54 protein-coding genes and 5 pseudogenes (2 of these 59 running past the window's edge) are annotated in these 56,029 nt (G+C 69.5%); 37 read left to right on the top strand and 22 right to left on the bottom strand.

The genetic code is table 11. The annotated features are described in order from the left end of the window. The 3 genes and pseudogenes from AB0G47_RS06170 to AB0G47_RS06160 all read left to right on the top strand — a co-directional run. Positions 1 to 90 carry the final stretch of a methyltransferase domain-containing protein gene (locus AB0G47_RS06170; protein WP_360764557.1) on the top strand. Its footprint begins 720 nt before the window's first position, so the window shows 90 of its 810 coding nt (coding positions 721–810); its start codon lies off the left edge, out of view; its stop codon occupies positions 88 to 90. A gap of 210 nt (positions 91 to 300) precedes the next feature. Beyond that, positions 301 to 399: pseudogene (locus AB0G47_RS06165) on the top strand (3-oxoadipate enol-lactone hydrolase); the annotation flags it as partial. A 936-nt stretch (positions 400 to 1,335) separates the two neighbouring features. After that, complete coding sequence (locus AB0G47_RS06160) at positions 1,336 to 2,292, top strand: DUF4331 family protein (protein WP_360764555.1); 957 nt, start codon at positions 1,336 to 1,338, stop codon at positions 2,290 to 2,292. Positions 2,293 to 2,556: 264 nt separating this feature from the next. On the opposite strand, the gene AB0G47_RS06155 is transcribed toward AB0G47_RS06160, so the two are convergent. Beyond that, a complete protein-coding gene (locus AB0G47_RS06155; RefSeq protein ID WP_360764553.1) occupies positions 2,557 to 3,489 on the bottom strand; it encodes a hypothetical protein in 933 nt (310 codons plus the stop codon). A 13-nt stretch (positions 3,490 to 3,502) separates the two neighbouring features. Here AB0G47_RS06155 and AB0G47_RS06150 point away from each other — a divergent pair, with 13 nt between their 5' ends. Then, complete coding sequence (locus AB0G47_RS06150; protein ID WP_360764551.1) at positions 3,503 to 3,850, top strand: hypothetical protein; 348 nt, start codon at positions 3,503 to 3,505, stop codon at positions 3,848 to 3,850. A 4-nt stretch (positions 3,851 to 3,854) separates the two neighbouring features. On the opposite strand, the gene AB0G47_RS06145 is transcribed toward AB0G47_RS06150, so the two are convergent. Then, positions 3,855 to 4,595: an MBL fold metallo-hydrolase gene (locus AB0G47_RS06145; RefSeq protein ID WP_360764549.1), complete on the bottom strand. Its 741-nt coding sequence runs from the start codon at positions 4,593 to 4,595 to the stop codon at positions 3,855 to 3,857. A gap of 268 nt (positions 4,596 to 4,863) precedes the next feature. Between AB0G47_RS06145 and AB0G47_RS06140 the strand changes: the two genes are divergently transcribed. From AB0G47_RS06140 to AB0G47_RS06130, 3 genes and pseudogenes are all read left to right on the top strand, one after another. Next, positions 4,864 to 5,268 carry a MerR family transcriptional regulator gene (locus AB0G47_RS06140; protein ID WP_360764547.1) on the top strand — a complete coding sequence of 135 codons (405 nt, stop codon included), beginning with the start codon at positions 4,864 to 4,866 and terminating at the stop codon, positions 5,266 to 5,268. A gap of 270 nt (positions 5,269 to 5,538) precedes the next feature. Then, positions 5,539 to 6,887, top strand: a pseudogene (locus AB0G47_RS06135) (glycoside hydrolase family 15 protein); the annotation flags it as partial. Between the two features lie 187 nt (positions 6,888 to 7,074). After that, positions 7,075 to 9,594: an NACHT domain-containing protein gene (locus tag AB0G47_RS06130; RefSeq protein ID WP_360764546.1), complete on the top strand. Its 2,520-nt coding sequence runs from the start codon at positions 7,075 to 7,077 to the stop codon at positions 9,592 to 9,594. Positions 9,595 to 9,610: 16 nt separating this feature from the next. Here the strand turns inward: AB0G47_RS06130 and AB0G47_RS06125 are convergent, their stop codons facing one another. Both AB0G47_RS06125 and AB0G47_RS06120 read right to left on the bottom strand, forming a co-directional pair. After that, positions 9,611 to 10,186 carry a hypothetical protein gene (locus tag AB0G47_RS06125; RefSeq protein WP_360764544.1) on the bottom strand — a complete coding sequence of 192 codons (576 nt, stop codon included), beginning with the start codon at positions 10,184 to 10,186 and terminating at the stop codon, positions 9,611 to 9,613. Positions 10,187 to 10,554: 368 nt separating this feature from the next. Next, entirely contained in the window at positions 10,555 to 10,947 is a 393-nt protein-coding gene (locus AB0G47_RS06120; protein WP_360764542.1) for a cupredoxin domain-containing protein, read from the bottom strand. Positions 10,948 to 11,221: 274 nt separating this feature from the next. Here AB0G47_RS06120 and AB0G47_RS06115 point away from each other — a divergent pair, with 274 nt between their 5' ends. Genes AB0G47_RS06115 through efeU form a run of 3 tightly spaced genes read left to right on the top strand, consistent with a single transcriptional unit; the run spans position 11,222 to position 13,350 of the window. Then, positions 11,222 to 11,833: an iron transporter gene (locus tag AB0G47_RS06115; protein WP_360764540.1), complete on the top strand. Its 612-nt coding sequence runs from the start codon at positions 11,222 to 11,224 to the stop codon at positions 11,831 to 11,833. A 3-nt stretch (positions 11,834 to 11,836) separates the two neighbouring features. Then, positions 11,837 to 12,475 carry a hypothetical protein gene (locus AB0G47_RS06110; RefSeq protein WP_360764538.1) on the top strand — a complete coding sequence of 213 codons (639 nt, stop codon included), beginning with the start codon at positions 11,837 to 11,839 and terminating at the stop codon, positions 12,473 to 12,475. A gap of 53 nt (positions 12,476 to 12,528) precedes the next feature. Beyond that, a complete protein-coding gene (gene efeU, locus AB0G47_RS06105) occupies positions 12,529 to 13,350 on the top strand; it encodes an iron uptake transporter permease EfeU (RefSeq protein WP_360764537.1) in 822 nt (273 codons plus the stop codon). 52 nt (positions 13,351 to 13,402) lie between these two features. Here the strand turns inward: efeU and AB0G47_RS06100 are convergent. After that, positions 13,403 to 13,633 (bottom strand): annotated as a pseudogene (locus AB0G47_RS06100) (MFS transporter); the annotation flags it as partial. A 322-nt stretch (positions 13,634 to 13,955) separates the two neighbouring features. Continuing rightward, the gene (locus AB0G47_RS06095) at positions 13,956 to 14,255 is read right to left on the bottom strand and encodes a hypothetical protein (protein WP_360764535.1); all 300 of its coding nucleotides are present in this window, start codon (positions 14,253 to 14,255) and stop codon (positions 13,956 to 13,958) included. A gap of 556 nt (positions 14,256 to 14,811) precedes the next feature. On the opposite strand from AB0G47_RS06095, the gene AB0G47_RS06090 reads away from it, so the two are divergent. Further along, positions 14,812 to 16,137, top strand: coding sequence for an FAD-binding oxidoreductase (locus AB0G47_RS06090; RefSeq protein ID WP_360764533.1), 1,326 nt, complete (start codon positions 14,812 to 14,814; stop codon positions 16,135 to 16,137). On the opposite strand, the gene AB0G47_RS06085 is transcribed toward AB0G47_RS06090, so the two are convergent. Next, positions 16,112 to 16,750 (bottom strand): M20/M25/M40 family metallo-hydrolase, encoded by a 639-nt coding sequence (locus AB0G47_RS06085; protein WP_360765133.1) that lies wholly within the window; start codon positions 16,748 to 16,750, stop codon positions 16,112 to 16,114. The two genes, AB0G47_RS06090 and AB0G47_RS06085, sit on opposite strands and share 26 nt — an antisense overlap. Here AB0G47_RS06085 and AB0G47_RS06080 point away from each other — a divergent pair. After that, positions 16,730 to 16,864 (top strand): hypothetical protein, encoded by a 135-nt coding sequence (locus AB0G47_RS06080; RefSeq protein ID WP_360765166.1) that lies wholly within the window; start codon positions 16,730 to 16,732, stop codon positions 16,862 to 16,864. The genes AB0G47_RS06085 and AB0G47_RS06080 overlap by 21 nt on opposite strands. 44 nt (positions 16,865 to 16,908) lie before the next feature. Here AB0G47_RS06080 and AB0G47_RS06075 read toward each other — a convergent pair whose 3' ends face one another. Together AB0G47_RS06075 and AB0G47_RS06070 are read right to left on the bottom strand one after the other, a co-directional pair. Next, on the bottom strand, positions 16,909 to 17,814 hold the full coding sequence (locus AB0G47_RS06075) for a pantoate--beta-alanine ligase (protein ID WP_360764532.1): 906 nt from the start codon (positions 17,812 to 17,814) through the stop codon (positions 16,909 to 16,911). A 301-nt stretch (positions 17,815 to 18,115) separates the two neighbouring features. Continuing rightward, positions 18,116 to 18,337 (bottom strand): hypothetical protein, encoded by a 222-nt coding sequence (locus AB0G47_RS06070; protein ID WP_360764530.1) that lies wholly within the window; start codon positions 18,335 to 18,337, stop codon positions 18,116 to 18,118. 550 nt (positions 18,338 to 18,887) lie between these two features. Between AB0G47_RS06070 and AB0G47_RS06065 the strand changes: the two genes are divergently transcribed. The 4 genes from AB0G47_RS06065 (at position 18,888) to AB0G47_RS06050 (ending at position 21,050) form a co-directional block, all read left to right on the top strand. Next, positions 18,888 to 19,430 (top strand): transposase, encoded by a 543-nt coding sequence (locus AB0G47_RS06065; protein WP_360764528.1) that lies wholly within the window; start codon positions 18,888 to 18,890, stop codon positions 19,428 to 19,430. Continuing rightward, complete coding sequence (locus AB0G47_RS06060) at positions 19,427 to 20,206, top strand: hypothetical protein (protein WP_360764526.1); 780 nt, start codon at positions 19,427 to 19,429, stop codon at positions 20,204 to 20,206. Before AB0G47_RS06065 ends, AB0G47_RS06060 begins: the two co-directional genes overlap by 4 nt. After that, entirely contained in the window at positions 20,203 to 20,433 is a 231-nt protein-coding gene (locus tag AB0G47_RS06055; protein WP_360764524.1) for a hypothetical protein, read from the top strand. The genes AB0G47_RS06060 and AB0G47_RS06055 overlap by 4 nt, the downstream gene beginning before the upstream one ends. A 149-nt stretch (positions 20,434 to 20,582) precedes the next feature. Continuing rightward, a complete protein-coding gene (locus AB0G47_RS06050) occupies positions 20,583 to 21,050 on the top strand; it encodes a pentapeptide repeat-containing protein (protein ID WP_360764523.1) in 468 nt (155 codons plus the stop codon). A 272-nt stretch (positions 21,051 to 21,322) separates the two neighbouring features. Here the strand turns inward: AB0G47_RS06050 and AB0G47_RS06045 are convergent, their stop codons facing one another. Beyond that, a complete protein-coding gene (locus AB0G47_RS06045) occupies positions 21,323 to 21,892 on the bottom strand; it encodes an EF-hand domain-containing protein (RefSeq protein ID WP_360764521.1) in 570 nt (189 codons plus the stop codon). A gap of 186 nt (positions 21,893 to 22,078) precedes the next feature. Here AB0G47_RS06045 and cqsA point away from each other — a divergent pair, with 186 nt between their 5' ends. Next, on the top strand, positions 22,079 to 23,272 hold the full coding sequence (gene cqsA, locus AB0G47_RS06040; RefSeq protein ID WP_360764519.1) for an alpha-hydroxyketone-type quorum-sensing autoinducer synthase: 1,194 nt from the start codon (positions 22,079 to 22,081) through the stop codon (positions 23,270 to 23,272). Positions 23,273 to 23,321: 49 nt separating this feature from the next. On the opposite strand, the gene AB0G47_RS06035 is transcribed toward cqsA, so the two are convergent. From AB0G47_RS06035 to AB0G47_RS06015, 5 genes are all read right to left on the bottom strand, one after another. Further along, positions 23,322 to 23,807, bottom strand: a complete 486-nt coding sequence (locus AB0G47_RS06035; protein WP_360764517.1) for a hypothetical protein — start codon at positions 23,805 to 23,807, stop codon at positions 23,322 to 23,324. Between the two features lie 89 nt (positions 23,808 to 23,896). Then, entirely contained in the window at positions 23,897 to 24,097 is a 201-nt protein-coding gene (locus tag AB0G47_RS06030; RefSeq protein WP_360764516.1) for a hypothetical protein, read from the bottom strand. 68 nt (positions 24,098 to 24,165) lie between these two features. Further along, complete coding sequence (locus AB0G47_RS06025; protein ID WP_360764514.1) at positions 24,166 to 24,882, bottom strand: flavodoxin family protein; 717 nt, start codon at positions 24,880 to 24,882, stop codon at positions 24,166 to 24,168. Between the two features lie 986 nt (positions 24,883 to 25,868). Next, positions 25,869 to 27,434 carry an alpha/beta hydrolase gene (locus AB0G47_RS06020; RefSeq protein WP_360764513.1) on the bottom strand — a complete coding sequence of 522 codons (1,566 nt, stop codon included), beginning with the start codon at positions 27,432 to 27,434 and terminating at the stop codon, positions 25,869 to 25,871. A 387-nt stretch (positions 27,435 to 27,821) separates the two neighbouring features. Beyond that, positions 27,822 to 28,259, bottom strand: a complete 438-nt coding sequence (locus tag AB0G47_RS06015; RefSeq protein WP_360764511.1) for a hypothetical protein — start codon at positions 28,257 to 28,259, stop codon at positions 27,822 to 27,824. 147 nt (positions 28,260 to 28,406) lie between these two features. Here AB0G47_RS06015 and AB0G47_RS06010 point away from each other — a divergent pair, with 147 nt between their 5' ends. Both AB0G47_RS06010 and AB0G47_RS06005 read left to right on the top strand, forming a co-directional pair. Beyond that, positions 28,407 to 29,081 carry a response regulator transcription factor gene (locus tag AB0G47_RS06010; protein WP_360764510.1) on the top strand — a complete coding sequence of 225 codons (675 nt, stop codon included), beginning with the start codon at positions 28,407 to 28,409 and terminating at the stop codon, positions 29,079 to 29,081. Beyond that, positions 29,074 to 30,510, top strand: a complete 1,437-nt coding sequence (locus AB0G47_RS06005; RefSeq protein WP_360764508.1) for an ATP-binding protein — start codon at positions 29,074 to 29,076, stop codon at positions 30,508 to 30,510. Before AB0G47_RS06010 ends, AB0G47_RS06005 begins: the two co-directional genes overlap by 8 nt. A 176-nt stretch (positions 30,511 to 30,686) precedes the next feature. Here AB0G47_RS06005 and AB0G47_RS06000 read toward each other — a convergent pair whose 3' ends face one another. Further along, the gene (locus AB0G47_RS06000; RefSeq protein WP_360764506.1) at positions 30,687 to 31,364 is read right to left on the bottom strand and encodes a response regulator transcription factor; all 678 of its coding nucleotides are present in this window, start codon (positions 31,362 to 31,364) and stop codon (positions 30,687 to 30,689) included. A gap of 541 nt (positions 31,365 to 31,905) precedes the next feature. Between AB0G47_RS06000 and AB0G47_RS05995 the strand changes: the two genes are divergently transcribed. From AB0G47_RS05995 to AB0G47_RS05975, 5 genes are read left to right on the top strand one after another with little or no spacing between them, the layout of a single operon-like run. Beyond that, entirely contained in the window at positions 31,906 to 32,508 is a 603-nt protein-coding gene (locus tag AB0G47_RS05995; RefSeq protein ID WP_360764504.1) for a transposase, read from the top strand. 10 nt (positions 32,509 to 32,518) lie between these two features. Further along, the gene (locus tag AB0G47_RS05990) at positions 32,519 to 33,004 is read left to right on the top strand and encodes a transposase (protein WP_360764502.1); all 486 of its coding nucleotides are present in this window, start codon (positions 32,519 to 32,521) and stop codon (positions 33,002 to 33,004) included. Positions 33,005 to 33,036: 32 nt separating this feature from the next. After that, the gene (pcaC, locus tag AB0G47_RS05985) at positions 33,037 to 34,332 is read left to right on the top strand and encodes a 4-carboxymuconolactone decarboxylase (RefSeq protein WP_360764500.1); all 1,296 of its coding nucleotides are present in this window, start codon (positions 33,037 to 33,039) and stop codon (positions 34,330 to 34,332) included. Between the two features lie 40 nt (positions 34,333 to 34,372). After that, entirely contained in the window at positions 34,373 to 35,005 is a 633-nt protein-coding gene (locus AB0G47_RS05980; protein WP_360765130.1) for an MBL fold metallo-hydrolase, read from the top strand. 30 nt (positions 35,006 to 35,035) lie between these two features. Beyond that, positions 35,036 to 35,815, top strand: coding sequence for an exodeoxyribonuclease III (locus AB0G47_RS05975; RefSeq protein ID WP_360764498.1), 780 nt, complete (start codon positions 35,036 to 35,038; stop codon positions 35,813 to 35,815). A 51-nt stretch (positions 35,816 to 35,866) separates the two neighbouring features. On the opposite strand, the gene AB0G47_RS05970 is transcribed toward AB0G47_RS05975, so the two are convergent. Continuing rightward, on the bottom strand, positions 35,867 to 37,636 hold the full coding sequence (locus tag AB0G47_RS05970; RefSeq protein WP_360764496.1) for an SGNH/GDSL hydrolase family protein: 1,770 nt from the start codon (positions 37,634 to 37,636) through the stop codon (positions 35,867 to 35,869). A 185-nt stretch (positions 37,637 to 37,821) separates the two neighbouring features. Here AB0G47_RS05970 and AB0G47_RS05965 point away from each other — a divergent pair, with 185 nt between their 5' ends. The 5 genes and pseudogenes from AB0G47_RS05965 (at position 37,822) to AB0G47_RS05945 (ending at position 40,954) form a co-directional block, all read left to right on the top strand. Next, on the top strand, positions 37,822 to 38,271 hold the full coding sequence (locus tag AB0G47_RS05965) for a DUF6278 family protein (protein WP_360764494.1): 450 nt from the start codon (positions 37,822 to 37,824) through the stop codon (positions 38,269 to 38,271). Positions 38,272 to 38,415: 144 nt separating this feature from the next. Then, the gene (locus tag AB0G47_RS05960; protein ID WP_360764491.1) at positions 38,416 to 39,084 is read left to right on the top strand and encodes an amino acid ABC transporter ATP-binding protein; all 669 of its coding nucleotides are present in this window, start codon (positions 38,416 to 38,418) and stop codon (positions 39,082 to 39,084) included. A gap of 16 nt (positions 39,085 to 39,100) precedes the next feature. Beyond that, a complete protein-coding gene (locus tag AB0G47_RS05955; RefSeq protein WP_360764489.1) occupies positions 39,101 to 39,889 on the top strand; it encodes a transporter substrate-binding domain-containing protein in 789 nt (262 codons plus the stop codon). Positions 39,890 to 39,917: 28 nt separating this feature from the next. Next, positions 39,918 to 40,322, top strand: a pseudogene (locus tag AB0G47_RS05950) (amino acid ABC transporter permease); the annotation flags it as partial. Continuing rightward, entirely contained in the window at positions 40,319 to 40,954 is a 636-nt protein-coding gene (locus AB0G47_RS05945; RefSeq protein ID WP_360764487.1) for an amino acid ABC transporter permease, read from the top strand. The pseudogene AB0G47_RS05950 and the gene AB0G47_RS05945, both read left to right, overlap by 4 nt. Before the next feature lie 37 nt (positions 40,955 to 40,991). Here AB0G47_RS05945 and AB0G47_RS05940 read toward each other — a convergent pair whose 3' ends face one another. From AB0G47_RS05940 to AB0G47_RS05930, 3 genes are all read right to left on the bottom strand, one after another. Next, positions 40,992 to 42,584, bottom strand: coding sequence for a CocE/NonD family hydrolase (locus tag AB0G47_RS05940; RefSeq protein WP_360764485.1), 1,593 nt, complete (start codon positions 42,582 to 42,584; stop codon positions 40,992 to 40,994). 125 nt (positions 42,585 to 42,709) lie between these two features. Continuing rightward, on the bottom strand, positions 42,710 to 43,861 hold the full coding sequence (locus tag AB0G47_RS05935; protein WP_360765127.1) for an Ig-like domain-containing protein: 1,152 nt from the start codon (positions 43,859 to 43,861) through the stop codon (positions 42,710 to 42,712). A 147-nt stretch (positions 43,862 to 44,008) separates the two neighbouring features. Next, a complete protein-coding gene (locus AB0G47_RS05930; protein ID WP_360764484.1) occupies positions 44,009 to 44,767 on the bottom strand; it encodes a hypothetical protein in 759 nt (252 codons plus the stop codon). A gap of 104 nt (positions 44,768 to 44,871) precedes the next feature. Here AB0G47_RS05930 and ggt point away from each other — a divergent pair, with 104 nt between their 5' ends. Then, positions 44,872 to 46,686 carry a gamma-glutamyltransferase gene (gene ggt / locus AB0G47_RS05925; RefSeq protein WP_360764482.1) on the top strand — a complete coding sequence of 605 codons (1,815 nt, stop codon included), beginning with the start codon at positions 44,872 to 44,874 and terminating at the stop codon, positions 46,684 to 46,686. A 9-nt stretch (positions 46,687 to 46,695) separates the two neighbouring features. On the opposite strand, the gene AB0G47_RS05920 is transcribed toward ggt, so the two are convergent. Beyond that, positions 46,696 to 48,552: a hypothetical protein gene (locus tag AB0G47_RS05920; RefSeq protein ID WP_360764480.1), complete on the bottom strand. Its 1,857-nt coding sequence runs from the start codon at positions 48,550 to 48,552 to the stop codon at positions 46,696 to 46,698. Between the two features lie 151 nt (positions 48,553 to 48,703). Between AB0G47_RS05920 and AB0G47_RS05915 the strand changes: the two genes are divergently transcribed. Continuing rightward, positions 48,704 to 48,955 carry a helix-turn-helix transcriptional regulator gene (locus tag AB0G47_RS05915; RefSeq protein ID WP_360764478.1) on the top strand — a complete coding sequence of 84 codons (252 nt, stop codon included), beginning with the start codon at positions 48,704 to 48,706 and terminating at the stop codon, positions 48,953 to 48,955. Between the two features lie 240 nt (positions 48,956 to 49,195). On the opposite strand, the pseudogene AB0G47_RS05910 reads toward AB0G47_RS05915, so the two are convergent. Continuing rightward, a pseudogene (locus AB0G47_RS05910) lies at positions 49,196 to 49,393 on the bottom strand (ergot alkaloid biosynthesis protein); the annotation flags it as partial. Here AB0G47_RS05910 and AB0G47_RS05905 point away from each other — a divergent pair. From AB0G47_RS05905 to AB0G47_RS05880, 6 genes are all read left to right on the top strand, one after another. Further along, a complete protein-coding gene (locus AB0G47_RS05905; RefSeq protein ID WP_360764476.1) occupies positions 49,360 to 49,863 on the top strand; it encodes a TetR/AcrR family transcriptional regulator in 504 nt (167 codons plus the stop codon). The pseudogene AB0G47_RS05910 and the gene AB0G47_RS05905 overlap by 34 nt on opposite strands. A 106-nt stretch (positions 49,864 to 49,969) precedes the next feature. After that, positions 49,970 to 51,490: a hypothetical protein gene (locus tag AB0G47_RS05900; protein ID WP_360764474.1), complete on the top strand. Its 1,521-nt coding sequence runs from the start codon at positions 49,970 to 49,972 to the stop codon at positions 51,488 to 51,490. Between the two features lie 214 nt (positions 51,491 to 51,704). Then, the gene (locus AB0G47_RS05895; RefSeq protein ID WP_360764472.1) at positions 51,705 to 52,547 is read left to right on the top strand and encodes a nitrilase-related carbon-nitrogen hydrolase; all 843 of its coding nucleotides are present in this window, start codon (positions 51,705 to 51,707) and stop codon (positions 52,545 to 52,547) included. Next, positions 52,544 to 53,827: an aspartate aminotransferase family protein gene (locus AB0G47_RS05890; RefSeq protein WP_360764470.1), complete on the top strand. Its 1,284-nt coding sequence runs from the start codon at positions 52,544 to 52,546 to the stop codon at positions 53,825 to 53,827. The genes AB0G47_RS05895 and AB0G47_RS05890 overlap by 4 nt, the downstream gene beginning before the upstream one ends. A 92-nt stretch (positions 53,828 to 53,919) precedes the next feature. Next, positions 53,920 to 55,323, top strand: a complete 1,404-nt coding sequence (gene hydA / locus AB0G47_RS05885) for a dihydropyrimidinase (protein ID WP_360764469.1) — start codon at positions 53,920 to 53,922, stop codon at positions 55,321 to 55,323. Between the two features lie 61 nt (positions 55,324 to 55,384). Further along, a protein-coding gene (locus tag AB0G47_RS05880; RefSeq protein WP_360764467.1) for a TIGR03842 family LLM class F420-dependent oxidoreductase crosses the window boundary here: on the top strand, positions 55,385 to 56,029 show its 5' portion. Its footprint extends 378 nt past the window's final position; the window shows 645 of its 1,023 coding nt (coding positions 1–645); the start codon lies at positions 55,385 to 55,387; its stop codon lies beyond the right edge, outside the window.

Raw genomic sequence — 56,029 nt, 5'->3', positions numbered from 1 at the left:
GGCCGCATCGACCCCTACCGGCGCGTCGCCCGCCACTTCCACCTCATCGCCCGCCCCAAAACGGCCCACCACACCCATCAACCTTCGTGATGGGGTGAGGGGAAACCGGCCAGAGCATCAGGCGCCTGCTCCGCAGACCCGTCGTCGTCGCCCTGCAGGGGCGGTGTGCTGGGAGTGAATACGCAATCGGGCAGGAAGTGGGAAGCCGTGAGGTGACCGGAGAGGTCTTCCACCTGGTCCTACAGTGACAGCCAGTACCCGCCCATAGGGGCTGTCGTGACAGATGAGAGGGGCAGGCGAGTGAGTGAGACACCTAAGAGCACCCTGCAATACCGCTTTGACGGGCCGGAAGACGCCCCTGTCCTGATCCTGGGACCGTCCCTCGGCACGACCCGGCACAAGTAGTCAGAACCGTCTTCGGGCGTCCATCTAGTCCTGGGCGACGGTGCTTTGTGTCCGCGAGGCGCTGTGATCCGAGTGCGTCGACGCTGTTGGTGACAGCGATGTGACAGGTGAGGCCTTCGCCGACTGGGCGCTGCTTATACGGATGCGGCGTCTGCGAGCGTATCGAGTGCTCGCCGTGAGAATCGCTGTTGCTCGGCCACCTGTTGCGAATTGGTCGCGAACGATCGTCTGGTGTCAGATCCCGGTGCCGTAAGAGCTGGGGCTGAGCATGCTCCTTGTTTCCGGGTGGGAATGCCGCGACGGGCGGGAAGATGGGTGGGTGCTGTCTCGGGTTTGGGGTCTGACTCATGACATCTCTGACCGGAGCGTCTGCATTTCGCAGTGTCGGCTGTTGGCCGGGGATGGTGCACCACTTCAACCGTGCCCTCTGAGGGGGAGTCACTGCTGGTAGCGGGCCTTGGTTCCGGGGGCGCGAGAAGGGTGTGCTTCCCCCCGTTCTCCGTATGTAGCTGCTTTTTTTGGGGGGGGCTCGGGGAGTTTCAATGGCCTCGCCAGGATCGCCGGTTACCCAAACCGGGGATCGTCGGCTACGTTGCGGTCCTTGGCAGGGATATCCCGACTGCAGGGGTAGCGGTTCGGGACTCGTAGCACCCGCCGGACACTGCGCCGTCGACGGCCAGACCGGGCCAGCTCCGACCACTGCGAATACGTCGGATGACGGATATACAGCCGCTGGCGACAGGTAGATCGTTGCTCTCGACGTTGCTCAAGCCATGAGGGACGCGACGACCTGCACGTAGGTCGGCAACGGGTGATCGTCCCGGGTGGGAGGGCAATGCCGAGGCGCTGCATCTTCCGCGACGAACCGCCAAGGCTCCGCCGCACCGCCGCGCAACTCGGTCCGCACCGCCACCTGATGGGAGTCGCGACATGGCACACCACGTCTCCGGCCTGGGCATCAGCCCCACGAGCATGGATCCCAGGAGCCACATCACCGACCTCTACGTATTTCAGAAGCCAGGCGATGCGAGCAAAACGATCCTGGTGATGAACATCAATCCGACCTCGCCGATCACCGACGACGCCGTCGACCACGAGTCGGTCTACGAGCTCGGCGTGGACACCGACGGCGACGCAGTCACCGACATCGCCTTCCGCATACGCTTCTCACCAGTACAGGAGCACGCGCAGACCGCAAGCCTGCAACTGGCGACCGGCCGGGAGGCTGCGGCCGACCTCGACGCAGGGGACACGATCCTCCTCGACGCACCAGTGACCTTCGGCTCCGACCCGCAGATCACCGCGGCCGGCGACTTCAGGCTCTTCGCCGGGCTCCGCAGCGACCCGTTCTTCGCCGACCCGATCGGCGCGAACAGCAAATTCCAGTGGACCGGCAAGGACTTCTTTGTCGACAAGAACGTGTTCGGCATCGTGCTGGAAGTCCCCAACAGCGCGCTCGGCCCGAACCCGCAGGTGGGTGTCTGGGCCAGAGTCCTGGTTCCGCACGATGGCCGACTGGTCCAGGGTGACCGGGCCGGGCGGCCCGGGGTCGACGCCAACTTCAACCAGAGCGACGACGACAAACGAGTCTGGAACCAGCAGGAGCCGTCTCACGACCGCGCGGGCTTCCTCGACAAGTTCACGCACGTCTTCGAACACGCGGGCCACTCCAAGGACCGGGCCAAAGTACTCGCGGAAGGCTTGCTCCCCGACCTTCTGACGTATGACTACGCGAGCGCCAAAGGATTCCCCAACGGTCGTAACCTCACCGACGATGTCATCAACATGGGGATCGCCCAGCTGAGCAACGGCGCGGTGCCCCACGACGGGCTACGGCCTCACACCGACCTTCGCACCGGCTTCCCCTTCCTGGGGAATCCGCACTAGCGCGGCTGACACGAACAAAGCTGAACCAGGAGCCCAGCGAACTCGCCTGCGGCAGGCGGCGCAGGCGCCCGGTCGACCGGAAGCTGACGGGGAACCACGGTGGTTGACGGACAGCGCACATGAGAACGGCCCCCGATCGATTCACCTGGTCAGGGGCCGTTCATCTGCGGTGGGTGTGGGATTTGAACCCACGGAGACATCGCTGCCACGACGGTTTCGAAGTCGTCGTGCCGTAAGCCTCCGTCGCAGCGGGGTCCTGCGGCTCTAGTTGGCCAGCCAGTCCGTGAGGGTCACGGGACGGTCGGTGAGCACGCGGAGGTTCCCCCCGTCGGCGGCATCGACGACGTAGGCGCCGCTTGTGCCGGCGGAGTCGTCGACGGCGGTGAAGGCGATCCGGCTGCCGTCGGGGGAGAAGACCGGATTCTGGATGCCGGAGAGGGGCGTCGGCCACTGCGGCTCGGTGGCGGCGCCGGTCGCCACGTCCGTGATGCGCAGGCCGTGCCCGGTGGAGTGGACGACGCGCTGCCCGTCGGGGGACCAATCAGCGGCCGTCGACCGCGCCTGGTGATCGGTTGTGACGGCGCGGACCTCACGGGTGGCCAGGTCCAGGGTGTAGACGTCGGAGCCGAACTCCGTGCCGTCAGGCGTCTCGTACGAGGTGGCCTTCAGGAAGGCGATGCTTCGGCCGTCCGGGGAGAACGTGCCGCGGCTGCCGGAGGTGAGCACCTCGGCACCGGTGCCGTCCGCGGCGATCCACTCCAGGCCCCGTGGGCTGTCGTAGACGATCCGCTTACCGCTCGGAGACCAGTCGGGGTGCCCGACGTACGGCGCGGTGGCGTCTTCGGGCTGGACGCCCTCGGCCAGGACGCGCCGGTCGCTGCCGTCGGCGTCGGCGATCACCAGGTCGCGGGCGTACATGCACCCTTCGGTCTGCGGTATGCACGTATCCCGGCGTTGGATGTACGCCACCCGGGGGCCCTTGGGCGAGAGGACCCCGTCCTCCGCGGCCTGGGCGAACGTGGTGGTGACGGAGCCGGTCGCCGGGTCCAGCGCGACGGTGGCGGGGGACCCCGCAGAGTAGTCCGTGGCGGTGATCCGGTCCGCCCCTATCGTTCCCTCCGCGCCGGCGGTCCCCGCCAGTGACAGGCTCGTCGTGACCGCGAGCCCGACTGTCAACGCAGCGTGTGTGAAGCGCACATGCGCTCCTTCCTTGCTTCTGTGGACCGGCCATACCGGCCCTGCTGAACACAGCGCATGTCGATCAAGAAACGTCACCGTCATCGACTGGCCGGCGCTGGAGAAGCTCGGCAGCGACGCGGCCACCGGCTCCGGCCTCGACTTCACCCGTAAGGCGAAGGCGTCCTTCACCTACACCGGCAGCAGCAGCTCACTGGTGGGCTCGCGTATGCCAAGGTCGTTGATCAGGCCGGCGAGATCGTGGGGCGCCGGACTCGTGGGCAACTCAGGTCGAAGCTGCACCACAGATATGGATTACCGGGACCGGATCGGCCCGTATGCGCCGGACGACCAGCCTGCGTGCCCGCAGGAGGCATTCTGAGTGATCACGTCGGCAGCTGCTGGGCCGCGTGGTGGTCGTGCGTCGGGATGATCGCGACTCGGTCCTTGACGGCGTACAGGCGGTGCAGCGTCCGGAAGGTCTCGTCCCGGTCTTCGTCGGCGAGCTCACCGGGGTAGCCGGCCTTTTGACGGATGAGGTCGATTTGGTCGGTGTGCCAGGCGGCGTCGCCGGCGAGCAGCACCCAGCCCGTTGCCGTGTGCGCCAGAACTCCGACGCTGCCAGGGGTGTGTCCGGCGAGGTCGACGAGCACGACGGAGCCGTCACCGAAGAGGTCATGGCTGGCGGCAAACGTGAGTATCGGCGGGCCGTCCAGTTCGTACTGGACGATGCCGCGGCCGCGCAGGGCCTCGCGGACGCCACCCACGGGTGCGGTAGGGCCTGGCATGACCCAGTTGTGTTCGCGGCGGTGCAGATGTACCGGCAGTTCGGGAAGATCGAGCAACCCGCTCACGTGGTCCCAGTGCGCGTGCGTCGGCAGCGCGAAATCCAGGTCGGAGCTCGGCCGCTCACGCAGCGCGGTAACGGTGGCGACGGTGTCTGCCGGGGGACGCACCGCGACCCGCAGGAATGCCGGCAATTCGGCAATGGCGCGGCTGCGGGCATCCAGGCAGACACTCGGATCCACGATGAACGTCGCTTCCGGGTGGGTGATCACGAACGACAGCAGCGAATTCATGATGCGCCGTGGCTGCCGCCGCCCCTCCACGACCATCGCGGTGGGCACCGACCGTGGCACCTGTCGCAGTGCGGACACGGTGACCGATACCGCCGTGTCCGGCAACCCCGCGTCGGTCAACCCGCGTAGAAACCGTTGGTCGGGGCGTCGGGGACGGACAAGCCCCGTTGCCAGGCTTGCGACCGCGCCGCAGCACGCGGCCAGCGTCGGTGATCTCACAGCTTCAGACATGGCAACGTTGCCCCTCTCTCGATCGGCTGGTGCCTTCGATGGCCGGACGGTATAACTTCAGGCCGACCTGAAGTAAAGGAGTGTGATGTCCGCACCGGAAATGAAGATCGGCGATGCGGCCGCCCTGCTCGGGGTGGCCACCCATGTCCTCCGGCACTGGGAAGACATCGGACTGCTCAGCCCGCGCCGGCTGCCCTCCGGGCATCGCGTCTACGACGTCCAGATCATCGGCCAGGCCCGGCTCATCCAAATCGGCCGGCGGGCCGGGCTGTCACTTGCCGAAATCGGCGAACTTGCCGCGGGGGAACGGGTCGACCGCATCGGCCTGGTCAACGCGAAGCGCACCCGGATCGCCGAACACATCGCGAACCTCGAACTGGCTGACCGGTTCCTGGCCCACCTGGTGCGCTGCGTACACCCGGTCATCTCCGACTGTCCGGAGTGCTCCTCCCTTGCGGAGCGGGGCGCGCGGTCAGCGGTCACCCGGTGATTCAGCGTGAGAACGTGTGCAGCGTGGCCGTGATGAACGCGTGCTTCTTCGCGTCCGCCGCGTTGTCCTGGACGTGCGCCGTGGCGTTCCACGCCTCCATGACGACCGGAGGGCCCTGTGCGTATCCAGCCCTCCACGGTGGTGCGTGTACGAGATCACAAGAGGTCAGGGATGGGTCCCTATCGCCGCCGAGTCCTGTCCGCATGGCTCCGTCTGACCCCCGCCTCGAGTAGCGGTCTGGCATGAAAGCAAGGCTTTCTCTCCAGGCCGATCTCCGAACACGGCCTGATCGGCGACCTTCGTACGACCGCCCTGGTCGGTACGGACGGGACCATCGACTGGTACTGCCGCCCGCGCTTCGACGCGCCCAGCGTGTTCGGGTCCATCCTCGACGCCGACCGGGGCGGGTCGTTCGAGCTGGCCGCCGAGGTCCCGACACGCACCAGGCAGTTCTACTTCCCCGACACGAACGTGCTGATCACGCGGTTCTTCGCCGCGGACGGGGTAGCGGAGATACAGGACTTCATGCCCGTGGTCGACGAGTCGCGGGAGGCGGCCCGGCACCGGCTGATCCGGCGGGTGATCTGCGTCCGCGGAACCCTCCCCTTCAAGGCGCGGATCGCCCCGCGCTTCGGCTACGGCGCCGAAGCGCACACCACGCACCTGAAGGCCACACGGCGGTGTTCCGCTCCCCGTCACTGACGCTCGCGCTGACCGCCACCGCACCCCTGGAAAGCGACGGCCTGGACGTGTGGTCGCACTTCAAGCTCCTCGAGGGCGAGTCCAACGTGTTCGCCCTCGACCAGATCGGCGACGACGCGGCCCCTCGGTCCTGTCCACGCGCCGAGGCGCAGGAGCAGGCCGAGGCGACGGTCAGGTTCTGGCGTCACTGGCTGGCCGGTTCGCGCTACCACGGGCGGTGGCGGGAGATGGTGAACCGCTCCGCGCTGGTGCTCAAGCTGCTCACCTACGCGCCGACCGGTGCGATCGTCGCCGCACCGACCACCAGCCTGCCCGAGCAGATCGGCGGCGAGCGCAACTGGGACTACCGCTACGTCTGGGTCCGCGACGCCGCATTCTGCGTCTACGCCATGCTGCGCCTCGGGTTCACCTTGGAGGCCGAGGCGTTCATGGGGTTCCTCGGCGAGCGCGGCATCATGCGTGGCACCGGTGCGACCGGCCCGTTGCAGATCATGTACGGCATCGACGGGCGCAGCGAGCTGCCCGAGTACGAGCTGCCGCACCTGGAGGGTTACCTCGGCTCCGCCCCGGTCCGGGTCGGCAACGCCGCCACCGGCCGGCTCCAGCTGGACATCTACGGAGCCCTGATCGACTCGATCTACCTGTACGACAAGTGGGGACAGCCGATCAGCAGCGCCCACTGGGACGAGGTCGGCGCGATGGCGGACTGGCTCTGCGAGCACTGGGACCAGCCCGACGAGGGAATCTGGGAGACCCGCGGGGGCCGGCGGAACTTCGTGTACTCGCGGCTGATGTGCTGGGTGGCGCTGGAGCGCGCGATCCGCATGGCGAACCGCCGCGGTCTGCCGGCGGACCTGCCCCACTGGCGGGAGTCCCGGGACGCGATCTACCGGCAGATCATGCGGCGCGGCTGGTCGGCCGAGCGAGGCGTCGACGGACACGCTGTGTCACGACACGACGAGCCCGCGGACACCTCCGCACCGCTCAACTTCGAAGACCCACTTTGATTTCGAAGCCGATGGCGTCTGCGCCAGCGTGTCGTGTTTGCGATTGCGGGCTCCGGTATGCGCTGCCCGTGCTCCCACGCGCCGATGACTCGGTGACGTGAAGTTCGTTGCGCGCAGTGAGGACGCTGCCTGGCAGGGCGGCGTGCCCGGGGTGGGGAGGACGAGGATGCGGCAACCACGCGATTCCGGAGTCAAGTTGCTGCTTGCGCTGGGCTTAGGGGCCATGGTGTTGGTGGTTGCCGCGGGGCTGGCGGTGGCCAGATCGGACGTGACGCATGATGAGAGGCAGGACCTGTTCGCGGTCCTGGCGCTGTGCCTCACCGGGGTCACGGCCGTAGCGGCGCCCCTGCTCACCCGGTTCCTCGGGGCGCCGTCCGAGAACCTGGACAGCCGCCTGGAACGCACTGCGGAAGCTCTCACCGTTGCGGTGCGCGGCCAGTGGAGGGCCGAGGCGCGTCTGCGGCGGCTGCAGGATCCGGCCCCGATGGATGTCCGCTGGGTACGGGCTGATCTCGGCCTCGGCGATCACCTTCACAACCTGCGGTACGACGCAGTCTCCGGCTCGCTTGAGGGGCCCGGCGGGGTCGACGAGCTGGTGGAGGCGTTCGCCACCTGCCCGGCCCGGCGTGTGGTGATCCTTGGCGGCGCGGGAGCCGGAAAAAGTGTCCTGGCGATACGCTTCACCCTGAGCCTGCTCGAGAGACTGCCGCAGGGTCGTCCACTGCCGGTGATCTTTCCACTGGCCACGTGGGACGCGGAGCGTGTCTCCCTGGTCGACTGGCTGGCTCAGCGCCTGGCCACCGACTACGAAGCACTGGGGGCCACCGCTCCGGGCGGGGCCGCCGCGCGGGAACTTCTTGCCCGCGAGTACATCCTTCCCATCCTGGACGGATTCGACGAACTCCCCGTATCTCTGCGTCCCTTGGCACTGCGTCGCCTCAATGCAGAGCTCGACGCGAACACCCCGCTACTGCTGACCAGCCGCCGGGACGAATATGTGCGTGTCGTCGAATCCACCGACGTACTGACCGCCTCCACTGTCCTGGAGCTGAAGTCGGTGGAGCTGGAGATGGCCTGCTCCTACCTGGCCGCCACGGCACCGCCCCTGCGCACGCCCGACGGACGACTGGAGACCGCATGGGCACCCGTTCTGGAGCGGCTGCGCCAGGATCCCGAAGGAACACCGGCTGCCGCACTACGCACCGTACTCAGCTCACCCCTGATGGTGGCGATGGCGCGGGCAGTCTGCGACGGCTCCCGCAGCGAACCCACCCGGCTGCTCGACGAACGGTTCCGTACGCCGCAGCACATCGAAGAGCATCTGCTCGATGCCTACCTTCCCGCCGTCTACAGCCCGTCCTCCACCGCGCCGTGGACCGCCGCACAGGCCCGGAAATGGCTGGGCCGCCTGGCCCGGCACGCCTGGAACGAGGGCGACGGAGTGGTCGCCTGGTGGCGTCTGGAAGCCGCCACGCCCCGGGTGTTCCGGGCATTTGCACCTGCCCTCTTCTCCGTCCTGGGCGCATGGATCGTACTGACCCTGCTGTTCGCAAGCCTGGATTCCAAGGTGTACGCGGGGTTCTGGGATACCGGTGAGCCGCAGTACTTCCTGCTGGTCAAAATCCCCTGGGTCATAGGCTTTAGCCTGGGGATCGCCCTGCTGACCCCACGTACCCACGCCTGGCCCGGACGTCGGCTGCCTTTCCTCCGGGCACGCAAGACACTGATCGTGCTAACCGTCGTCCTTGTCGACAGCCTCACCAAGTGGCTGGCCGACCAGGAGTGGCTGTGGGGCCACAAGGACGCAATGGACGGCCGGATTGATTGGGTGTTCTGGGCGGAGCGCGAGGGTTTCCAACTGAGCTTCGGGCTGATGACTGCACTGGCCTTCGGCTTCTTCGGCATCCGGCGCACTCCGCTGCCTGTGCTCCTGCCCCGGCGAGGCACCAGCGGGCTCAGTGCCCGCAGCCTCGGGCGTGCCCTGCTCCTGGGGACGGTGGTGGGCGCACAGGCCGGGGCGGTGATCTTCACTCTCGGTGCGCTGATCGCAGAGGCAGCGCGGGAGGCAACGCCCACGCCGCTGGCCTCGCTGGGGCTCGGAGCTGCGGCCGGCGGATTCCTCGGAGGGATCTCGGTGCTGGTCGGAGGGCTGTTCCATTCGCTGGACCGTCCCATTGATGTCGCGACGCCCACACGCAGTCTGCGCCACGACCGCACGGCCGCACTGGCCCGAGCCGCCTTCCTGGCCACGCTCTCGGGCGCGCTGCTGTTCGCGGCCCTGTGGGACGCCAACCCGGGCAACCTCCGCGGAGGTTGCGGCCAGATGTGGCTGACCATGGGATCCACGGCACTCGCCTTGAGTGCCTGGGGACGGTGGGTAGCCGCCCGCCTCTGGCTCGCGGCCCGCGGGCAGCTGCCCTGGCGGCTGATGGCCTTCATGCAGGACGCCCACGCCCGCGGAGTACTCCGACAGGCTGGCGCCATCTACCAGTTCCGGCATCTGCGGCTCCAGGAGCGGCTGGCCCCACGGACGTCGTCGGCCCCGCCGCCTACAATCCTTCCGCACCCAAGAGACGGCCGTCCTGGGGGTGTTCACGAACCGGGTGACCAGGCATGACAGAAGCAGTTGGAGATCACTGCCCACTCGGTCCTGAGCCGTTGGCCCAGGACGCCGATGGAACCCTGTCCCGTGCCGGGGTGGGAAAATCCGATGGACGCGGTTCTTCTGATGGTGAGTTCACCACCCGGCCGTCCGGTGCCACCACGATGGCGGCAGGCGCACGAAGAGCGTTCATGACGACCTTGAGCGCGGCCGACACCAGGTCCAACTGGCCTGCGGTGGCGACCTCGTCACCGAGTCGGGTGATCGCACGCAGTGGGTCCCGGCGAGCGCCGTACACCAGACGGTCCGCTGCCCGCTGCAGCCGGTCCCGCGCCGGCGCGAGCAACACCGCCACCAGCGCCGCCGCCACGACCCCGGGCAGTGGGCGACGGTCCAAAGCCGAGCCGACCAACGCGGTTGCCGCCAGGTAGACCGCGATCACCGCGAGGGTCAACGTCCCGTAGACGAGACCAGGTTGCTGCCGCTCGGGTGACCCGGCGCGTACGAGGCGAACGATTGTGCCCGCCCAGACAGCCAGGGTCGAAAGCACCAGCAGCGGCAGGCAGACGTCTGGAGTCGTATGGGCGATTTCGCGGTATGCCGCCATTGGGGTAACTCACGGTCCCCGCGTTGCCCGTTGGACGATTCCGAAACTCCCTTCACTGCTGTTTCACATTGATGTCCTCGGACCGCCACTTTTCGCCGTCGACGGGCCAATGGCGCGGGCGGTCGGGGGTGGCGATCGCCCGCGCCGCGCGCGGCAACTCAAGGCGGGGGACCGCAGACGTCGAGGCGCCACGCGGCCGATATCGCTCGGCACTCCCCACTGCGGCACGCCGGGCGCAAGTGTCACACCCGGCTGCGGCTGCCTCACCGCAGATGCCTCGGCGCCCGCCGGCGCCACGGACGGAGTCTCGGCGCTGTCGACGAGGCCACCCGGCGAGGGATTCCTCGGTAGCGGTCAGACCGGCCGGGCTACTTGGCCGTGACGGTGAACTCGCCGCGGATGCCGTCGCCCACCATGCCCGGCTTGCATGCCGTGGTGTACGTCCCGGGCTTGGACACCTTCACGATCATCGTGCGGGAGGTGCCGGGGCCGATGCCCTCGACCTCGCTGACGACCTTGCGGTCCGGTCCGTAGACGTAGAACTCGGTGATCTTGTCGCCTTCGTTGGACACCTTGAAGGCGATGGGCCCGGTCTTGGCGGAAGTCCTGGAGAGCTTGCAGGCGTCGTCGGTGGCCTCGACGGCGATGGCTCCGGACTTCGCGTCGCCGGTGTCGCTCTTTTCGGTGCAGCCGGTCAGTGCGGCAAGTGCGCCTGCCGCGAGCAGGGCCGCGGTCATGGGCTGGGGCATGCGAAGCGTCATGAGGTTCTCCAGGGGAGGGCGGAGGCGGGGGCGGGGGAGGCGGACGCAGTGTAAGCAACACAGTCGCCGGGCTGTCCAAATCTCGACCAACCCTGGACGCCTCGCGAGCGTTACCAACCACTCGCTCCCGCGCAACTCCCATGAAAACGACAGCCCGAACTCGCGGTAGCTGACCGCATTGAGCACTAATGCCCGAAGTATGAGGAGAGTTGACGCGGACGCACCATGGACTTAGGTTCGCCTAACCTCACTCCCCAACCGAAGGGATTCAGCCATGCCCAGATTGGTTCCTGCCGTCTGCCTGGCCGTGCCACTTGCCCTCGCTCTGAGCGCCTGCGGTGGTGCCGACTCGGACAAAAAGCCCGCCGCCCAGGGCAAGTCGAAGGAGACGGCCCCGGCCGGCGTCGCCCACCAGCACACCGTGCTGGCCGCGGAGATCGCGGCCCGGGGCGGCAAGGCGCGCGTGGGCGATTTCAACGTCGGCTACATCGTCGAGGCGGCCGAGCCGTGGTTCCACGCCGAACACGGCAAGCACGGCAAGCACGGCAAGCAGGTCCACCGGGCCCCGGCCAAGGACGAGACCCACCACATCGAGATCATCCCGATGGAGGCCAAGACCGGCCGCATCGTGCCGAACGTGCCCATCACACTCGAAGTGGTCAACAAGGACGGCAAGGTCGTCCAGGCCAAGAAGCTGAACTTCTACTACTCGGAGTTCTTCCACTACGCCAACAACTTCTCGATCCCCAAGGCCGGGAAGTACACCCTCCGCGCGAAGCTCGACGCCCCGACCTTCCTGCGGCACGGCGGCAGCGGCGAGAAGCCCGCGCTCAGCGAGCCAGCCACCGCCACGTTCCGCAACGTGGAACTCAAGCCGGAGAACTGACCGGTGGAATCCACCCTCGCCAGAGGCCAGGCCGACCCCGGATCCCGAACGGCCCGGGAACCGGGGCGGCCCGCCCTCGCCGTCGGAGACGAAAGCCCCGACCGTGCTCCGACACCTCCGTGGGCGCTGGTCGCCCTGGGCGTCCTCGCGTGCGCGGTCATGGCAGCGGCCTGCTGGACGGCCTCCCATGTCCACGCCGACCCGCCGTTGCTGGCCGCGGCCCGCTTCCTCCACCTCGCGGCTCTCGTCGTCGGGCTGGGTGCCGTGCTCGCCGTCGACTGGTTCGCGCTGCTCTGGCTGCTGGGACGTCGCCGACTGAGCGACGTCCTTCAGACCGCCTGCGCCCTGCACACCCCGATCTGGCTGGGGCTTGGCGGACTCGTCCTGTCCGGGCTGTTCCTCCGCCCGGATCTGGCCTCGCCGCTGACCTTGATCAAACTCGGACTCGTCCTCGCCGTCATGCTCAACGGCCTCTACGCGCAGTGGATCGGCCAACGCTTGGGGCGCCTGCAGGAACAACCCGAGTCCGAAGCCGGAAGCGTGCCACGACGCCTGCTGCTGCAGACAGGGATCGCCGCCTCGATCTCCCAGATCGGATGGTGGGGCGCCAGCCTCATCGGCTTCCTCAACAGTCACCACTAAAGCGACACCGCACGAATGAACCGACACCTCACGACCTTCGCCAGGAGACCTGCGTGCTCGCCAACTACCTGATCGGCCTGCGCGAGGGCCTGGAAGCCAGCCTCGTGGTCTGCATCCTCGTCGCCTATCTCGTCAAGAGCGACAACCGCGGCAAACTGCCGCCGATCTGGCTCGGCGTGGGCATCGCCGTCGGGCTGAGCCTGGCCGTGGGCGCGGTGCTGCAATTCGGCTCCTCCCAGCTGACCTTCGAGGCACAGGAGGCGCTCGGGGGCGGCCTGTCCATCGTGGCCGTCGCCCTGGTCACCTGGATGGTCTTCTGGATGCGCCGCACCGCCCGGCACCTCAAGGCCGAGCTGCAGGGCAAGCTGAACGAAGCCCTGGCCGTAGGCACCGGCGCGCTGGTCGCCACCGCGTTCCTCGCGGTCGGCCGCGAGGGCCTGGAGACGGCGCTGTTCATATGGTCCGCCGTCCAGGCGACCGGCGACGGCGTACGGCCCGTGATCGGAGCCGCGCTTGGACTGCTCACGGCCGTCGTCCTTGGCTGGCTCTTCTACCGCGGCGCGCTGCGCATCAACCTGGCGAAGTTCTTCACCTGGACCGGCGCCCTGCTCGTCGTCGTGGCAGCGGGCGTGCTCGCCTACGGCATTCACGACCTGCAGGAAGCCGACCTCCTCCCCGGCCTGGACGACCGGCTCTTCGACGTCAGCGCGACCATCCCTCCCGACAGCTGGTACGGCACCCTGCTCAAGGGCATCTTCAACTTCCAGCCCAACCCCAGCGTGCTCCAGGCCACCGCCTGGGCGCTCTACCTCGCACCCGTCCTGTTCTGGTTCCTGCGCCCACAGCCCGCCAAAGAAGCACAGACCCCGGCATAACCGTCGCCGGACTTCACTGAGTTGGTCGTCGAGGACGTCTGTGCGGAACGGTTCAGCTCGGTGCGTGCGCCTTTCCACGGCGGTCGGCGAGGGCGGACAGTGCGCCTGCGGCCAGGAGGACGGCCAGGGCCGCGTAGCCGTAGGTGAGGGTGGCGGCGGTGGCGCCCCCCGCCACGAGCAACGGGCCCCCGGCGTCGCCCAGTTCGCGGCCGAGTTCGGCCGAGCCCATGGTCTGGCCCATGCGCTCCTCCGGGGGCGATGCGGCGAGGGCGGCGAAGCCGAGGACCAGTGCGCAACGCGACGCGATATCGGACTGTGCTCTAGGGGCCCGAGTTGTACGCCGGCGTCCGGCGCGAGGCCGTGAGGCGGAGCTGGGAAACGAGGGACGCGGCCGGGCACTACGGCGTATGTCCAGCTTCTTGATGCCCGGCGACGACTCTTGGGAGACGACCACCCCGACACCCTCGTTCCGCCCCCGCCATCCGTGAGCGGCTCCTGATCACCCTTCACGAGGTGGACGACGAGGGCAGCGAGTCGGTCAAAGCCGCAGTCCTGGCCCTTGGGTGTGCACCACTCCTCGGCGGTACCGGGCTAGCCGCGAGGGGCTAGGGGTGGCCGTGTGGGTCGGGCATGCACTCTGGGGCGGGGATGCCGCTGTTCAGTGGATCGACAGATCCGGCCTTCACCTGGGCTCGCAGGCCGTCGATCTCCTGCTGCATCGACTGCAGTCGCCGATGGATCTCGAAGAGATAGCGAACCTTGGTACGCAAGATGGACGGGTCGATGGGCTTGAGGACAACGTCGGCCACACCGAGTAGAAATGCCGCAGCAGACAACTCGCGGGTGACGCCGAATCCGGTCAGCAAGACGATGGGGATGGACCGCGTTTGGTCCAGGCTGCGCATGATCGGCGGCACGGCAGGCCGAAGGGCTCGGGGGGCTTCGTGCCTGCCTCGGTGCCTTGCCTGGCTGGTGCGCGCCGGGACGCAACCCGTTCCGGTCAGAGATCCAACCTGGTGTGTGGTCGTGCCCGGGCGGGGCAGTGATGGGAGCGGTCAGTGGGTGGAGGAGCAGGGGCCGCCGTGGTGCCTGCGTACCGGAGGGTGGGTCGGCTTTGGCCTCGGTACTGCGCCTACCTCGTATGGACCCAGCGGAGGCGGAACGGGCCCGGCGGCGGTTCCGGGCCGAGGGCTACCTGCGGCTGCCCGGCCGGCTCGGTCCACGTGGCCTCGGTGAGTTGCGCGACGAGGCTGTGCGTCTGGAGATCGCCCGGGAGCCATCGCTCCTCATCCAGCTCTACGTTGCCCCGGTATCCGCCGCACCGCCCTCAACGTCGCCTACACCACCGTCGGTTTCACTCCCCGACACACCTGTTCCGCCAGGGACCCGTACGCCTTTGCATGGTGGGACGTCGGCCCTCGCCCGGCGGCATGTGTTCTGGCCCCCGTCACTAGGAGGATCGTGCAGGACAACGTGGAGATCGCTGTCGTTGGCACCGGAATGTTCGGATCGGCGGCGGCCAAGTATCTGAGTCGTGCGGGGGCCGATGTCATGGTGATCGGCCCCGTGCGGCACGGTGGCGAGGGCTCTGGCCGCGGTCATGAGCCCGCTGGCCTGGCACACTTCGCCGCGCACGAGGACGAGGCCCGGATCGTGCGGCAGATGGGCTGGGATCGCTTCTGGGGTGCCGTGGACTCCCGGTCGGCGGGGCGCCTGCGAGATATCGAGACGATTTCCGGGATCGATGTCTTCCACGAGTGTGGTGCCCTGGCCCTGATGCCCACGTCGCTCAAGGGCCGGAGCCAGGCCATGCTCCGGGCGAGCGCGGCTGACGGCATCCGGGTGCGGCGCCTCTCGGAGGCGGACCTGCGTGGGGAGTTCCCGGCCCTGGCCGTGCCGCCGCTGGCGGGTGGTACGGAGGGGCTGTGGGAGCGTGAGGGCGCCGGATACCTCAACCCGCGCCGGCTGGTCGAGGCCCAGCTCGCCCTGACGGTCAAGGAGGGCGGGCGCGTTCTGCGCGGCGCCGTGACCGCCGTACGCAGGGACGCGGCGGCCGGCCGGTGGCGGCTGCGGGTGGCGGACGACGAGGGGCAGGGGCAGTGGATCGGAGCGGAGAAGGTCCTCATCGCGGCCGGCTCACTGCTCAACCACAGCGACGCCCTCCCCGGTGAACTCGCCCTCGATCTACAGGTCTTCACCGAGCCCAACCTGCTCTACGAGGTCGAAGGCTCCCGACTCGGCCCGCTGCGCGACCTGCCAACCGTGGTGACGGTCGATCCCGAAGACACCGGAAACGCCAACCTCTCCCACTATCTGCTGCCTCCCGTCCGCTATCCCGACGGCAAGTGGTATCTGCGGATCGGCCCGGGCATGCAGCCCGCTGTGCGGCAACTGCGCACGCCACAGGAGATCGGCAACTGGTACGCACGGCGACGCATCACAGCCGAGCAGTCCTCGCTCCTGGCCCGGATGATGCGCCTGATGGTCCCCGGCCTGGCGCCGGTCGCCGTACGGGAATCCTGCTGCGTCGTGGACAAGACCCCGACCCGCTACCCGTACATCGGGCACCTCGACGGGGATGAAACCCTGACCGTGGCGGTCGGCGGCAACGGCCACGGCGCCCGAGGCTCGGATGAGATCGGCCGGCTCGCCTCGACCGTGGTCCTGGGGCAGCCCTGGGACCTCTCGCTGCCGCGGGAGACCTTCGCGCCCATCACGGCGCCCCGCGGGCGAGCGGGCGACAGCGCCCGCCCGGAGTATCTCAAGCCGCCCTTCGGCCTGTGCTGACCTCTCCGCCGGTGAGGTGGTGCAGGGCCACGGCGGCGTGGACGGCGATGCCGGTGGCCATGGCGGTTTCGTCGAAGACGACGCGGTTGGAGTGGCAGTCCGGGGCGCTGTCGGCGGGAACCTCGGGTGGGCGGGCGCCGAGCAGCGCCATGGCGCCGGGGACGCCTTCGAGGACGTAGGAGAAGTCTTCGGCGCCCAAGACCGGTTCGGGCAGGTCGTGGACGAGGCCGGGGCCGAGCAGGGCGGTGGCGGCCTCGCGCGCGGTGGCGGTGAATGCGGGGTCGTCGCGGACGGGCGGGTAGCTCTCGGTCAGGGTGAGGTCCGCTTCGGTGCCGTGTGCGGCGGCGACATGGCGTACGACCCGCTCGATTCCCGTACGGAGGCGGCGGCGCGTCTCGGGGGGCAGGGTGCGAAAGGTGCCGTGCAGTTCGGCGGTCTCGGGGATGTTGGTGGTGGTGCCGGCCCGGATGTGGGCGATGGTGAGGACCGCCGGGTCGAAGACGTTCACGGTGCGCGTGACCAGGGTCTGCAGGGCCTGCACGATTTCACAGGCCACGGGGATCGGGTCGAGGGCGAGGTGCGGGGCCGAGGCGTGGCCGCCGCGGCCGCGCAGGGTCAGGAGGGCCTGGAGGATCTGCGGGGTCTGGTCGGGCAGCCCCAGGGCGAGGCGTTCGTCCAGGCCGCCCCCATCAGCTCCCTGCTCAGCTGCACCACTTCGGGAACGTAAAGGCGCATGGTGCGACCCGCGCCGTCCCGCAGGTGTGAGGGAAACTACGCCCGGCCGCTGCGGAGTTCCGCAGAGCGGGCTGACAGGCCGCTTGAATGTGCCTTGGTGGGCCGGGAGCTGAGGTGTAGGGGCATGCCGTCGATGAGCCGGGTGGTGCCTAAGCGGACGGCGGCGAGGAGCCAGGCAGGGCCGGAGGCGGGCGCGGGCCCGAGGAGTGGGTCGGTGAGGTTCAGGTACAGGGTGTGCATCGGGGGGTCGCCGTATTCGGCCGCGGTGAGCAGGGCGCGGGCGGCGGCGAGGACACCCTCCGCGTGGGTACCCGCCCGGGCGGCTGTGACTGCGGCGGTCAGGGCCTGGGGCAGGGCCAGGCCCGCTGTGCGCTCTTTCGGGGACAGGCGCAGGTTGCGGCTGGACAGGGCCAGGCCGTCGGCCTCGCGTACGGTCGGCACGCCGACGACCTCGACCGGCACGTCCAGGTCGAACACCATCCGCCGGAACAGGGCGAGTTGCTGGAAGTCCTTCTCGCCCAGGAACACCGCTTCGGGGCGTACCAGGTTGGTCATCTTCAGCATCACGGTCAGCACGCCCTCGAAGTAGCCCGGGCGGCCGTGCGCTTCCAGAACGGCGCCGCGCTCGCCGGCGTCGACGCGCACGAGCGGGCCGCGGTCGCGGTAGACCTGCTCCGTGGAGGGCGCGTACAGAACCTCCACGCCGAGGTTCGCGCACAGGGCGCGGTCGGCGTCCAGCGTGCTGGGATAGGTCCGCGGGTCCTCGTACTGCAGCGGGTTGACGTACACCGTGACCACCACGTGGTCGCAGCGGCGCCGGGCCTGCTCGATGAGGGCCGCGTGCCCGGCGTGCAGGGCACCCATGGTGATCACCAGCCCGACCGGTCCGACCAACTCCGCTCGGACCGCGAGGAGCTCCGCCCGCTCGTCGATCACCTGCACTCTGCGCCCCCGGAGGTTTGCCGTTGTGGCCGATCACCGCCGATCGCCAACGGTCGCCCACCGTAACGGGGAGATCATGTTCGCTTCCAGAGCGGTTCCGGCCATCGCTTTGCGAGGGGGCGCGGCCGAGGTGCGGTCCAACTCCGCCCCCTCTCATGGGGGTTGTGGACGACAGCGGTCCGGGGCGAGTCGCCTGGGAGGTTCACGAGACGGCCGTCCTGTCCGGCTCTCTGACGCGGGATGTCGTTGTCGCCTCCGGTCCTGACTCCGGCGCCGGCTCTCGCCCCCAGGCGAGGGCCGATCACCCGTCCGCGATCACCTCACGCACCACCACCTCCGCCGAGGGTGATGGTGATGCTGATTTCGTCGAGGCGGACTCGGGTACGGCGCCTTCCTGTCCGATGTAGGTGGCCACCTGGTTGCCCTCCTGGTCGAGGACCCGGATCTGCCGGGGGACGGCCGTGCCGTCGGAGGCGGTGAGAGCGGGGGCGGCGGCTGTGCCGTTGGGGTGGGTCAACTCCAAGGTGGCCCCGCCTCGGTTGTGCTGCCAGGAACCGCGGACGTCGCCGCATCCGGGGCCTGCTGCGGCGACAGCACGTCGTGCTGTGGATAGAGCCGAGCGGTGCGGCGCTGTCAGTGGTGGCAGGCGGCCCGTTCCTTGAAGAGGGCGAACCCGCGCTGCAGCATCGCCACTGAGTGGTCTGTCGCCTGGTTGATGCGGCTCCTTGAATCTTTGATGCGGCTCCTTGAATCTGGTTCTGGCAAGATTCTTGGGCTCTGTCGCTGATTTGGGGGCAGCGACTGCGACCACGGCTTGGGCATCACCTGGGTATGGACGGGGTCGTGAGCGTTGCTGATCTTCTCTTCCCCGGTGCGGCTGTTGAGGCCGAGCGGTTGTCGCTCACCGAGGACGAAGTGCTCGTGGCCGCTCGGGCCAGGGGCATCGGACGTTCGCCGAGCAGATACCGGCGCTGACCCGCCGCTACGCGCGGCGGGCCGATGCCCTGACGGTGCTACTCACAGACATCGCGTTGTTCCTGGGCGGTCGGCCTGGTGCTCGGCTGGCCGACCGGATGTTCATGGTGACGTGCAAGGACCCGATGCTCCGGTTGATCAGGGCCTTGCCTGAGCCGGAGCATCGTCCCGTCCAAGTCCTGGGCGTCGACGAGTTCGCCCTGCGCCGCAGGTGGAAGTACGCGGCCGTCCTGGTCGACATGACCACCCACCGTCCCGTCGACGTGCTCGCCAACCGGACCGCCGATACCTTCCCGTCCTGGCTCAGGCGCCACCCGGAAGTCCAGATGATCTGCCGCGATCGCGCCGGGTCCTTCCGCGACGGAGCCTGCGCCGGAGCACCGCAGGCAAAGCAGGTGGCCGATATGTGGCACGTGCTCCACAACCTGGCCGAGGCCGTGGAGCGCATTGTCGGCCGGCACCGTGCTGAGCTACGCGGACCCGCGAGCGGTATCAGCAGATCCACGAGCGGATTCAGCGCGGCGACAGCCTGCGCGCGATCGCTCGCGAACTCCGCCTCAGCCGCGGCACCGTGGTTTGTTTCGCTGAGGCCGATGATGTCGACGAACTTCTCATCGCGGCCACCCACCGCCCCAGCATGATCGACGACTACCGTCTCTACCTGCATCACCGCTGGCTGGAGGGCTGCACCAATGCCTCCGCCCTCACCCGAGAGATCCAGCAACTGGGCTACCGCGGAGGCATGGGCACCGTCCAACGACACCTCCGGGCCTACCGGACAGGAGAGATCCCGACGGACACCCCGCTGCCTCAACTGACCGTCCGTCGTGTCACCGACTGGATCATGCGCGGGCTCGAGCAGCTCACGGACACCGAACGCAAGGGCCTGGACGACCTATGCGCCCGCAATCCGGCGCTGGCCATGACCACCGAGTACGCCCGCCGCCTTGCCGTCATCCTGCGCGAGCGCCGCAACGAACACCTCGCCTCGAGGTCTGGCTCGCCGAAGTCCGCCTCGACGGACAACGCGAACTCCGCACCCTGGCCAACGGCATGCGGCGCGACCACGCAGCCATCCTCGCGGCCCTCACCACCACCCGTACCTCGGGCGCACCTGGCGCTCAGGGTGGGGCAGACCTGCTCGCTGAGAATCCCCACCTGCGGCCCGCCGGTCTGGGGCCACGGCTCAGACAGACTTCTGGCCAACTACGCGAAGGCAACCGCGTCGGCCACGGAACTCATCTTCGACGGACGCCCATTTGTGTGGCATGGCCGACCGCGTGCCAGGCGCCTACGCCGCCTCAGCACACGGCCCCGCCGTCGGGTTCGCGCGGTCAGCAGCAAGTTCCTCCTCCTTCGGGTCAGGTTCACGTCCGGACTCGTCGGCCAGCCCAGAAGCGGCTGGACGACGTCATGAAGAAGGCCGCCGCGGACGACGGTGCCGACTTCGTGGACCTCTACGACCGGACCGGAAGCAACATGGCCTGCGACGGCGCCAACCGGAGTATCGGCGGCCTGCTGGAGAACTCCAAGATCGACATCTTCGGCCAGCAGATCCCGTGGTACGCACACCCCAACGAGATGGGCCGTGACATCCAGGCCAAGCACGTGGCCACCAAGGTCGAGCAGATCCTCAACCGGTAGGAGGCACAGCCCCTGATGGAGACCGGCCCTGCATCCTTGCCGCGCGCGGGTCCGGTTCCCGTCATCACCCCTCAACGAAGCCCCAGGCCACCGACCTGGGGCTTCATCGTGCGGCTGCCTCCCGGACCGGGCACCACGTGTTCGTTTGGATGCGTTCCCGTGTCTGGGGCCAGTTGAGGTCCATTGGTTTTGTTGTTGAGGCTGCTTTCGGTGGCGCGGGGCAAGCGGTAAGGATGAGCGCGTACAGCCCTGCTGGGGAGAGCGTCGGTGCAGGACGAGAGCGGGAGCGACGGGCGGCTGCCGGGATGTCACCGCTGACGCGACCGGATGCCCTGAACCTCTTGATGGCGCTGCCACTCGGCGAGCCTGTTCCCGGGCGTGCCTCGCGCGCCGACCTGACCGGTGCCGTCCTGGAGTCGGCGCACTTGGCGGACAGGAACCTGAAGGGTGCCCGGTTGGTCGGAGCGGTACTGTGCGAAGCGGACCTCAGCAATGCGGACTTGACCGGAGCCGTACTGCGCGCCGCCTGTCTGTGCGGGGCCGACTTGCGGGGGGCCAATCTCGCCGGTGCGGATCTGAGTGGGGCGTGCCTGGAGAGGGTGTGGGTGAGTCCGTAGACAGTGTGCGGATCAGGTTCGCCCTTCCGAACTGACCGCCATGCCGACCGTCTTGATCGCTGATGCCCTGGTGCGGTTCGTACCGGCGGGCTTTTGTGCGTGATGGGTTACGGCGGCGGGCAGCGCGCGGAAGGTCTTCCGATCGTCCCGTACTGGCGGACGCTCTTACAGCGGTGCTGTATCCGTCGATGAAGGCGCGGATGGCGGCCTTGAGGTCGGGGGGACCGCCTTCTGGGACGCCCCGGACGGGGGCCTGAGCCCTGAGGAGGGGCTCAGAGGGGCCCGAAGAGCCAGTTTCCGGGTGAGTCAGGGTTGCTGCTCGTGTAGTACTCCTCGGTGGCCTGCCGCAGCTCCTGCTCGTCCAGCTCTCCGCTGTCGTCGCGGTCCAGCTGTCGGAAGCCGTACTCCAGGTCCTCGGGCGTGATCCCGAAGGCCGACTCGTACATGAGCCGATACTCGTCAACGTCGATCTGCCCGTTGCCGTTGACGTCGACGAGATTCATCCAAGCGGCGACGACCTCGCCCAGATCGGCAAGGAACTTCCCCCGGTTGTCACTCGCGGCCGCCCGGAAGCCGCGGGTGAACTCGGCTACGTCCACATAGCCGTTGCCGTCATCGTCCATGCCTACGAGATGGTCCTGCCAGATCCGGTGCAATGCGTTGCGCAGCCGTTCCTTGCGGCGGGGGTCGTCCCCTCTCTCGAAGGCCGCCGCCAGCCGGTCGGCGAGGACCAGCAGATCGCCCTCGACCAGCTCGCCGTTGGCGTCCGAATCCATCAGCTCGAAGGCCCGTTCCAGCTTGCGGTCGAGGATGTCGATGGTCTCCGTGGTTGCTTCCGTCATGCGCCCTCCTCAGAACCCGGGACGGGGCGGATTCCCACCCGGCCGGGGGAAGGCATGCCCGTGCGCCAGCGTCCGAACGCGCCCCGCGCGGGTGGTTTGCAGGGCGCGCGGTATACCTGTGCACACCATCGGAGTGGCCTGCTCCTCATCCGGAATGCCTGACTCTGGGATGGGCACCCCCTCGGCATGGTCATCCCTATTCCACCCCAGTCGCGCTACCGCGTAGACCGTTTCATCCGCATCCGGGTCCCCAAGGACTGGGGCGGGGACCACCTCTTCTGGGGTCGTCCCCCCGGACCGGACGCCGTGATCGTCGACAACAACGACTACCTGCACCTGGCTCGCGACCGCCGCATCATCGAGGCCATGACCGAACGGCTCGACGCCGCGGGCACCAGCACCCTGATGTCCGGCCTCCTCCTCTTCGGCGACCATCCGCAGCTGTCCTTGGAGCAGGAGCTGGCCGCGCACATGGGTGCCCCGGCCGGCATCCTCTGCCAGTCCGGCTGGGCCGCCAACACCGGCCTTCTGCAGGCCATCGCCGACCCGTCGACACCGATCTACATCGATGTCCTCGCGCACATGTCCCTGTGGGAGGGAGCCCACGCAGCCCGGGCCAAGACCCGGCTGTTCCGCCACAACGACCTCGCCCACCTGCGCCGGCGCATCGCCGACCACGGTCCCGGCATCATCGCCGTCGACGGCGTGTACTCGTCGGACGGCAGCCTCGCCCCGATGGCGGAGATCGCCGCCATCGCCGCGGAGAACCGCTGCGTGCTGGTCGTCGACGAGTCGCACTCGCTGGGTGTGCACGGGGAGCGGGGCGAGGGCATCGTCGCGGCGCTCGGCCTGCAGGACGCGGTGCACTTCCGCACCGTGAGCCTGTCGAAGGCGTTCGCCGGCCGGGCTGGACTGATCACCTGCTGTGACCCCGACTTCGTCGACTACTTCAAGCACGAGTCGTATCCAGCGGTATTCAGCTCCACCCTGCTGCCACACGATCTGGCCGGCCTGCAGGCCGCGCTGCACGCCGTTCGGGAGGACGGGTGGCGGCGCGAGCGGCTGCACCAGGTCACGGAGTGGGTGCGGCGGGAGCTGACGGCCGGCGGGATCGATCTGCACGGCTCGCAGACACAGATCCTCCCGCTGGAGGCCGGAACTGAGCTGCAGGCCATCAAACTGCGCGACGCGATGATGTCCCGCGGGGTGTTCCCGTCGCCGTTCGGCCCGCCGGCCACCTCACGGCGACGAGCGACGATGCGCGTATCGCTGCACGCCGGTCTCACCGACGCGCAGGTGGAGCGGCTGGTCGAGGTCTGCCTGGCCGTACGCCCGCTCCTCAGCAACACGGCCCGCGCCCAGCGGGCAGCAGCAACCTGAGCGATCGCACGTCGCGCCGTCCAGAGCCTCTCACCCAGGAACCCGCAGGTCACGGCCGTAAAGACGGACGGGTCGGCCCGTATGCCGGGTTCTGCCTCCCGGAGCCTTGCGGGCGCCAGGCCGTGATGGGGAAGGTGCTGGCCACCGACGAGTTCCCGGCCACCGCGGCTGGACACCGGGATCTGCTGAAGTGGGCCAGGAAGTTGAGTGTGGTGAGGCGGGCCGGGGTGGCTCGATGCGCAGAACGCGACGCGAGCCGTGCTGAGCGGGCGGGCCCGTGCGAGGGCGCCAGCTGCCTGGCGGTGACGAACTTGGCCGCCTTTCGGCGCGCATCGGCCACGAGCGCCAGGCCCTCCACGGCACAGCTCTGCTCGGCGTCGGCCACCTTCACCGACTCGTACAGCTTCTTCGCCCGGTCCAGCGAGCCCACCATCCGGTGGCGGTCGGCCGCCCTGCACGTCTGCTGCGCTGCCGTGTCAGCGGGCACCGCCCCGACAAGCGCGGTGAAGGCGATCGTCCGCCCGCCTGCAGGCACACCTGCAGGCACACCGCCGAGGCGTGCCACCCCCCGTCTCGCTCATGCACCACCTGCAGCCGCACATCTAGGGAACGCGGATCCGGACTTCAGCCGGGCAGTCGCCAGAACGATCCGTGCAGGCCGACCTCGGTGAATGCCCGGTCCTCGCCGCAGATGCGCCGTTGGAACAGCAGTTGGGCGGGCTCCTGCCACACGCATTCGCCGTGGTCGTAGGAGGGGCCAGAGGAACGGCGCCCGTGGCGTTCCGGGATTGGCAGATGATCGAGCTCAGCCAGGACCCTGCTCATAGGGGCTGGGTGGGTGGCGACGTTCGGCCCGGACGGCCCACCATGTGCAGCCCAGCAATTCACCGCGGTCAGCGGTAGTCAGGGTTGGGGAAGTCGAAGCGGCAGCCCGCGTCCCACTGGGAGCGCTGATTGCCGTACGCGGGGAACCCGCCCGCGTCCTTGAGCAGCCGGGCCAGGTGCAGGAGGTTCCAGGTCATGAACGTCGTATTGCGGTTGGTGAAGTCGTTCTCCGGACCGCCCGAGCCGGGGTCCAGATAGGACGGTCCGGGACCGGCCTCGCCGACCCAGGCGGCATCGGCCTGCGGCGGGATGGCGTACCCCAGGTGCTGGAGCGAGTACAGGACGTTCATGGCGCAGTGTTTGGCGCCGTCCTCGTTGCCGGTGATCAGGCATCCGCCGACCCGTCCGTAATAGGCGTACTGGCCCTGGTCGTTGAGGAGGCCGGAGCAGGAGTAGAGCCGCTCGATGACCTGCTTCATCACCGAGCTGTTGTCCCCGAGCCAGATCGGCCCGGCAAGGACCAGGATGTCCGCGTCCATCACCCGGCTGTAGAGGACCGGCCACTCGTCGCTCGCGGCCCCGTGTTCGGTCATGTCCGGGTAGACGCCGGGGGCGAGGTCGTGGTCTACGGCGCGGATCTCGTCGACCCGTACGCCCTGCTGCTCCATGACCTTCCGGGAGATGTCGATCAGGCCCTGGGTGTGGCTCTGCTCGGGCGACGGTTTGAGGGTCGCGTTGATGAACAGGGCCCGCAGGTCATCGAAGTGGCGGTCGGGATCGGACACAAGAACTCCTGATGTCGCGCGAGGACGGGGATGCGGTCCGCTGCCAGGGCCACAGCCGGCGCCGGGCGGGGACCGTATTGAGGTCGGGCAGCAGCTCTGGGGCATGCTGCCGTACGAGGTCGAGGACTTGGCGGAGGCTGGGGTTGGTCAGCGTGTGTCCGGCCACGGAGACCGTGGGCACCGTCTCGTCGCCGTGGGGTCAGGGGAACCCGGCTGGCCGTACAGGGCATTCCGAAGGGAGGGAAGCGGCTTGCCGGTTCTACGCCGGTCGCAGCGTCAGGACGTCGGTGAATCCTGGCTGAACACGATGGCGGCTCTCGCGATCCGATGTGGCCGGCCGGCATCAGATGCGGGATGTTCCATGAGCAGGGACGGGCAATGTTCCGAGTTCCCAGGGGGGGCGCCGTGACGGGCGGGGAGGATGGGTGGGTGCTGTCCCGGGCCCGGGGCCTGACTCATGACTCGCCTGACCGGAGTGTCTGTGTCACCCAGTGTCGGCTGTCGGCCGGGGACGGTGCGTCGTCGGTGCCGGGCCGGTGGGGCGCGTCCCGATAGGGGCCTGCCGATTGTTGTGGCGTTCTCACGATTCTGACCGTCTGACGCGGCCCGGTACCGGCAACGCGACGCGCAGTCGGACCGGAAGGGGAACGGGCATGTCCAGTTCGACCCTGCCCAGTACGCCGTCTGCCCCGCAGACCCGTGTCGTCGCCCTGAGGCGGCCCGAGAGGTCTTCCACCTGGTCATACAGTTGCACCCAGGACTCCGCTCATAAGGGCTGTGTGATGGAGGTCCCCTGGCTGCGTAGGTGCTGGGGTTGTGCTCGTACGTCGTGAGGTTCTGCTTCAGCGCGGCTCGGCAAGGGGCTGGTGGTGTGCTTCAGGGGGCGCCGTCCCTCCGGCTGCGCATTTGTGGACCGAGACCGCGAACCCCTTCCCGGGCCCTGGCGCTGGGGGGTCTCCGGGAAGGGGTGTCTACAGGGTGTCGGCTCAGCTCGCGCAGGTGGCCTTCTTCGTTGGCAGGGTGCCGTTGACCAGGTAGGCGTCGACCGAGCGGTCGGTGCAGGCGGAGTCGGAAGCGTAGGCGCCGTGACCGGTGCCCTCGCGGATCAGTAGCGAGCCGCGCTCCAACTGGGCTTGGACCGCTTGGGCGTTGCTCAGGGGGGTCGCCGCGTCGTCTGTGTAGGAGACGAGGAGTACGGGAGCCGCGCCGGGCGCCTTGATCGGCTCGACGTCGCCCTTGGGCGGCACCGGCCAGGTACCGCAGTCGAGCATCGTCCAGGCGTTGACGCGGCCGAACACCGGGGAGCGCTCGGCGAGTTCGGCGGCGGTGTCGAGCATTGCCTGCGGAGTGCGGGGTGCACCCCGGGTGTCCAGGCACAAGACCGCCGACTGGGCGAGAGCTTCCTGGGCCTGCTTGCGCTCGTCCTCCTCCTTCGTGGACTCCTCGTCGGCCGGTTCCGGGCGCATGAGGGGAGTCGCGTCGCCCAGCATGGCGGATTCGAGGGCGTCGGCCAGGCTTGGCCAGTACTCCTCATCGGCGAGTTGTTCCGTGAGGAGATGCGCGGCGGTGTCGGCGGTCAACTCCTCGTCGTCGGGCCCTGCGAGGGGCCGCTCGTCGAGTTGCCGGACGAACGTGTTGATGCGGTCCACCACTGCACCGCCTGTCTCTCCCAGCGGGCATGCGCTGCGTGCGGCGCATGCTTCGGCGAAGCGCAGCAGCCGGTCCTCGGCGCTTTTCACGTCGAGGTCGGTGACCTGGCGCATGTCCGCCGCCGGGTCGACGACGCCGTCGAGGACCATGCGGCCCACCTTCGTGGGGAACAGCTTCATGTACTGCTGGCCGATGAAGGTCCCGTAGGAGGTGCCGCTGTAGTTGAGCCTTTTGTCGCCCAGCACGGCGCGCAGGATGTCGAGGTCACGGGCGACGCTGACGCTGTCCATGTGGTCGAAGACGGGACCGCTCGCCTTCCGGCATGCCTTGGCCCGCTCGGCGGCGGCCGCATAGGTTTCCTCCGCCTCGGCCTTGCCGCGCGGCGAGTTGTCCAGGCCGTGATCGGTCAGGGAGTTCTCGTCCGGGCAGGTGATCGGTGCCGAGCCGCCTATGCCGCGTGGGTCGAACCCCACCAGGTCGTACCGGGCTCTGGCACGTTCTCCGGCTTGCCAGTTGCCGTCGGCCACGTCGGCCGCGCCACCGGCGCCCGGTCCGCCCGGGTTGTAGAGCAGCGAGCCGAGCCGTCGGTCGTGGTCGGTGGCCTTCGCGCGGGACACGCGCAACTTGACCGTGCCCTTGTCGGGGGCCGCGTAGTCGACGGGCACTTCCACCCAGCCGCACTGGGCGCCTGGCACGGGTTGCTCGGCGACATCCGCGCCGCAGGGCGTCCAGGCGATGCGCTGCCGTTCGAAGCGCTCGGGCAACGCCGGCGCGGAGCTGCCGGCCGCGGAGCGGCCTTGATTCTTGGCCGCGGATGCGGCGCCGACGTCGCACCCGCCGGCCGCCAGGGCGCCGGCGATCAGTACTCCCACTCCTGCGGAGCGGCTCAGGGTCGTACGCATTGTTGTCCTCGCTGTCGTCGAGCGCCCCCTGGACCCCTGGGATTCCTCCGGATCTCGCAGATCTCGCGGATGTCTCGGCTCGGGCTTCGCCCGTCGGGGTCGGCCGGAGGTACTCACTGTCACCGGCGCGCCCGGCGCCTGGATGGCAGTGGCGTCACACGCGCCGGGCGGTTTGGTCACACTGAGGTAACGGTCGACTGCCCGTTCGATCTCTGTGAGGCTCTGACTTGGGGAAACGTCAGTTGTGAGCGAGCGTCGCGGGGATCCCGGTCGGCGCGCCCCGGTCCCAAGCGGGCCGGATCGGCCATGCCGAGCATGCTGGCGATCCGGCCCACGCGTCCCACAGACCACATGGACGCTCGCCACGTGAGGCAGTGAGGTGGCTGGCTAATTCTTCTGAGCCTGCTTGTCCGCCTCGCCGTAGGTCACGTCGACCCACGCCGGGAGATTGCTCGAGTCCTGCTTGCCGGCCTTCTTGGCGGGAGTGCCCTGGCTGGAATCAATGGGCGCGGGCAGGACATCGATGGGCGCGGGCAGGACATCGATGGGTGCGGGCAGGACACAGATGGTGTCCTTGGGGAGGTCGGGGCGCCATTCGACGCACTCCTCGCCGTGCTTGGAGTCCTGGCTCTTGGCGGCCTTGGCCTCGTCCGTCTTGGCCAGGTGGTCCTTGACGGTGTTCTGATCCACGACGAAGGACTCGGCCTCGCCGCCCTGGGAGCTGTTGGAACCGGTCGCGTTGGCGGTGCCGATGGCCGCACCGCCGGCGAGCAGCGCGGTGGCCCCGATGATGACGAGACGCTTGGTGATCTTGGGCTGACGCACTGGGACGTCCTTCCCGTCAGGTCACCGCATCGGACGCGGTGACGTTGGGCACCACCGTGACCTGCGATGCCTGAGACCACGCTGAAGACCTGAGGCACGCTTCAGGAACGCGCGCCCCCAGACGCCGGGTGAGGCAGGCTGACCCGCATGAGGTTGCTGCTGGTGGAAGACGATGTACGCCTGGCCGGGCTGCTGTGCCGGGGCCTGGGCGACGAGGGCCACGGCGTCGACTGGGTCGCCGACGGCTCCGAAGGACTGCGGCACGCCATGGACCATCCGTACGACGTGATCATCCTGGACGTGATGCTCCCGGGCCTCAACGGCTTCGCGCTGTGCGCGCGGCTGCGCGCCGCGGGCAGCACGACCCCGGTGCTGATGCTCACCGCCAAGGACGGCGAGTACGACATCGCCGAAGGGCTGCGGACCGGCGCGGACGACTACCTCACCAAGCCGTTCTCCTTCGTGGTCCTCACCGCCCGCATCGAGGCCCTGCACCGCCGTGCCGCCCGCCCGGCCACCGCTGTGCTGGAGATCGGTGACCTGACGGTCGAACCGGTGACGATGCGCTGCAAGCGCGGACAGGTGGACATCGAGTTGACCGCGAAGGAGTTCGCGGTGCTCGCGTGCCTGGCCGAACGCGCCGGCGAGGTGGTCACCAAGAGCGACATCGCGCACCGCGTGTGGGACGAGCACTACGACGGCGACCTGAACATCGTCGAGGTGTACGTCAGCGCACTGCGCCGCAAGATCGACACCCCCTTCTCCCGCCGCAGCATCCGTACCGTCCGCGGCGCCGGCTACCGCCTCACTCCCGATGCCTGAGCCCCGCCGCAGGCTGCCGCGGCCGCGCACGGTCCGGGCCCGCATCACCATGGCGGTCGCCGCCGTTCTGGCCGTGGCCATGACCGCCGGCGCCGGTGTCGTCCTTGGGGTCGTCCGCGGGGACCTGTGGGGCATCGCCCGGCAGGCGGCCCAGCAGCAGGCGCACACCGCCGTGGAACTCCTCGACCAGGCGCAGACCGGGGACAACGGCGCCTCCTACTACATCGACGGCGACGACGTGCTGACCAAGGAGCAACTGGCCAAGCTGGATCCCGCCGTCACACCGGAACCGACAGCCTCGCCTCCGGAACCCGCGCCTTCGCCGACGGTGCCGGCTCCCGCGACGTCAGGACCCGATGCCTCCCGCGCCCCCTCCGAGGCCCCGTCATCGCTGCCGAAATCCGTCGAGGTGGCCGAAGCCGTCTCCGGCGACGGCCGCTATCGCGTCACCGCCCAGGTCGACTTCGACAAGGCCGAAGCCGCCTGGCGCACCATGGCCGCCCTGCTGGTCCCCGGCGTACTGCTGATCGTCCTCCTCGGCGCGCTGCTCACCTGGCGGGCGACGGGCCGCGCCCTGCGGCCCGTGGAGGCCGTGCGGCGGGAAGCCGCCGAGATCACCGCCACCGACCTGCACCGCCGCCTCCCGGTACCGGCAGCCGGTGATGAGATCTCCCGCCTGGCCACCACCCTCAACGCCACCTTGGACCGCCTGGAACGCGCGGTGACCCGCCTCCAGACCTTCACCGCCGACGTCTCCCACGAACTGCGCAGCCCCCTCACCACGCTGCGGACCCGCCTCGAACTCGCCCTCGTCCGCCCCGAAGGCGCCGACTGGCCCCAGGTCGCCACCGAAGCGCTCGAAGACACCCAGCAGCTCCAGGACATGGTGAGCGACCTGCTGCTCCTGGCCCGGCTCGACGCCCACGAACCGGCCCACGAAAGCCACGTCGACCTGCTCGACCTGGTCCGCAACCAGGCCCAACGCCCCAGCAACGCCCTGCCGTTGACCCTGGAGCTGCCCTCCCGGCCCGTCATGGTGCGCGGCGACCGGGCCCATCTGAACCGGCTGCTGTCCAACCTGGTGGACAACGCCCGACGGCACGCTGTGACAACGGTTCGCGTATGTGCCCAACTCCACGACGACACAGGTCAGGTGAGTGTCGAAGTGGCCGACGACGGCCCGGGCATCCCCGCCGACGACCGCGAGCGTGTCTTCGACCGCTTCACCCGCCTCGACGAGGCCCGCACCCGCCACGACGGCGGCACCGGCCTCGGCCTGGCCATTGCCCGCGCGATCGCCACGGCCCACGGCGGCACCCTCACCGCCGAAGCCCCCGTCGGCCCGCTGCACGGTGCCCGCCTCGTCCTGCGGCTGCCCGCCGCCGAGCGGGAGCCGGCCCGGCGCAGCGGTGGGGCCGGTGCTCGGTAGCTGGTCGTGCGCGTGTTTTGGGTGCTCCCGGCTACCCCGCCGACCTCCTTAACGAAGGCCCCGCCCCTTCCGCACCGGCACCCCCGAACGCGGCAAGGGCAGCGGCTCCGGCCTGGCCATCGCCACCGGCCACGCCCACCGCATCCAGCGCTGCCCGTCGGTCAACGGTCAGCGCTTTACCCGTCATCGGCGCAGAGCCGGTAACCGGCAGTGCGGACCGTACGGAGACTGCGGCGGCCGAACGGTACGTCGATCTTGTGGCGCAGTGCGCTGATGTAGATGTCCACGACGTTCGGGGCTCCCTTGTAGTGCGCGCCCCAGACGTGGTCCAGGATCTCGGCCCTGGTGACCACTTGGCCCGCGCGTTCGGCCAAGCAGGCGAGGACCGCGAACTGCCGTACGGTGAGCTGGACTTCCCTGCGCCCGCGCCAGCAGCGCCGTGCGCTCAAGTCGATACGCAGGTCACCCACGTTCAGGCCCGTGGGGGTGGGTCGTCCGGCGCGGCGGGCCAGGTCCCGCAGGCGAGCGGTGAGCGTCAGGAAGGTGACCGGCTTGGCCAGACAGGCGTCGGCGCCCTTCCCCCGGCCCTCGGCCGGGTCGTTCTTCCTCTCCTCGGCGGTGAGCATCAGGATCGGGGTGCGGATCCCGGCCTCACGCAGCCGGGCGCAGACGGCCGGACCCGTAAGGCCCGGCAGCGCCGCATCGAGCAGGATCACGTCGTACGTGCGTGACAGTGCCCGGGGCAGACCGGTAGGCCCGTCGCTCGCCCAGTCGACGTCGAAGCCCGCGTCGGTCAGTCCCTTCAGGAGCATGCCGAGCAGTTTGCGATCGTGCTCGATCATCAGTAGGCGCATGGGAGGAGGTTGCCGCATCTCAGTCCTGATCTCCGGGCCTGCTGAAGCGGGCTTCAGGGTTCGCCAGACGGGCCCGGTGGTGAACCGTAAGCGGGTCGCCCGACTCATGCGGCGGCCGGAATATCGGGGCGTCATTTACGGAAGGGGCATCGCAACAGCCGGTGTGGCGCGCCGCTCGGCTGTCCGTCAATGCCGGTCACGGGCGGGCGAGGAGTGAACTTACCGTTATCCCGTCCAGAGTAGGTTCAGTACCGGTTCGGACGAAGTCTCCCGGGAGCGGTCGGGGCAGGCGGTTGTCCTGGGTGTAGTGGGACGGTTACGTGGCACCGTTCCGGGCGGGGGTCTGACTCATGACATCTTTGACCGAAGTGTCTTGTCACGGACCTGTCGGCTGCCGTTGCGGGATGGCGTTTGCTGTCACCGAGCCACAGGGTGCGTCCCCATAGGGGCCTTGCCGTCTTTCAGGCGCCATCACGGTTCAGACCACCCGGCCAGGCCGGTGCCAGCCACCCAGCAATCACGACGCGGGAGGCGGACCATCATGACGACCAGACAGCGCAGCACCTCTTCCACCAGCACAGGACCGCCCGCTCGGGGCGAGGCCGTCCTGGGGGTGGACACGCACGGCGAGGTTCATGTCGCCGTGCTGGTCTGTCCGTTGGGCCAGGTCCTGGGCGCCAAGTCCTTTCCGGCCACAGCGGTCGGATACCGTCGGCTCCTCGCCTGGGCCCGCAAGCGGGGGACGGTGCGGCGGGCCGGGGTGGAGGGCACCGGCACCTTCGGAGCGGGGCTGTCGCGCTATCTGCTGGCGGAGCAGGTCGTGGTGTTCGAGGTGAACCGGCCCGACCGCTCGGCCCGCCGTCTGCTGGGGAAGCCGGACCCGCTCGACGCGCAGGCCGCCGCGCGGGCCGTGCTCAGCGGTCGCGCCAGGGCCCGCGCCAAGACCGGCGACGGTCCGGTGCAGAGCGCCCGGCTCTTCAGGATTGCCAAGGACTCCGCAGTCAGGGCCCGCACCCAGACGATCAACCAGCTCAAGGCCGTCGTGGTTCATAGCCGACCCGGCCCTGCGGGAACGACTGTCCTGCCTGGGCAACCGGGAGCTGTTCCGCACCTGCGCCCGCCTCAGCCTGGATCAGGGGGATGACGGGGACGGCGTGGCCCAGGCCACCCGGATCAGCTTGAGCATGCTAGCTCAGCGCATCGAACACCTCACCGGGCAGATCGATGACCTCAATCAGCGCCTGACCCGGCTCGTCGAAGGTCACGCCCCGCAGCTGCTCGCACCGGTGGGTATCGGTCCGGACAGTGCCGTCACGCTCCTGATCACCATGGGGGACAATCCCGAGCGCGTGCACACCGAGGCATCGTTCGCCGCCCTGTGCGGAGTCAGCCCCGTCGAGTACTCCTCGGGCCGCCGGAGCTCGCGCCGGCTCAACCACGGCGGCGACCGGAAGGCGAACGCCGCCCTGCACCGCATCGTGTTCACTAGGCTGCGCCACGACCCGCGCACGCAGGCGTACTACGAACGCCGCACACGGGAGGGCAAGACCCGTCGTGAAATCATCAGGTGCCTCAAGCGATATGCCGCCCGCGAGGTATTCAACCTGGTCAAAACGGTATCCAGCGACCCCCTGTTATAGGGGCGTCCGTGACAGATGAGAGGGTCAGGCGAGTGAGTGAGACACCGATGAACACCCTGCAATACCGCTTTGACGGGCCAGAAGACGCTCCTGTCCTGATCCTCGGTCCCTCACTGGGTACCACATGGCACATGTGGGACCGGCAGGTGCCCGAGCTGGTCAAGCACTGGCGGGTGTTCCGCTTCGACATGCCCGGACACGGCGGTGCGCCCGCGCACCCCGCGGGCTCCGTGAGCGAGCTCGCCCAGCGGCTCCTCGCCACGCTCGACGAGGTCGGAGTGCACCGCTTCGGGTACGCGGGCTGCGCCTTCGGTGGTGCCATCGGTGCCGAACTGGCGCTGCGCCACCCGCAGCGCGTGGCCTCCCTCGCGCTGATATCCGCATCGCCGCGGTTCGGCAGCGCCGACGAGTTCCGCCAGCGTGGTGTCATCGTGCGGAGCAACGGGCTCGACCCCATCGCGCGCACCTCCCCCGACCGCTGGTTCACGCCGGGCTTCGCCGCCGCGCAGCCCGCGATCACCGACTGGGCCGTACAGATGGTGCGGACCACCGACCCCGGCTGCTACATAGCCGCCTGCGAGGCGCTCGCCGCCTTCGACGTGCGGGCCGAGCTGGGGCGGATCGGGGTGCCCACGCTCGTGCTCGTGGGGTCCGAGGACCAGGTGACCGGGCCCGGTGAGGCCCGTACCCTCGTCGCCGGGATACCGGACGCCCGCCTCGCCGTCGTGCCGGGTGCATCGCACCTCGCCCCCGTCGAGCAGCCCGCGGCCGTCACCGACCTTCTCGTACGGCACTTCTCCACCGCCTGGCCGGCCACGGCCGACGCGACCGGCACCCACGCGGCGATCAGCGCGCCCCCGGTCAAGCCGGTGCTCGCCCCGCCGCCCGTGACGCCCGTCGCCGAGATCGGGCCCATGGCGCAGCCCGAAGCCGTGGGCGGCGGCCGTCCCGATCCGTACGACGCGGGGCTCAAGGTCCGCCGCGAGGTGCTCGGCGACGCGCACGTCGACCGTGCCCTGGCCGCCGCCGACGACTTCTCCGGGGACTTCCAGGAGCTCATCACGCGCTACGCCTGGGGCGAGGTCTGGAACCGCCCGGGGCTCGACCGGCGCTCCCGCAGCTGCGTCACCCTCACCGCGCTCGTCGCCGGCGGTCACCTCGACGAACTGGGCTTCCACATCCGCGCGGCGCTGCGCAACGGCCTCACCCCGCTGGAGATCAAGGAAGTGCTGCTGCAGGCCGCCGTCTACTGCGGCGTACCCGCGGCGAACTCGGCGTTCAAGGTCGCCCAGGCCGTGATCCGCGAGGAAACCACGCCCCAGGAGTGACGCGTAGCAGGATGGGGGTATGACGACTGCCGCGAAGCGCATCAAGCTCACGAAGAAGACACACGCCTGTGTCCGCCTCGAGCGGGACGGGCGGAGTCTCGTCATCGACCCCGGAACCTTCAGCGAGGAGGACGCCGCGGTCGGCGCCGAGGCGATCCTCGTCACGCACGAGCACATCGACCACTTCAACGAGGACCGGCTGCGCGCGGGCATGGAGGCCAACCCGGCCGCCGAGATCTGGACCCTGCGCTCCGTCGCGGAGAAGATCTCGGCCGCCTTCCCGGGGCGGGTGCATGTCGTGGGGCACGGGGACACCTTCAGCGCCGCCGGGTTCGACGTGCAGGTGCACGGCGAGCTGCACGCCGTGATCCACCCGGACATCCCGCGGATCACCAACGTCGGCTATCTGGTGGACGGTTCGGTCTTCCACCCGGGCGACGCGCTGACCGTCCCCGAGCAGCCGGTGGACACGCTGATGCTGCCGGTGATGGCCCCCTGGAACAAGATCTCCGAGGTCATCGACTACGTCCGCGAGGTCAAGCCGCTGCGCGCCTACGACATCCACGACGCCCTGCTCACGGACCTGGCCCGGCCGATCTACGACTCCCAGATCGGGGCCCTGGGCGGAGCCGAGCACCTGCGCCTCACACCCGGCGAGTCGGCCGACCTGTGACTGTCAGACCCGCCCGGTAGGTTGTGAGACATGCGCATTGCCACCTGGAACGTGAACTCGATCACCGCTCGCCTCCCGAGGCTCCTCGCCTGGCTGGAGAGCAGCGGTACGGATGTGCTGTGCATCCAGGAGACCAAGACCACCGCGGAGGGCTTCCCCGCCGACGAGCTGCGCGAGCTCGGCTACGAGTCGGCGGTGAACGCGACGGGGCGGTGGAACGGCGTGGCGCTGGTCTCCCGCGTCGGCCTCGACGACGTGACGCTCGGCCTGACCGGCGGGCCCGACTACGAGGGGGCACAGGAGCCGCGGGCGATCTCCGCGACGTGCGGCCCCGCCCGGATCTGGTCGGTGTACGTGCCGAACGGCCGTGAGGTGGAGCACGCGCACTACGCGTACAAGCTGGAGTGGCTGGCGGCTCTGAAGGCCGCGGCGGCGGCGGACGCGGCGGGGGAGCGGCCCTTCGCGGTCCTGGGGGACTTCAACGTGGCGCCGACCGACGAGGACGTCTGGGACCCCGCCCTCTTTGAAGGCGCCACCCACGTCACCCCCGCCGAGCGCGCGGCTCTCGCGGCACTGCGGGAGGCGGGGCTCTCCGACGTCGTGCCCCGGCCGCTGAAGTACGCGCACCCGTTCACGTTCTGGGACTACCGCGAGCTGGGCTTCCCCAAGAACAAGGGGATGCGGATCGACCTGGTCTACGGCAACGAGGCGTTCACGAAGGCCGTGACGGATTCGTACGTGGACCGCGAGGAGCGCAAGGGCAAGGGCGCGTCGGATCATGCGCCGGTCGTGGTGGACCTGGAGCTCTAGCCCGGCCCCTGGGCCCGGTAGAACCGGGCCCAGGGAAGGTTCGCCCTCGGGTTACGGCACCAGCTTCTGCAGATCCACCGACTCCGCGATCGCCGCGAGACCCGCATCGCCGGGATGCAGATGATCCCCGCTGTCGTACGCGGGAAGGATCCGCGAGGGATGCCCCGGATCCCGAAGCACCGCGTCGAAGTCGAGCACCGCGTCGAAGTCCCCGCCCCAGCGGATGTACGCGTTCACCGCCACCCGCTCCGCGTCGGCCGCCGCCGTGCAGAGCGACTCGCCCTCGCACGGCGCGATGGTCGCCGCCACGACCCGCAGCCCTCGCGCCCGCGCCCGCTCGGCGATCTCCCGCAGCCCGGCGGTCACTTGGTCCGCCTTGGTGCCCCAGCGGACGTCGTTGACGCCCTCGAAGACCACAACCGTACGGGCGGACGTCTGGGCGAACACGTCGCGGTCGAGCCGGTGCAGCGCGCTCACGCCGCCGGTGTCCGTCGAGACACCGTCACCGGGATAGCGGTCGGCGACGACACGGTTCGCGGAGATCCCATGGTTGAGCACCCCGAACTGCGGGACCGTGTCCTGCTGGAGCAGCCGGGTGGCCAGGACGTTGGGCCACCGGTGATTCGCGTCCTGCGTGGACTTCACGCCGTCCGTGATGGAGTCGCCGAGCAGGACGACCGACCCGGGCCCACCGCTCACGTCGACGCCGGTGAGCAGCGGCCACGTGGAGATCGTCGACGTGTACGCCGCCGGTGAGCCGTCCGCCGCGTGGTCGCCCAGGCCGCTCACGTACGAGCGCTGAATGGCCTGGCTGTGCACGGGCGCGGTCGTCACCGTCTCCGGGAGGTGGAAGCTCACCAGGAGATTGGTGTCCGCGGGGACGTCGAAGTCGAGAGGATCGCTGAACGCCTGGGCGCCCGCCGGGATTTGGGTGCCCGCGGCGCCCCGGAAGGACAGCGGCACCGGCTCACCGCGCGCCCCCGCACCGGACTCCTGCACCGCCACCGTCGCGCTGCCGATCCGTACTGGCGCCGACGCGAAGGTGTTGTCGAGCCGGATGCGCACGCGGGGGCCGCCGGTGCTCGTGTGGACGACGAGCCGCACCGTCCGGTCGGCCCACGGCCCCACCGCCGTGTACCCGGCCGTCGATGCCGACCAGCTGCCCGTCCACCCCTTGGCCGGCTGCCGTACAGAGAGTGAGAAGACATGCAGATCGGGTGCGCCCGGGTCCTTCGGCAGGGTCACCGAAGCGACCTCGCGCCCGCGCGCCACGGGCACGGTCACGACGTACAGCCGTGCCTTCTCGGCGAGTTGGCCGCCGGGCGTGTTCACATGCGGCAGCGCGACGGACTTCGTGGCGAGCGGACCCACGCGCCAGTCGGGCGCGGTCAGGCGGTACGTGCCCTTCGAGCCGTCCCCGTAGCGGACCGTCCCCGTGCCGCTCGCCTCGCCGCCCGTGCCGGCCACCAGGAAGGCGAGGGCGTCACCACGCCCGCGTACCCGGACCGACTGTCCGTCCGCGCGGACGTTGTCGGCCTCACCCGCCTCCGTACGCGGCCAGGTAAGCCGCGCCCCGTCCACGGCGAGCGAACGCCCCGGCGTCCAGCCCGCCGCCGTCAGATCGCGCGCCGACAGCGAGCCCCCCGAACCGTCGAAGTCCGCGTCGCCGGGCCGCGCGTCGTCGCTGATCGCCCTGTTGTCGAAGAGCCGCTCCAGGGGGAGCGGCTCGGGTCTGTGCGGGGCGGCTTGCGCAGTCGCCACTGGTACGACGCTCGTGAGCACCGCGAGCACCGCGGTCACTCCCCATGTACGTCGGCGCACGACGGACCCTCCCCTTGACGGATAACTGACGTGATGTGACGCGATGAAAGGTGCGCCATGAAGCTAAGGAGGCGGCGGAGGCGCGTCAATGAGTCGCGCGTGAACAAGACCCGAACTCGCCGAGAGGACACGGTGATGAGCGCGCCTGTGGTGCGACAGGCGATGCGAATGCCACGCTGGGTGGTATGAACATCCCTTTCATCCCGTTCCTTGACCGGTGGCGCAAGCGACACGCGGCGGAGCCGGAGCCGGGTCTCGCCGCGGCGTTCGAGGACGACCCCCAAGGGGTGGCCGAACTCCTCTCCGAATGTGAGCTGCTGCGCTCCCAGGCCGCCACCGCCGGCCTCGAACTCGACGACACTCCGGCCTCGTTGGGCGCGCTCGACCAACTGCTCCCGCGCTGGCGCGACGATCCGGAGCTGCTGCCGTGGCTTGGTAACGACGCGGGCCTGTATCTGGGTTCGGTCATCGTCCGTACGGTGCCCGGCGCCACCTGGCACGTCTGGCCCGGCGGCAGCCCCGTCGTACGGCTCGCGTCGGGGCGCGAGATCCAGGTGGTGGAGGCCGGGCTCGACTGGGCGGTGCACGGCGCCCCGGAGCTGTCCCAGGTCTACGCGGAGGCGTCGGAGACGTAGCCCGGAGGCTTCGAGGGCCCGACTGCGGGATGAAGTACCTGCAAATACGGTTAATGCCGATGAGTGCGTGTCGTCCGTTAAGTCCCGTTTTCGCATGGATAGTTTGCGCGGACAGACACACCGCTGAGAGTGGGCAGGGCAGGCATGGCCGTCGATCCGCTGATTGAGCTGCGTGATGTGAACAAGTACTACGGGGAGTTGCATGTCCTTCAGGACATCGATCTCACCGTCGGCAAGGGGGAGGTGGTCGTCGTCATCGGCCCGTCAGGGTCGGGCAAATCAACGCTGTGCCGGGCGATCAGCCGACTGGAGACGATCCAGTCCGGGGCCATCGCACTGGACGGGCAGCCACTGCCCGAAGAGGGCAAGGCCCTGGCCATGCTCCGCGCGGAGGTGGGCATGGTCTTCCAGTCCTTCAACCTCTTCGCGCACAAGACCGTGCTGCAGAACGTCTCCATCGCGCAGATCAAGGTGCGCCGCCGCAAGAAGGAGGACGCCGAGAAGCGCGCCCGCGATCTCCTCGAACGCGTGGGCCTCGCCTCACAGGCCGCCAAGTTCCCCGCCCAGCTCTCCGGCGGCCAGCAGCAGCGCGTGGCCATCGCACGCGCGCTCGCCATGGACCCGAAGGTGATGCTCTTCGACGAGCCGACGTCCGCCCTCGACCCCGAGATGGGCTTCGCCCGCTCGGCCGCCAACCGCGTCGTCTTCATGGCCGACGGCCGCATCGTCGAGGACCGGGCGCCCGAGGACTTCTTCAACAACCCGGAGAGCGACCGGGCCAAGGACTTCCTCTCCAAGATCCTCAAGCACTGACGGGGGGACAGCCATGATGCGTACGACACGTCTGCTCGCGGCTCTCGTCCTCGCCGCCTGCGCCGTCACCGCCACCGCCTGGGGCAAGGAAGGCAGCCCGCCGGTGAAGGGGCCGCAACCCGACGAGCTGCCCAAGTACCAGGTGGCGACCGGTTTTACGCTGCCGGGCTCCAGCACCTGGGAGAAGGCGAAGCGGCGCGGCCACCTCGTCGTCGGGGCCAAGGAGGACCAGCCGTTCCCCGGCGAGAAGAACCCCGCGACCGGCGTCTACTCGGGCTTCGACATCGAGATCGCCAAGATGATCTCGGCCTCGCTCGGCTTCGACCCGAAGTCGATCCGGTTCAGGACGATCGCGTCGGCGAACCGCGAAACCGCCCTGCAGAACGGCCAGATCGACTACTACGTCGGCACCTACACCATCAACGACCTCCGCAAGAAGCTCGTCGGCTTCGCCGGCCCCTACTACATGGCGGGCCAGGGTTTGCTCGTGCGCTCCGACGAGGACGACATCAACGGGCCGCAGGACCTGGACGGCAAGCGGGTCTGCTCGGCGGCGGGGTCGACCCCCTACCAGCGCATCCAGCAGGACTACCCGAAGGCGACGCTCGTCGCGTACGACACGTACTCGGTCTGCGTCGACAACCTGCTGACCCACAAGGACAACACCCTGCGGTTCGCCATCGACGACGCCATCGCGGCCCGCGAGAAGAACGGCGACTGGAAGCAGGCCTACGACGCCACGCTCGGCCTCTCCGGAGTCCCGGCGCCGAAGCCGCCCCCCATCGACCGCTACCCGGCGAGCTGAGGAGGCGCCGTGGACACGCTGACAGACCCCGGTCGGCTCGTTCCGGGCCTTCGGCACGGCGTGGGTGACGGTCCTGCGCAACACCCCGCTCACCCTGCTCTTCTTCGCGGTGCTGCTCGGCCTGCCGCACTTCGGACTCGTGCTGCCCTTCGGGGTGTTCGCCGTCCTCGCGCTCTCCGTGGTGGTGCTCCCGCAGGCGTTCCGGTCGGTCATCCCGCCGGTCGGCTCCACCCTCATCGCGCTCGCCAAGAACTCGGCCATCGCGGGCGCGTTCAGCGTCACCGAGCTGCTCGGCACGTACAAGACACTCGGCGAACTCGGCTACAGCATCATCTGGACGTTCATCTGGATCGCCGTCGGCTACCTGATCATCACCCTCGCCATCAGCGCCGTCTTCAACATCCTCGAGAAGCGCTGGGGAGTCGCCCGATGAAAGCCCTCTCCCACGAATCGACCGCCCTCTACGACGTACCGGGGCCCAACACCGAGCGCAGGCACAAGCTCTACGGTCTGCTCTCCACGCCGGCGCTCCTCGCCCTGGTCGGCTGGATCCTCCATCTGCTCTTCGACACCGACCAGTTCACCGAGACGAAGTGGATGCCCTTCGAGTACGAGGACCACCCGGTGCGCCGGGTGGCCACGCTGATCGTGGAGTTCTTCCGCGCGATGCCGGTCCTTGTCGTGATCTTCTTCGCCTTCGTGGCGCTGAAGGTGCAGCCGCTGCTCGCGCTGGTCACCGGACTGACGCTCTACAACGGCTCGGTGCTCGCCATGCTGCCCGCCATCATCAGCCAGTTGGTGGTGGCCCTGAAGGACACCTCGCTCGGTTATCTGATCACCTATGAGGAGTTCCTCCATGCCGGGAAGCTGATCGCCTCGAACCTCGACTACGATCTACCTTTCATCCCCGTGGTGCTGGTGATCTCACCGATCTACATCGGGATGTGCATGCTGCTTTCGTGGTTCGCCCAGTGGGTGTCCAAGCGTCAGCGGCGCAATCCCAAGACCGAGGCCGTGGAAGTGGCACCGGCCGAACCAGGGACGCTGCTGCCGGGTCCGCAGTAGCTAAAGGAGCCAGAGCCCAGCCGGCAGCAGCCGGAGATCACTGCTCGCGCAGCGGCACCGACACGTATGACGGGTCGGACGCCGGTGAGGAGAAGGTCAGCTGCGCGCCGGACGGGTTGTGCTCGATATAGAGCGGGTCGACCGTGTCGACGACCAGGGCGAGCTTGTGTCCCGCCGGTACGTCGTAGGCCGTGGAGAACAGCTCCAGGTCCACGCCGAACGGCTTGCCGGGCGTCTTGCCGTGGAAGGTGTACGGCGCGTTGCTGACCAGCTTTCCGAGGCCGAGCGGGCCCACGTCGTACAGGTACGCGACGAGGGTGCCGCTCTCCTTGGTGCTGGTGAGCGTGGTGTGCAGCTTCGCCGTCCCGCGCACGCGCTGCGGCGCCTCGTACCTCTCGGACTGCCAGACGCCCGCGTAACGGCGCGGGAGCAGCGGCATCGAGGCCATCGGCGGGATCTTGAGGAACTGGTCGAGGGCGTTGGAGAGCAGCACGATGCCGCCGTTGGCGCCCGAGTCGACGTTCGTGCGGATGGTCGTGGAACCGCCGAGGTCGATCTTCTTCTTCGTCGCGCCGACCGACTTCCAGTCGGGGTATCCCTCATAGCCGCCGGTGGAGCGGGACTTGAGCTGGACGGGCGCTTCGGTGTCGATGCCGTTCTTCTCGCCCTTGAGGTAGCGGTCGAACCAGCGCTGGGTGGAGGTCCAGGTGTCGTTGGGCAGTCCGAACAGGCCGGTCAGTTCGGCCGTCGCGTGGTCGCCAGGGCGGAATTCGAGGCGCTTGGGGCCGGTCAACTGCTCGTAGAACTTGGCGTATTGGTTGGGCGGGAAGATCGTGTCGCCCCAGGCGTTGCCCAGCATGACGGCCGCGCCGTTCCTGTTGATCTGGTCAGTGTAGGTCGCGGGGGAGCGTTTCGCGCCCCACGCGATCATCTCGTCCTCCTTGTCCAGGTTGGACGCGAGGAAGTCCTTGAGGGTCTGCTGTAGTTCGGGGCTCGGACGGCCCGTCAGGACGCCGGCGCCGCCGAGCAGCCCGGCGGCTTGGGCGTGCTGGGTGCGGCCGCTGTAGATCGACTCGATCAGGTCGCCCCAGCCGCTGAGCGCGGCGACGGCCTTGATCCGCTTGTCGTGCCCCGCGGCGAGCAGGCTGATGCCCGCGCCGTACGAGACGCCGCCCATGCCGATCTTCTCCGGGTCGGCAGGGGTGTTCGCGAGCGTCCAGTCGATGACCTTGGAGGCGTCCGCGATGTCCTCGGGGCCTCCGGTCTCGATCTCGCCGCCGGACTGCCAGAAGCCGCGCGAGTTGTAACTGACCACCACATAGCCGGAGTTCGCGAGCTTCTGGGCCTGCGCGACGTACTCGATCTGCGGCATGGCCCAGCTGGTGGGCAGCACGATCGCGGGGTACTTGTCGCCGCTCTTCGCGCCCTTGGGGGTGAAGACGTTGGCCTTGAGGATCGTGCCGCCGTCGCCGGGTATGTCGACGAAGCGCACGTCGGTGGAGCTCGCCGCCGGGGCGGTCGCGGGGGCCGCCTGGGCCGCCGGGGCGAGGCCGAGCGCGGCACCGGCGACGAGGGTCGCGGAGACGGCGCCCACGGTGGTCGTACGCAGGGTCTTGCGCGGAAGTCCCACGGGTCACTCCTTACTCGTTCAAGCAAAGTGACCCGACGGTAACCGCGAGGCTTTACCGGGGGTAACCCGTCGGTAAGTTACGCCCCGGTAACGATTGTTGAGTGATGTACCTCCAGCGCTGTCCGCTAGCTCAGCGCGCTCTTCGTCTGCCAGTCGGCCCAGGAGAGGTTCCACTCGCCATAGCCGTTGCCCGGGTCCGGGACGCCCTTCGAGCCGCTGCCGGAGACCTCGAAGGGGTCGCCGACCTGGACCTGTCCGTAGAGCCAGGAGGCGTCGCCGTCGCTCATGCCGATGCAGCCCGAGCTGTGGTTGGTGTTGCCGAAGTACGCGGCGTTCCAAGGGGCCGCGTGGGCGTACATGCCCGACCAGGTAAGGCGCATCGAGTTGTCGACCATCTTGTCGTAGGCGTCGCCGAGGCCCACCGTCTCGGAGCGCATGTTGATCGTGCCCTCCTTGGCCATCAGTACGGACGTGCCGCCCCAGGACGCCTTCTCGCCGCCGGGGGTGCCCGCCGACATCGGGACCGTCTTGACGGACTGTCCGTCGCGTACGAGCGTCGCCTGCTTGCTGTCGAGGTCGACCTTGACCTTCTGGCTCTTGCCGACGGTGAAGCCGGTGGCGTAGTCGCGGACGAACCAGCCGCCGTCCGTGCCGGAGTCGATGCCGTTGAGCCGCGCGTCGAGCTTCACCTTGGTGCCGGACTTCCAGTAGTCCTTGGGGCGCCAGTCGACGCGGTCCTTGCCGTCGTAGTTCTGGATCCAGCCCCAGGAGCCCTCGGTGCCGTTCGAGGTGGTCACCTTCAGGTGCTTCTCGACCTCGGCCTTGTTCTTCACCGGGTGGTCGAAGACGACCGACAGGGGCTGGGCGACGCCCACCGTGGTGTCCTTGCCGGGCGTCAGGGTCAGCTTGTTCACCTGGTCCGGGGCGGCCGTCTTGAAGGACGCCCGCGCGCTGCCGCCCTCGTCCGTGACCGCCTCGACCTGGTACGCGGTGCCGGGCGCCGCCTTGCGGTCCGAGGTCCAGGTGGTGCCGTTCGCCGAGACCTTGCCGGTGAGCTTCGCGCCCTCGGTGCCGGTGACCGTCACCTGCTTCAGTTTGCCTTCGGCGAGCTTCACCTTCACCGGGGAGCCCGCCTTGGCCTGCTCGCCCCGCAGGTTCACCGATATGTCCGGCTTGTCCGCCGCAAGGTCCGCGGCCCCGGCCGCGGAGCCGCCGCCCGAACAGGCGGTCAGGGCGGCGGTCAGCGCCACGAGGCCCGCGGCGTGGCGGGGGCGTATCGGGCGTCGACGGTTCGACGAGCTCAAGGGCAGCAAGGGAACGTACCTCCGTGCGAATGTGGACTGCACGGAGAGAGGGACGAAGGTCCTGATCGGTTGCCTCTTGCCCGGAATTGCCGCCTAGGTCACAGAAGCGCCCGGAGACCGCTACTTGGCGCGATGTGAATTGCGCGGCGGAGCCACCGCGGGCGCCGGGGCCTGCGCGGCGCGGGTCACGTCCGCGACCAGCTCGACGACATCGGCGCCGTACGCCTGGGAATTGACGACCTTCAGGAGCAGCACGAACGTGTTGCCGCCGTGCTTGCGGGCCAGCTTCTCGTGGTGGCGGGCGAGATAGCGGGTCGCCGCCTGGTTGGTGATCGCCCGCTGGCCGCAGAAGAGGAACACGGGTCTCGCCTCCTGGCCCTGCCCGGCCGTGAGCCGCGCGAGGATCACGTACTCCGTGGTGCCGCCCTCCATGCGGTAGCGCTCGCTGCCGATCTGGAAGGCGCCGCGGTCCGGGCCGGGCTCCGGGTCGGTGTTGACGCGGACGCCGGGCAGCAGGGAGTGCATGTGCGCGGCCATGCGGCGGTTCGCGGCCGGGGCGCCGACGCAGAACTCGGTGCGCTCGCCGAAGCTCTGCTGTGCGGCGTCGTGCGCGACGAGCTGGGCGTGCGCCCCGCAGTCCTTGATCAGCGCGGCGAGTTCGAGGAGCGCGAACACGTCATGGCGTACGACGGTGAGATCGGGACCGCCCCCGTCGCGGTTCACCACGAGCAGCGACTCGGAGTTGTCGGGCAGCCCGAAGAAGGCCTGCTTGCGGCGGAGCTTGCGCCGCCACAGGTAGGAACGGGCGAGCCAGCCCAGCACGGCACAGAGGCCGGCCGCGATCAGGCCGAGGGCGATATTGCGCACGTCTTCGGTCATGGGGGCGCATGCTAGCGGGCTCCCGGACCCGTGTTCGAGGGGGTCCTGACGTGGTGGGGGAGTCGAAGTTACGCTGCGCAGACGGCTGTTGACTGGAGGTACGAATGCGTCGTGCTGTCGTACGGAATCTGACGCTATTGGCGGTCGGAGGGGTTTTGGTGTCGGTCGGTGCCGCCACGCCCCCTTCGTCTCCGCGCTCAGCTGAAAGCCCTGCTCCGGCCACGGGGAAGGTGCCGGTGGCCGTCGGATACGGCGGCGCCGTCTCCAGCGTCGACCCGGACGCTTCCGCCGCCGGGATCGAGGTCCTGAAGAAGGGCGGCAACGCGGTGGACGCGGCGGTCGCCACGGCGGCGGCGCTCGGCGTCACCGAGCCGTACTCGGCGGGCGTGGGGGGCGGCGGCTACTTCGTCCACTACGACGCGAAGACCCGCAAGGTGAGCACCATCGACGGCCGAGAGACGGCCCCGAAGACCGCCGACTCCGGACTCTTCCTCGAGAACGGCAAACCGATCCCCTTCGAGGACGCCGTCACCAGCGGCCTGGGCGTCGGCACCCCCGGCACCCCCGCCACCTGGCAGTCGGCCCTAGACCGGTGGGGCAGCAGACGCCTCGGCACGCTCCTGAAGCCCGCCGAGCGCCTGGCGCGCGACGGCTTCACGGTCGACCCGACCTTCCGCGCGCAGACCGAGTCGAACCAGAAGCGGTTCAAGGACTTCCCCGACACGGCGAAGCTTTTCCTGCCGGGCGGTGAGCTGCCGGTCGTCGGCTCGACGTTCAAGAACCCCGATCTTGCGCGTACGTACGAAGAGCTGGGGCGCGAGGGCGTCGGGGCGCTGTACCGGGGCGGCATCGGCAAGGACGTCGTCCGCACGGTGAACAAGCCGCCCGTCGACCCGGCGTCGGGGCGGGTCGCCAGACCCGGCGATCTCTCCGCCGCGGATCTGAAGGCGTACGCAGTGAAGGGCCAGGCCCCGACGAAGACGTCCTACCGCGGGCTCGACGTCTACTCGATGGCGCCGTCCTCGTCCGGCGGGACGACCGTCGGCGAGGCGCTGAACATCCTGGAGCGCACCGACCTGTCCAAGGCCTCGAAGGCGAAGTATCTGCACCGCTACATCGAGGCGAGCCGCATCGCCTTCGCCGACCGGGGGCGCTGGGTCGGCGACCCCGCGTTCGAGGACGTACCGACGAAGGAACTGCTCTCGCAGCGGTTCGCCGACTCGCGGGAGTGCCTGATCCGCGACGACGCGGTCCTGAAGAGCCCGCTCGCGCCGGGCGATCCGCGCGATCCGGCGGCGTGCGGGTCCGGTGACAAGGCCGCCCCGACGACGTACGAGGGCGAGAACACGACGCACCTCACGGCCGCCGACAAGTGGGGCAACGTCGTCGCCTACACCCTGACCATCGAGTCGACGGGCGGCAGCGGGATCACCGTGCCGGGGCGTGGCTTCCTGCTCAACAACGAACTGACCGACTTCTCCTTCGCGCCCGCCAGTCCTTCCGTGCACGACCCGAACCTGCCGGGTCCCGGCAAGCGGCCCCGGTCGTCGATCTCGCCGACGATCGTCCTCGACCGGCACGGGAAGCCCGTGGTCGCGCTCGGGTCGCCGGGCGGCGCGACGATCGTCACCACCGTCCTGCAGACCCTGACGGGCTTTGTCGACCGGGGGCTTCCGCTGGTCGACGCGATCGCCGCGCCGCGCGCGAGCCAGCGGAACGCCGCCCAGACCGAGCTCGAGCCGGGGCTGTGGGACAGCCCGCTGCGGCCCGAGCTCGAGTCGATCGGCCACTCCTTCAAGCAGAACCCCGAGATCGGGGCGGCCACCGGCGTTCAGCGTCTGCCGGACGGCAAGTGGCTCGCCGCTGCGGAGAAGGTGCGCAGGGGCGGGGGGTCGGCGATGGTCGTACGGCCGGAGTAGGACATGCCCCTAGCGGGGCGCGCAGTTCTGCTCCAGCTCGTTCGCCGCCCAGCGGATGGAACCCTCCGGGTCGTCGTGCAGAAACCGCAGGGCGGGCAACGCCTCACGTACAGCCGCGAGTTGGGCGTCGCCGCGGCCGCCGCGGGCCTGGTGGACGTCCGCCAGGTCCGCGATGAGCAGGAGCAGCGTGCTGCGGGACTTGTTGTCCGGGTCCGTCATGAGCTCGACCAGGAACGGGACGGCCGGGACGGCGGCGGTCGACGCCGCCTCCTTGGAGACGAGGAGGCGGTAGAGGTCGTGCACCGCGTCCATGGCCGTCTTCTTGTCGTCCGACGCCACCTTGCCGATCAGCTCGGGGACCATGTGGCCGGGGCCGCGCGCGGTCCACAGCGAGCCCCAGTCCACGTCCTCCAGGCGCAGTTGGAGGTCGCGGTGCGGCCACAGTTTCGCCAGGTCGAGGCGGAGCGCCGCCGTGGACTCCGCGTCGGTGACCCGCAGGGTGCCGTCGGTGTCGAGGCCGAGGAACTTGATGCCGGTGCCGAGGCGCAGGTTCGCGACCGCGTCCGACACCAGGTCCCAGACGCGCACCAGGCCGTCCGCCCAGGCCGCGGCGAGCGCGGGACCGGTCGGCAGGACGGCGGCGGCCAGGGAGTTGACGGGGGTGTTCCTGCGGGCGAACGGCGAGCGCATCGGCTTGCGGCGGGTCGACCAGTAGCGGATCACGCCGTTCGCGTCGCCGCTCAGGACCAGGCGCGTGCTCGCAAGCTCCAGACAGGTCACGGAGGTCACCGGGGCGCGGTGCAGGGTGAGCGTGATCGTCTCGGGGTCCTCGTCGTCGGTCTCCCGGACGTGCACCCGGCCTTCCGTGTCGCCCGCCACCACCATCGTCGGACCCTGCAGACAGGCCACCGCCCTGAGCGTGCTGCGCTCTTCGACCAGCGCCGCCGCCTCACCGGCCACCACCGGCGGCTGCGGGTACTGCCGGGTCAGGACCGTCCACCGCCCGCGCTCATCGGCGTCCCCGGCCTGCAGCGCGACCGGGCCGAGGTCCTCCAGCGGCTCGGGCACCTCGGCCGGCGGCCTGATGTCCTTGTCGGTCCACTCCAGGCCCAGCGTGCGGGCGACGTCGAGCAGCGCGGTGCGGGTCCGCGCGTTGATGACGATCTTGAAGTCGGCCCCGGGGCCGCGGCCGTGCCGGATCACCGCGTCCGGAGCGCCGTACGAGAGGGCGTCCGTGCCCATCTCCTGCCAGGGCAGCAGGCCCAGTTCGCGGTACGAGGCCTCGAGGCGCCGTACGACCTCGGGGTCGGCGTCGACGGTGTCGCGGCCGAACCGCAGCGTATATCCGTAGTGCGCGGGCATCCGCTCGAAGGCCAGCTGCATCAGGAACTCGGAGAGCGAGCGGCTCTGCACCACCCACTTGCCGCCGATGCTCACGACGACCCGGGGGTCGGGGAGTCCGGCCTCGGCGGCCAAGTAGCCCCACTCATGGGCGTAGTGGTACTCGGACATGAAGACGCACACGCGGTCGTCGTCACCGGGGCCTATGAGCCCGCTGTCCTCGTCCACGTCCATCTCGGAGAGCTTCGGCGGCCACTGGGTGTGCACCCAGTACAGCCGCGGGTTGAAGGCGAACGAATTGAGCGGCGAGTCCCACCATTCGTTGAGCGCCTGCGGGACGGGCAGCTCCCAGTCGATGCCCCCCTCCTGGTTCTCACCGCCCCAGCGCGAGTGTCCGGGCTCGCCGCCCGGGTCCACATAGCCCCACTCCCGCTGCACCTCGTCGAGCAACGACCAGCGGGGGCGACCCTGTTGACGCCCCAGCCGGTCGGCGAACTGTCCGTAGTCAATGATCTCGTGTGTCACCGGAGCATCGTACGAACGATCTACGCTGCCGATGTCGTGGTGGTGTCACAGTGCTGTGAGGATGCGCGAACCTCCGCCCGGGCCGATCGCTCCAATAACTATACCGGTATGAGAATGGTCCTCGGGGTGGGGTCGGTATTAGAATGGGCGCATGGTGCGGACCCCCTTGACCCCCGAAGAGCGCGAACGCGGCGAGCGACTCGGCCTGCTGCTGCGCGCGGCGCGTGGCGAGCGGAGCATGGTGGAGGTGGCCGCGACCGCCGGACTCTCCGCCGAGACACTCCGCAAGATCGAGACGGGCCGGGCCCCGACGCCCGCGTTCTTCACGGTGTCGGCGCTGGCGATGGCGCTGGGCCTTTCCCTGGACGAGGTGGCAAAGGCGTGCGCACTGGTGCCGGTCTGATCCACGGGCCCCGAAGGCGCGCGGGGCTGTGACATATGCGGCTCCGCCGCGCGGGCGCGACAAGCCATGACGCGCCGCCGTGGGCGCCCGAAGGGGCGCGGGGCTGTGACATATGCGGCTCCGCCGCGCGGGCGCGACAAGCCATGACGCACCCGCAGACGCATACGGCGCCCCCACTGCCTGAGCTCCAGTCGCCGCTCAAGCCGCGCGCGGAACTCCCCGGTGGAGACCGGGTGATAAGCGGCGTACGCCCCCGTCCCGCGCGCGTTCCAGGAACGGCAGCATCACGCGGGCGGGATCGGCGTCACCGATGGGCGGTACGAGATAGACGGCGCAGACATCGCAGAGCGCGGGCCCGTGGGTGGCGGGATCCGCCCAGTCGAAGCGGACTTGGCGGGTGCCCGGTGCGGGGCTGCGGCTCCCCGCGCGGACCGGCAGGCCCCGGAGCCGGCAAGGGCACGGTCTTCCGGTACTTCTCCGACCGCACCGGTCTGCTGAAGGCGCTGGTCGTCGAGGAGACCCGGCAGCTGCGCGAACAAGTCCTGCACGGGGCGCCGCCGTTGGGGCCGGGAGCGCCGGACGATGAGCGGCTGCCCGCGCTGCTGGCGGCGCTGCTCGACCTCAAGCTGAACCAGCGCGCGCTGATGCTCGCCCTGGAGCGGGCCGAGACCGACAGTCCTTACCTCAACCCCACCTACGACCTGTGCCACTCCGAAGTGGCCGGGATGCTGTCCGGCGTACACGGCGACGCGGCGGCCGGCTACCTCGCGCACGCCCTGCTCGCCGCCGTCCGCGGTGACCTCGTCGAGCATCTGACCGGCCAGGGAGCCGATCCGGACGAGCTCCACGCGGGCCTGCGCCGGCTGTGCGGGTCCGTCCTGGCTCACCGTGCGGACGGGCCCGTGTGAGGCGCTGCGGGCCGGGCGGAAAACTGCGTGTAGTCGTCCCGTAACACGACTGGTGTTATCTTCCGGACCGGAAGACTCCAGGCTCCATGGGGCGGTGCTGGCTCGGATGGCAGTAGGACAACTCCCGGATCAGGTACGGGAGTTCGCGATATATCTGCGGGATCTCCTGGCGCGGCTCGACTCCGGCGCCGGGTGGTGCGGCGTGTTCTGGTCGCGTGACCCCGACGGCATGCAGGCCTGCGTCGACGGCGCGGAGGTGCCGCCCTGGGACGTCGTGGAGGCGCTGCTGCACGATCTCGCCGCGGCGTACGGGGAGCGGGCCGCCGAGCAGGAGACGCGGCGGGCGCGCGCCCTGCACGCCGCCTCGCTCGCGGCGTACGACGCTCGGCCCGGCGGCAGTCGGCTGCTCGGCGAGCGCCTCGACATGATGATCACCGAGCAGCGGTACGCGGTGGAACGGCAGGCGGAGCTCGGACGTTCGCTCGCCGCCGCGGTGACGTCCGACGAGGTGGAACGGCTCAACCGTGACCTCGCCTGGGTGCGGGACGACCATGAGCGGGCCACGGCGCGCTGTACCGAACTCCGGGAACGCATCGAGCGGTTGGAGCAGGCGGACCGTCCCCAGTGGGTCGACCTGGGCACGCCGGACGCCGGGGTTTCGTCGTACGGGGTCGGTGTCGACGTCGATGCCGCGTCGGCGGAGTACACCGAGTACGCGGAGCATGGCGAGTACGTGGAGCAGACGGAGTACTCGCAGTACGGGGCGCACGGGGAGTACGGGCAGTCCGGCGGCGATGCCTCACCGCCGGACTTCGGCGCGGCACCTTTCGACTCCGCCCCTGATGCTGCCCCCGCTCCCGAGGAGCCCCGCGTCCCCGAGCCGGCCGCCGCCCCGCGCCGCCGACCGCGCGGCGCCCGCTTCGCCGGCTTCGACGAGGACGCCGCCGACCCCGTCGTCGTACCCGAGATGGCCGCGCCGCAGTCCGCCGGGCGCACTCCGCGCGGCGCACGGTACGCGCACGCCGACGACGGGGCCCGCGAACCGGCCTCCGGTGACGTCGACAGCGACAGCGGCAGTGTCTTCATCGGACCGGACCGCGACGGCGACCGCGCCACCGCCGAAGCCGTCGCCACACTCGTCAGGCTCCGCCGCGAGGGCCGCAGCGGCGAGGCACACGGTGTGCTCGTCGAAGCGGCGGGCTGGCCCGCGGGCCGCCTCCCGGCGCTCGCCGGTGAACTGCACCGCGCGGGCCTCGGCGCCGACTGGTCGACGCTGCTCTGGGAGGCCGCGTCGCTGCCGCCCGACCGGCTCGTCGCGCTTGCCGACGCGCTCGCCGGGTCGGGCCGCGCCGACGACTGCCGCAAGCTGCTGCGGCAGGGCGTCGCACGGCCCGCGCCGGAGATCGCCGAGGCGGTGCTCGCGCTGATCGACGCAGGCCGCGAGCGCGAGGCCCGTGCGCTGCTCGACGCCTATCTCCGCGTCCGTACCGCCGAGGACGCGGCCGGCTGCGCGCACACCGATCCCTACCGCCTCATACCGCTGCTCCTGGGGGCGGCCCAGGGCGTGTCGGACGAGCACCACTGGGATCTGGTGCACGCGCTGCGCGTGGCCGGATTCAGTGCCTGACGCCGTCTGACGCCGCCAGGCGGCGCTCGTGTCCTGATCGCCGGGTGATCGCTTCTCGCCCGCTCGGGTGCGAAACATGATCGACTCCGCCGGTTAACGGCGATGGTCTTGCCCAGCAGGTCGACGAGGCTTACGTTCTCCTATCTACGCATCAAGTCTACGGGCGTAGAAGCTCTCTGACGTCCCATCACGGACTTGCGAAGGAGCAGCTCTCATGGCCACCGTCGTACGCGCCGCACTCGTCCAGGCGACCTGGACCGGCGACACCGAATCCATGATCGCCAAGCATGAGGAGCACGCCCGCGAGGCGGCCCGCCAGGGTGCGAAGATCATCGGCTTCCAGGAAGTCTTCAACGCCCCCTACTTCTGCCAGGTCCAGGAGCCCGAGCACTACCGCTGGGCCGAGCCCGTGCCGGACGGACCCACCGTCACGCGCATGCGGGCGCTGGCCCGCGAGACCGGCATGGTCGTCGTCGTGCCGGTCTTCGAGGTCGAGCAGTCCGGGTTCTACTTCAACACCGCCGCCGTGATCGACTCCGACGGCTCGTACCTCGGCAAGTACCGCAAGCACCACATCCCCCAGGTCAAGGGATTCTGGGAGAAGTACTACTTCAAGCCGGGGAACGCGGGCTGGCCCGTCTTCGACACCGCGGTCGGCAAGGTCGGCGTCTACATCTGCTACGACCGGCACTTCCCCGAGGGCTGGCGCCAGCTCGGCCTGAACGGCGCGCAGATCGTCTACAACCCCTCCGCCACATCCCGCGGCCTCTCCGCCTACCTCTGGCAGCTCGAACAGCCCGCGGCCGCCGTCGCCAACGAGTACTTCATCGCCGCGATCAACCGCGTGGGCGTAGAGGAGTACGGCGACAACGACTTCTACGGCACCTCGTACTTCGTCGACCCGCGCGGCCAGTTCGTCGGCGAGACCGCGAGCGACAAGACCGAGGAACTCGTCGTCAGGGACCTGGACTTGAGCCTGATCGAGGAAGTACGCCAACAGTGGGCGTTCTACCGCGACCGCCGTCCCGACGCGTACGAAGGGCTGGTCCAGCCGTGAGGGATCTGTACAGCCGCCACAAGTCCGTCCTGCCCGAGTGGCTCGCGCTCTACTACGCGGAGCCGCTGGAGATCACCCATGGCGAGGGCCGCCATGTCTGGGACGCGGACGGACGCAAGTACCTCGACTTCTTCGGCGGCATCCTCACCACCATGACCGCGCACGCGCTGCCCGAGGTCACCAAGGCGGTCAGCGAGCAGGCCGGCCGGATCATCCACTCGTCCACGCTCTATCTCAACCGGCCGATGATCGACCTGGCCGAGCGCGTGGCGGGCCTCTCCGGCATCCCCGACGCCCGCGTCTTCTTCACCACATCGGGGACCGAGGCCAACGACACGGCCCTGCTCCTGGCCACCGCGCACCGCCGCTCGAACCAGATCCTGGCGATGCGCAACAGCTATCACGGCCGCTCCTTCACGGCCGTCGGCATCACCGGCAACAGCGGCTGGTCGCCCACCAGCCTCTCGCCGCTCCAGACGTTGTACGTCCATGGGGGCGTCCGCGGCCGCGGCCCGTACGCCGAGCTGACCGACGCCGAGTTCACCGAGGCCTGCGTCGCCGACCTGCGGGACATGCTCGGGCAGGCGCGCGGGGGAGCGGCGGCGCTGATCGCCGAGCCGATGCAGGGCGTCGGCGGCTTCACCTCACCGCCGGACGGGCTCTACGCAGCGTTCCGCGAGGTCCTGCGGGAGCACGGCATCCTGTGGATCTCGGACGAGGTGCAGACCGGCTGGGGCCGCACCGGCGACCACTTCTGGGGCTGGCAGGCGCATGCCGCGAGCGGCCCGCCGGACATGCTCACCTTCGCCAAGGGCATCGGCAACGGCATGTCGATCGGCGGCGTCGTGGCGAGCGCCGACGTCATGAACTCCCTCGACTCCAACTCCATTTCGACGTTCGGCGGCTCCCCGGTCACGATGGCGGCGGGCAACGCCAACCTCACCTACCTCCTGGAACACGACCTCCAGGGCAACGCCCGGCGCGTCGGCGGCCTCCTCATCGAGCGGCTGCGCGCCATCTGCGCCCAGATCCCCGTCGTACGCGAAGTGCGGGGCCGCGGCCTGATGATCGGCATCGAACTGGTCGATCCCACGACGGGCGAGGCGAATCCGCGGGCGGCGGCCGCCGCGCTCGAAGCGGCACGCGCGGGCGGCCTCCTGATCGGCAAGGGCGGCGGCCACGACACGAGCGTGCTGCGCATCGCGCCGCCCATGACGCTGACGGTCGCGGAGGCGGAGGAGGGGGCGACGATCCTGGAACGAGCCCTGAGCGGCGTGTAATCCACGCCCGCCACCTCTCCAGCCCCAACCCGCCACGCCCGCCCGCATGTACGTACCTGCGTACGCCCAAGCCTGAAAGGGAGCGCCCCACCATGAGTACCCGCACCCTGATCCGCGGCGGTCTCGTCATCACCGCCGCCGAGGAGACCCACGCCGACGTGCTGATCGAGGACGGCCGGATCGCCGCGCTCGCCGCGCACGGCACGGACGCCGCCGAAGCGTGGACCGCGGACCGCGTGCTCGACGCGACCGGAAAGTACGTGATTCCGGGGGGAGTTGACGCGCATACGCACATGGAGCTGCCGTTCGGCGGCACGTTCGCCTCCGACTCCTTCGAGACGGGCACCCGGGCGGCCGCCTGGGGCGGCACCACCACCATCATCGACTTCGCGGTGCAGAGCCAGGGGCAGTCCCTGCGCGCGGGCCTGGACGCCTGGTACGCGAAGGCCGACGGGAAGTGCGCCATCGACTACGGCTTCCACATGATCCTCTCCGATGTGAACCAGCGGTCGCTGAAGGAGATGGACTTCCTGGTGGAGGAGGGCATCACCAGCTTCAAGCTCTTCATGGCGTATCCGGGGGTCTTCTACAGCGACGACGGGCAGATCCTGCGCGCCATGCAGCGCTCGGCGTCGAACGGCGGGCTGATCATGATGCACGCCGAGAACGGCATCGCGATCGACGTCCTGGTCGAGCAGGCCCTCGCACGCGGCGAGACGGATCCGCGCTACCACGGAGAGGTGCGCAAGGCCCTCCTGGAGGCGGAGGCCACCCACCGCGCGATCCAGCTGGCACGGGTCGCGGGGGCTCCGCTGTACGTCGTCCATGTGTCGGCGGAGGAGGCCCTCGCGGAGCTGGCGGCCGCGCGGGACAAGGGACTTCCGGTCTTCGGCGAGACGTGTCCCCAGTACCTCTTCCTCTCCACGGACAATTTGGCGGAGCCGGATTTCGAGGGCTCGAAGTACGTCTGTTCAACTCCCCTGCGCCCGCGCGAGCATCAGGCGGCGCTGTGGCGGGGCCTGCGCACGAACGACCTCCAGGTGGTGTCCACCGACCACTGTCCGTTCTGTTTCGTGGGCCAGAAGGAGCTGGGCCGCGGCGACTTCTCCAAGATCCCGAACGGGTTGCCGGGTGTCGAGAACCGCATGGACCTCCTCCACCAGGCCGTCGTGGACGGCCACATCACGCGCCGCCGCTGGATCGAGATCGCCTGCGCGAGCCCGGCGCGGATGTTCGGCCTGTACGGCAAGAAGGGCACGATCGCGCCGGGCGCGGACGCGGATGTCGTCATCTACGACCCGCATGCCTCGCAGGTCATGTCGGTGGAGACGCATCACATGAACGTGGACTACTCGGCGTACGAGGGAAAGCGGGTCACCGGGCAGGTGGAGACGGTCCTGTCGCGGGGCGAAGTGGTCATCGACGAGCGGAAGTTCACGGGGCGGGCCGGGCACGGCTGCTATGTCCCGCGCGGCACGACGCAGTACCTCGGCTAGTGACGCAGTACCTCGGCTAATCCAGTACCTCGGCTACCTCGGCTAGGAGAGGCGACGCACCATGGATTTCGGACTCGTCCTGCAGACCGACCCGCCGGCTTCGCAGGTCATCAGCCTGATGAAGCGCGCGGAGCGCAACGGCTTCCGCTACGGCTGGACCTTCGACTCGGCCGTGCTGTGGCAGGAACCCTTCGTCATCTACAGCCAGATCCTGGCGAACACCGAGCACCTGATCGTCGGCCCGATGGTCACCAACCCGGGCACGCGGACGTGGGAGGTGACGGCGTCGACCTTCGCGACCCTGAACGACATGTACGGCAACCGCACGGTGTGCGGCATCGGACGTGGCGATTCGGCGATGCGGGTGGCGGGCCGCAAGCCCAACACGCTGGCCCGGATCAGCGAGGCCATGAAGGTGATCAGGACGCTGGCCTCGGGCGGGGAAGCGGACCTGGGCGGCGGCACGGTCGTCCGCTTCCCCTGGATCAAGCCGGATGCCCAACTACCGGTCTGGATGGCGGCGTACGGACCCAAGGCGTTGAAGATGGCGGGCAAGGAGGCCGACGGCTTCATCCTCCAACTCGCCGACCCCTACCTGACGAAGACGATGATCAAGGCGGTGCGCGACGCGGCCGCGGCTGCGGGCCGCGACCCGTCTGACGTGAAGATCTGCGTGGCGGCACCCGCGTACCTCACGGAAGACGAC

It is taken from the genome of Streptomyces sp. NPDC021622, from assembly GCF_040640795.1.
Lineage (GTDB): Bacteria > Actinomycetota > Actinomycetes > Streptomycetales > Streptomycetaceae > Streptomyces.
This window is presented reverse-complemented; position numbering and strand designations above follow the sequence as displayed.

Bases quoted from the DNA above. Each gene is read 5' to 3' on its own strand.
- AB0G47_RS05895 (WP_360764472.1), top strand. From the start codon at position 51,705: ATGGCCACCGTCGTACGCGCCGCACTCGTCCAGGCGACCTGGACCGGC.
- AB0G47_RS06140 (WP_360764547.1), top strand. From the start codon at position 4,864: ATGTCCGCACCGGAAATGAAGATCGGCGATGCGGCCGCCCTGCTCGGG.
- AB0G47_RS06005 (WP_360764508.1), top strand. From the start codon at position 29,074: ATGCCTGAGCCCCGCCGCAGGCTGCCGCGGCCGCGCACGGTCCGGGCC.
- AB0G47_RS06050 (WP_360764523.1), top strand. From the start codon at position 20,583: ATGCGTTCCCGTGTCTGGGGCCAGTTGAGGTCCATTGGTTTTGTTGTT.
- AB0G47_RS06095 (WP_360764535.1), bottom strand. From the start codon at position 14,255: ATGCGCAGCCTGGACCAAACGCGGTCCATCCCCATCGTCTTGCTGACC.
- AB0G47_RS06060 (WP_360764526.1), top strand. From the start codon at position 19,427: ATGATCGACGACTACCGTCTCTACCTGCATCACCGCTGGCTGGAGGGC.
- AB0G47_RS06055 (WP_360764524.1), top strand. From the start codon at position 20,203: ATGAAGAAGGCCGCCGCGGACGACGGTGCCGACTTCGTGGACCTCTAC.
- AB0G47_RS06010 (WP_360764510.1), top strand. From the start codon at position 28,407: ATGAGGTTGCTGCTGGTGGAAGACGATGTACGCCTGGCCGGGCTGCTG.
- AB0G47_RS05995 (WP_360764504.1), top strand. From the start codon at position 31,906: ATGACGACCAGACAGCGCAGCACCTCTTCCACCAGCACAGGACCGCCC.
- AB0G47_RS05960 (WP_360764491.1), top strand. From the start codon at position 38,416: ATGGCCGTCGATCCGCTGATTGAGCTGCGTGATGTGAACAAGTACTAC.
- AB0G47_RS06020 (WP_360764513.1), bottom strand. From the start codon at position 27,434: ATGCGTACGACCCTGAGCCGCTCCGCAGGAGTGGGAGTACTGATCGCC.
- AB0G47_RS06160 (WP_360764555.1), top strand. From the start codon at position 1,336: ATGGCACACCACGTCTCCGGCCTGGGCATCAGCCCCACGAGCATGGAT.
- AB0G47_RS06045 (WP_360764521.1), bottom strand. From the start codon at position 21,892: ATGACGGAAGCAACCACGGAGACCATCGACATCCTCGACCGCAAGCTG.
- AB0G47_RS06125 (WP_360764544.1), bottom strand. From the start codon at position 10,186: ATGGCGGCATACCGCGAAATCGCCCATACGACTCCAGACGTCTGCCTG.
- AB0G47_RS05900 (WP_360764474.1), top strand. From the start codon at position 49,970: ATGGCAGTAGGACAACTCCCGGATCAGGTACGGGAGTTCGCGATATAT.
- AB0G47_RS06115 (WP_360764540.1), top strand. From the start codon at position 11,222: ATGCCCAGATTGGTTCCTGCCGTCTGCCTGGCCGTGCCACTTGCCCTC.
- AB0G47_RS05930 (WP_360764484.1), bottom strand. From the start codon at position 44,767: ATGACCGAAGACGTGCGCAATATCGCCCTCGGCCTGATCGCGGCCGGC.
- AB0G47_RS05975 (WP_360764498.1), top strand. From the start codon at position 35,036: ATGCGCATTGCCACCTGGAACGTGAACTCGATCACCGCTCGCCTCCCG.
- AB0G47_RS05955 (WP_360764489.1), top strand. From the start codon at position 39,101: ATGCGTACGACACGTCTGCTCGCGGCTCTCGTCCTCGCCGCCTGCGCC.
- AB0G47_RS05965 (WP_360764494.1), top strand. From the start codon at position 37,822: ATGAACATCCCTTTCATCCCGTTCCTTGACCGGTGGCGCAAGCGACAC.
- AB0G47_RS05945 (WP_360764487.1), top strand. From the start codon at position 40,319: ATGAAAGCCCTCTCCCACGAATCGACCGCCCTCTACGACGTACCGGGG.
- AB0G47_RS05915 (WP_360764478.1), top strand. From the start codon at position 48,704: ATGGTGCGGACCCCCTTGACCCCCGAAGAGCGCGAACGCGGCGAGCGA.
- ggt (WP_360764482.1), top strand. From the start codon at position 44,872: ATGCGTCGTGCTGTCGTACGGAATCTGACGCTATTGGCGGTCGGAGGG.
- AB0G47_RS06030 (WP_360764516.1), bottom strand. From the start codon at position 24,097: ATGAGCAGGGTCCTGGCTGAGCTCGATCATCTGCCAATCCCGGAACGC.
- AB0G47_RS06000 (WP_360764506.1), bottom strand. From the start codon at position 31,364: ATGCGCCTACTGATGATCGAGCACGATCGCAAACTGCTCGGCATGCTC.
- AB0G47_RS06120 (WP_360764542.1), bottom strand. From the start codon at position 10,947: ATGACGCTTCGCATGCCCCAGCCCATGACCGCGGCCCTGCTCGCGGCA.
- cqsA (WP_360764519.1), top strand. From the start codon at position 22,079: ATGGTCATCCCTATTCCACCCCAGTCGCGCTACCGCGTAGACCGTTTC.
- hydA (WP_360764469.1), top strand. From the start codon at position 53,920: ATGAGTACCCGCACCCTGATCCGCGGCGGTCTCGTCATCACCGCCGCC.
- AB0G47_RS06065 (WP_360764528.1), top strand. From the start codon at position 18,888: ATGTTCATGGTGACGTGCAAGGACCCGATGCTCCGGTTGATCAGGGCC.